This window comes from Streptomyces sp. PsTaAH-137 (assembly GCF_003259365.1).
GTDB lineage: Bacteria > Actinomycetota > Actinomycetes > Streptomycetales > Streptomycetaceae > Streptomyces.
This window is the reverse complement of the sequence record NZ_QLLY01000009.1, coordinates 181,190-235,993: the sequence shown is the minus strand read 5'-3', so window position 1 is coordinate 235,993 and position 54,804 is coordinate 181,190. Positions and strand designations below refer to the sequence as shown.

General features: G+C 72.8%; 58 protein-coding genes (2 of these 58 only partly in view). 28 read left to right on the top strand and 30 right to left on the bottom strand.

Translation table 11 applies throughout. From position 1 onward, the window contains the following. Positions 1–401, bottom strand: the 5' portion of a protein-coding gene (locus K377_RS21540; RefSeq protein WP_258395092.1) for an RNA polymerase sigma factor. The gene continues 184 nt to the left of window position 1, outside the view; 401 of the gene's 585 nt are visible here — the first part of the coding sequence; its start codon is at positions 399–401; the stop codon falls past the left edge of the window. 217 nt (positions 402–618) lie between these two features. On the opposite strand from K377_RS21540, the gene K377_RS21535 reads away from it, so the two are divergent. From K377_RS21535 to K377_RS21510, 6 genes are all read left to right on the top strand, one after another. Then, on the top strand, positions 619–1,125 hold the full coding sequence (locus tag K377_RS21535) for an Asp23/Gls24 family envelope stress response protein (RefSeq protein ID WP_111665077.1): 507 nt from the start codon (positions 619–621) through the stop codon (positions 1,123–1,125). Positions 1,126–1,197: 72 nt separating this feature from the next. Then, positions 1,198–1,389, top strand: a complete 192-nt coding sequence (locus tag K377_RS21530) for a hypothetical protein (RefSeq protein WP_111665076.1) — start codon at positions 1,198–1,200, stop codon at positions 1,387–1,389. Next, the gene (locus K377_RS21525; RefSeq protein WP_111665075.1) at positions 1,386–2,327 is read left to right on the top strand and encodes a DUF6286 domain-containing protein; all 942 of its coding nucleotides are present in this window, start codon (positions 1,386–1,388) and stop codon (positions 2,325–2,327) included. The genes K377_RS21530 and K377_RS21525 overlap by 4 nt, the downstream gene beginning before the upstream one ends. Then, positions 2,317–2,898 (top strand): hypothetical protein, encoded by a 582-nt coding sequence (locus K377_RS21520; protein ID WP_111665074.1) that lies wholly within the window; start codon positions 2,317–2,319, stop codon positions 2,896–2,898. Before K377_RS21525 ends, K377_RS21520 begins: the two co-directional genes overlap by 11 nt. Next, positions 2,888–3,796, top strand: coding sequence for a YihY/virulence factor BrkB family protein (locus K377_RS21515; RefSeq protein WP_111665073.1), 909 nt, complete (start codon positions 2,888–2,890; stop codon positions 3,794–3,796). The genes K377_RS21520 and K377_RS21515 overlap by 11 nt, the downstream gene beginning before the upstream one ends. Positions 3,797–3,940: 144 nt before the next feature. After that, positions 3,941–6,742 carry a LuxR C-terminal-related transcriptional regulator gene (locus K377_RS21510; RefSeq protein WP_111665072.1) on the top strand — a complete coding sequence of 934 codons (2,802 nt, stop codon included), beginning with the start codon at positions 3,941–3,943 and terminating at the stop codon, positions 6,740–6,742. A 78-nt stretch (positions 6,743–6,820) separates the two neighbouring features. Here the strand turns inward: K377_RS21510 and K377_RS21505 are convergent, their stop codons facing one another. Continuing rightward, positions 6,821–9,613: a LuxR family transcriptional regulator gene (locus K377_RS21505; protein WP_111665071.1), complete on the bottom strand. Its 2,793-nt coding sequence runs from the start codon at positions 9,611–9,613 to the stop codon at positions 6,821–6,823. 165 nt (positions 9,614–9,778) lie between these two features. Further along, entirely contained in the window at positions 9,779–10,195 is a 417-nt protein-coding gene (locus K377_RS21500) for a hypothetical protein (protein ID WP_111665070.1), read from the bottom strand. Positions 10,196–10,453: 258 nt separating this feature from the next. Here K377_RS21500 and K377_RS21495 point away from each other — a divergent pair, with 258 nt between their 5' ends. Further along, complete coding sequence (locus tag K377_RS21495; protein ID WP_111665069.1) at positions 10,454–11,029, top strand: TetR/AcrR family transcriptional regulator; 576 nt, start codon at positions 10,454–10,456, stop codon at positions 11,027–11,029. 35 nt (positions 11,030–11,064) lie between these two features. Here K377_RS21495 and K377_RS21490 read toward each other — a convergent pair whose 3' ends face one another. Then, positions 11,065–12,333, bottom strand: a complete 1,269-nt coding sequence (locus tag K377_RS21490) for a helix-turn-helix domain-containing protein (RefSeq protein ID WP_111665068.1) — start codon at positions 12,331–12,333, stop codon at positions 11,065–11,067. Between the two features lie 296 nt (positions 12,334–12,629). Between K377_RS21490 and K377_RS21485 the strand changes: the two genes are divergently transcribed. Together K377_RS21485 and K377_RS42340 are read left to right on the top strand one after the other, a co-directional pair. Further along, entirely contained in the window at positions 12,630–12,887 is a 258-nt protein-coding gene (locus K377_RS21485) for a helix-turn-helix transcriptional regulator (RefSeq protein ID WP_111665067.1), read from the top strand. A gap of 108 nt (positions 12,888–12,995) precedes the next feature. Beyond that, a complete protein-coding gene (locus K377_RS42340; protein ID WP_237551366.1) occupies positions 12,996–13,313 on the top strand; it encodes a cupin domain-containing protein in 318 nt (105 codons plus the stop codon). A gap of 206 nt (positions 13,314–13,519) precedes the next feature. On the opposite strand, the gene K377_RS21475 is transcribed toward K377_RS42340, so the two are convergent. After that, the gene (locus K377_RS21475) at positions 13,520–14,068 is read right to left on the bottom strand and encodes an ABATE domain-containing protein (protein ID WP_111665066.1); all 549 of its coding nucleotides are present in this window, start codon (positions 14,066–14,068) and stop codon (positions 13,520–13,522) included. Between the two features lie 303 nt (positions 14,069–14,371). Between K377_RS21475 and K377_RS21470 the strand changes: the two genes are divergently transcribed. Both K377_RS21470 and K377_RS21465 read left to right on the top strand, forming a co-directional pair. Beyond that, positions 14,372–15,100, top strand: coding sequence for a molybdopterin-dependent oxidoreductase (locus tag K377_RS21470; RefSeq protein ID WP_237551365.1), 729 nt, complete (start codon positions 14,372–14,374; stop codon positions 15,098–15,100). Then, positions 15,084–15,734 (top strand): cytochrome b/b6 domain-containing protein, encoded by a 651-nt coding sequence (locus K377_RS21465; protein ID WP_111665065.1) that lies wholly within the window; start codon positions 15,084–15,086, stop codon positions 15,732–15,734. The genes K377_RS21470 and K377_RS21465 overlap by 17 nt, the downstream gene beginning before the upstream one ends. 20 nt (positions 15,735–15,754) lie before the next feature. Here the strand turns inward: K377_RS21465 and K377_RS21460 are convergent, their stop codons facing one another. Both K377_RS21460 and K377_RS21455 read right to left on the bottom strand, forming a co-directional pair. Next, the gene (locus K377_RS21460; protein WP_111665064.1) at positions 15,755–16,231 is read right to left on the bottom strand and encodes an SRPBCC family protein; all 477 of its coding nucleotides are present in this window, start codon (positions 16,229–16,231) and stop codon (positions 15,755–15,757) included. Further along, positions 16,224–19,061: an AAA family ATPase gene (locus K377_RS21455; protein WP_258395091.1), complete on the bottom strand. Its 2,838-nt coding sequence runs from the start codon at positions 19,059–19,061 to the stop codon at positions 16,224–16,226. Before K377_RS21455 ends, K377_RS21460 begins: the two co-directional genes overlap by 8 nt. Before the next feature lie 116 nt (positions 19,062–19,177). On the opposite strand from K377_RS21455, the gene K377_RS21450 reads away from it, so the two are divergent. Next, positions 19,178–19,828, top strand: a complete 651-nt coding sequence (locus K377_RS21450) for a GntR family transcriptional regulator (RefSeq protein WP_161194999.1) — start codon at positions 19,178–19,180, stop codon at positions 19,826–19,828. Further along, positions 19,825–21,123 carry an MFS transporter gene (locus K377_RS21445; protein ID WP_202454713.1) on the top strand — a complete coding sequence of 433 codons (1,299 nt, stop codon included), beginning with the start codon at positions 19,825–19,827 and terminating at the stop codon, positions 21,121–21,123. The genes K377_RS21450 and K377_RS21445 overlap by 4 nt, the downstream gene beginning before the upstream one ends. A 65-nt stretch (positions 21,124–21,188) precedes the next feature. Here K377_RS21445 and K377_RS21440 read toward each other — a convergent pair whose 3' ends face one another. Further along, positions 21,189–22,277 (bottom strand): zinc-binding dehydrogenase, encoded by a 1,089-nt coding sequence (locus K377_RS21440; protein WP_111665062.1) that lies wholly within the window; start codon positions 22,275–22,277, stop codon positions 21,189–21,191. A gap of 238 nt (positions 22,278–22,515) precedes the next feature. Here K377_RS21440 and K377_RS21435 point away from each other — a divergent pair, with 238 nt between their 5' ends. Further along, the gene (locus K377_RS21435) at positions 22,516–23,178 is read left to right on the top strand and encodes a TetR/AcrR family transcriptional regulator (RefSeq protein ID WP_181512614.1); all 663 of its coding nucleotides are present in this window, start codon (positions 22,516–22,518) and stop codon (positions 23,176–23,178) included. A 277-nt stretch (positions 23,179–23,455) separates the two neighbouring features. Then, positions 23,456–25,093, top strand: coding sequence for a glycoside hydrolase family 3 protein (locus tag K377_RS21430; protein WP_237551364.1), 1,638 nt, complete (start codon positions 23,456–23,458; stop codon positions 25,091–25,093). 18 nt (positions 25,094–25,111) lie between these two features. On the opposite strand, the gene K377_RS21425 is transcribed toward K377_RS21430, so the two are convergent. Then, complete coding sequence (locus tag K377_RS21425; protein WP_111665060.1) at positions 25,112–26,125, bottom strand: YafY family protein; 1,014 nt, start codon at positions 26,123–26,125, stop codon at positions 25,112–25,114. A 93-nt stretch (positions 26,126–26,218) separates the two neighbouring features. Between K377_RS21425 and K377_RS21420 the strand changes: the two genes are divergently transcribed. After that, positions 26,219–26,617 (top strand): VOC family protein, encoded by a 399-nt coding sequence (locus K377_RS21420; protein WP_111665059.1) that lies wholly within the window; start codon positions 26,219–26,221, stop codon positions 26,615–26,617. A 5-nt stretch (positions 26,618–26,622) separates the two neighbouring features. Here the strand turns inward: K377_RS21420 and K377_RS21415 are convergent, their stop codons facing one another. Then, positions 26,623–27,657, bottom strand: a complete 1,035-nt coding sequence (locus K377_RS21415) for an alpha/beta fold hydrolase (RefSeq protein ID WP_111665058.1) — start codon at positions 27,655–27,657, stop codon at positions 26,623–26,625. Between the two features lie 219 nt (positions 27,658–27,876). On the opposite strand from K377_RS21415, the gene K377_RS21410 reads away from it, so the two are divergent. Continuing rightward, the gene (locus K377_RS21410; RefSeq protein ID WP_111665057.1) at positions 27,877–28,239 is read left to right on the top strand and encodes a hypothetical protein; all 363 of its coding nucleotides are present in this window, start codon (positions 27,877–27,879) and stop codon (positions 28,237–28,239) included. Between the two features lie 369 nt (positions 28,240–28,608). Here K377_RS21410 and K377_RS21405 read toward each other — a convergent pair whose 3' ends face one another. From K377_RS21405 to K377_RS21395, 3 genes are all read right to left on the bottom strand, one after another. Continuing rightward, positions 28,609–28,995 (bottom strand): hypothetical protein, encoded by a 387-nt coding sequence (locus K377_RS21405; protein ID WP_111665056.1) that lies wholly within the window; start codon positions 28,993–28,995, stop codon positions 28,609–28,611. Between the two features lie 324 nt (positions 28,996–29,319). After that, positions 29,320–29,967: an HAD-IA family hydrolase gene (locus tag K377_RS21400; RefSeq protein WP_111665055.1), complete on the bottom strand. Its 648-nt coding sequence runs from the start codon at positions 29,965–29,967 to the stop codon at positions 29,320–29,322. A 101-nt stretch (positions 29,968–30,068) separates the two neighbouring features. Continuing rightward, on the bottom strand, positions 30,069–30,908 hold the full coding sequence (locus tag K377_RS21395; RefSeq protein WP_111665054.1) for a prephenate dehydratase: 840 nt from the start codon (positions 30,906–30,908) through the stop codon (positions 30,069–30,071). A 261-nt stretch (positions 30,909–31,169) separates the two neighbouring features. Between K377_RS21395 and K377_RS21390 the strand changes: the two genes are divergently transcribed. Next, the gene (locus K377_RS21390) at positions 31,170–31,550 is read left to right on the top strand and encodes a helix-turn-helix domain-containing protein (RefSeq protein WP_111665053.1); all 381 of its coding nucleotides are present in this window, start codon (positions 31,170–31,172) and stop codon (positions 31,548–31,550) included. Here K377_RS21390 and K377_RS21385 read toward each other — a convergent pair. Further along, positions 31,529–31,837, bottom strand: a complete 309-nt coding sequence (locus K377_RS21385) for a WhiB family transcriptional regulator (RefSeq protein ID WP_272920579.1) — start codon at positions 31,835–31,837, stop codon at positions 31,529–31,531. The genes K377_RS21390 and K377_RS21385 overlap by 22 nt on opposite strands. A 225-nt stretch (positions 31,838–32,062) precedes the next feature. Here K377_RS21385 and K377_RS21380 point away from each other — a divergent pair, with 225 nt between their 5' ends. Next, positions 32,063–32,722, top strand: coding sequence for a response regulator transcription factor (locus K377_RS21380; RefSeq protein ID WP_111665052.1), 660 nt, complete (start codon positions 32,063–32,065; stop codon positions 32,720–32,722). A gap of 126 nt (positions 32,723–32,848) precedes the next feature. On the opposite strand, the gene K377_RS21375 is transcribed toward K377_RS21380, so the two are convergent. The 4 genes from K377_RS21375 to K377_RS21360 all read right to left on the bottom strand — a co-directional run bounded on the left by K377_RS21375 (position 32,849) and on the right by K377_RS21360 (position 35,747). Continuing rightward, entirely contained in the window at positions 32,849–33,523 is a 675-nt protein-coding gene (locus K377_RS21375) for a TetR/AcrR family transcriptional regulator (RefSeq protein ID WP_111665051.1), read from the bottom strand. A gap of 81 nt (positions 33,524–33,604) precedes the next feature. Then, the gene (locus K377_RS21370) at positions 33,605–34,423 is read right to left on the bottom strand and encodes an oxidoreductase (protein ID WP_111665050.1); all 819 of its coding nucleotides are present in this window, start codon (positions 34,421–34,423) and stop codon (positions 33,605–33,607) included. Between the two features lie 208 nt (positions 34,424–34,631). After that, entirely contained in the window at positions 34,632–35,183 is a 552-nt protein-coding gene (locus K377_RS21365) for a hypothetical protein (RefSeq protein ID WP_111665049.1), read from the bottom strand. Positions 35,184–35,228: 45 nt separating this feature from the next. Next, complete coding sequence (locus K377_RS21360; protein ID WP_237551363.1) at positions 35,229–35,747, bottom strand: sigma-70 family RNA polymerase sigma factor; 519 nt, start codon at positions 35,745–35,747, stop codon at positions 35,229–35,231. A gap of 342 nt (positions 35,748–36,089) precedes the next feature. Here K377_RS21360 and K377_RS21355 point away from each other — a divergent pair, with 342 nt between their 5' ends. Then, positions 36,090–36,674, top strand: coding sequence for a hypothetical protein (locus K377_RS21355; RefSeq protein WP_111665047.1), 585 nt, complete (start codon positions 36,090–36,092; stop codon positions 36,672–36,674). A gap of 130 nt (positions 36,675–36,804) precedes the next feature. On the opposite strand, the gene K377_RS21350 is transcribed toward K377_RS21355, so the two are convergent. After that, on the bottom strand, positions 36,805–37,425 hold the full coding sequence (locus K377_RS21350; protein WP_111665046.1) for a GPP34 family phosphoprotein: 621 nt from the start codon (positions 37,423–37,425) through the stop codon (positions 36,805–36,807). Between the two features lie 30 nt (positions 37,426–37,455). Further along, positions 37,456–37,692, bottom strand: coding sequence for a hypothetical protein (locus tag K377_RS21345; RefSeq protein ID WP_111665045.1), 237 nt, complete (start codon positions 37,690–37,692; stop codon positions 37,456–37,458). Positions 37,693–38,093: 401 nt separating this feature from the next. Between K377_RS21345 and K377_RS21340 the strand changes: the two genes are divergently transcribed. The 5 genes from K377_RS21340 to K377_RS21320 all read left to right on the top strand — a co-directional run bounded on the left by K377_RS21340 (position 38,094) and on the right by K377_RS21320 (position 41,077). Continuing rightward, positions 38,094–39,020 (top strand): alpha/beta fold hydrolase, encoded by a 927-nt coding sequence (locus K377_RS21340; protein WP_111665044.1) that lies wholly within the window; start codon positions 38,094–38,096, stop codon positions 39,018–39,020. A gap of 142 nt (positions 39,021–39,162) precedes the next feature. Next, complete coding sequence (locus tag K377_RS21335; protein ID WP_111665043.1) at positions 39,163–39,546, top strand: PPOX class F420-dependent oxidoreductase; 384 nt, start codon at positions 39,163–39,165, stop codon at positions 39,544–39,546. A 174-nt stretch (positions 39,547–39,720) separates the two neighbouring features. Next, on the top strand, positions 39,721–40,095 hold the full coding sequence (locus K377_RS21330) for a hypothetical protein (RefSeq protein WP_111665042.1): 375 nt from the start codon (positions 39,721–39,723) through the stop codon (positions 40,093–40,095). 195 nt (positions 40,096–40,290) lie between these two features. After that, positions 40,291–40,689 carry a helix-turn-helix transcriptional regulator gene (locus K377_RS21325; RefSeq protein WP_111665041.1) on the top strand — a complete coding sequence of 133 codons (399 nt, stop codon included), beginning with the start codon at positions 40,291–40,293 and terminating at the stop codon, positions 40,687–40,689. A 13-nt stretch (positions 40,690–40,702) separates the two neighbouring features. Further along, positions 40,703–41,077 (top strand): VOC family protein, encoded by a 375-nt coding sequence (locus K377_RS21320; protein ID WP_111665214.1) that lies wholly within the window; start codon positions 40,703–40,705, stop codon positions 41,075–41,077. Between the two features lie 10 nt (positions 41,078–41,087). On the opposite strand, the gene K377_RS21315 is transcribed toward K377_RS21320, so the two are convergent. Genes K377_RS21315 through K377_RS21290 form a run of 6 tightly spaced genes read right to left on the bottom strand, consistent with a single transcriptional unit; the run spans position 41,088 to position 48,786 of the window. Beyond that, the gene (locus K377_RS21315; RefSeq protein WP_111665040.1) at positions 41,088–42,014 is read right to left on the bottom strand and encodes an NAD-dependent protein deacetylase; all 927 of its coding nucleotides are present in this window, start codon (positions 42,012–42,014) and stop codon (positions 41,088–41,090) included. A 59-nt stretch (positions 42,015–42,073) separates the two neighbouring features. Then, entirely contained in the window at positions 42,074–43,618 is a 1,545-nt protein-coding gene (locus tag K377_RS21310; protein ID WP_161194998.1) for a helix-turn-helix domain-containing protein, read from the bottom strand. Continuing rightward, complete coding sequence (locus tag K377_RS21305) at positions 43,615–44,742, bottom strand: DUF917 domain-containing protein (RefSeq protein ID WP_111665038.1); 1,128 nt, start codon at positions 44,740–44,742, stop codon at positions 43,615–43,617. The genes K377_RS21310 and K377_RS21305 overlap by 4 nt, the downstream gene beginning before the upstream one ends. A gap of 10 nt (positions 44,743–44,752) precedes the next feature. Further along, positions 44,753–45,832: a DUF917 domain-containing protein gene (locus K377_RS21300; RefSeq protein ID WP_111665037.1), complete on the bottom strand. Its 1,080-nt coding sequence runs from the start codon at positions 45,830–45,832 to the stop codon at positions 44,753–44,755. After that, positions 45,825–47,387 (bottom strand): hydantoinase/oxoprolinase N-terminal domain-containing protein, encoded by a 1,563-nt coding sequence (locus tag K377_RS21295; protein WP_111665036.1) that lies wholly within the window; start codon positions 47,385–47,387, stop codon positions 45,825–45,827. The genes K377_RS21300 and K377_RS21295 overlap by 8 nt, the downstream gene beginning before the upstream one ends. Before the next feature lie 46 nt (positions 47,388–47,433). Beyond that, the gene (locus tag K377_RS21290; protein WP_111665035.1) at positions 47,434–48,786 is read right to left on the bottom strand and encodes a cytosine permease; all 1,353 of its coding nucleotides are present in this window, start codon (positions 48,784–48,786) and stop codon (positions 47,434–47,436) included. Between the two features lie 285 nt (positions 48,787–49,071). Between K377_RS21290 and K377_RS21285 the strand changes: the two genes are divergently transcribed. Beyond that, on the top strand, positions 49,072–49,791 hold the full coding sequence (locus tag K377_RS21285; RefSeq protein ID WP_111665034.1) for an aspartate/glutamate racemase family protein: 720 nt from the start codon (positions 49,072–49,074) through the stop codon (positions 49,789–49,791). Positions 49,792–49,837: 46 nt separating this feature from the next. Further along, a complete protein-coding gene (locus K377_RS21280; RefSeq protein WP_111665033.1) occupies positions 49,838–51,040 on the top strand; it encodes a cysteine desulfurase-like protein in 1,203 nt (400 codons plus the stop codon). Positions 51,041–51,124: 84 nt separating this feature from the next. Here the strand turns inward: K377_RS21280 and K377_RS21275 are convergent, their stop codons facing one another. From K377_RS21275 to K377_RS41710, 4 genes are all read right to left on the bottom strand, one after another. After that, a complete protein-coding gene (locus tag K377_RS21275) occupies positions 51,125–51,442 on the bottom strand; it encodes a hypothetical protein (RefSeq protein WP_111665032.1) in 318 nt (105 codons plus the stop codon). Positions 51,443–51,547: 105 nt separating this feature from the next. Then, complete coding sequence (locus K377_RS21270) at positions 51,548–52,573, bottom strand: PHP domain-containing protein (protein WP_111665031.1); 1,026 nt, start codon at positions 52,571–52,573, stop codon at positions 51,548–51,550. Between the two features lie 58 nt (positions 52,574–52,631). Next, positions 52,632–54,077 carry a hypothetical protein gene (locus K377_RS21265; protein WP_111665030.1) on the bottom strand — a complete coding sequence of 482 codons (1,446 nt, stop codon included), beginning with the start codon at positions 54,075–54,077 and terminating at the stop codon, positions 52,632–52,634. A 196-nt stretch (positions 54,078–54,273) separates the two neighbouring features. Next, entirely contained in the window at positions 54,274–54,438 is a 165-nt protein-coding gene (locus K377_RS41710; protein WP_161194997.1) for a hypothetical protein, read from the bottom strand. Between the two features lie 254 nt (positions 54,439–54,692). Here K377_RS41710 and K377_RS21260 point away from each other — a divergent pair, with 254 nt between their 5' ends. Further along, a protein-coding gene (locus K377_RS21260) for a Dps family protein (RefSeq protein ID WP_111665029.1) crosses the window boundary here: on the top strand, positions 54,693–54,804 show its 5' end (the start). The gene runs 446 nt beyond the window's last position; 112 of the gene's 558 nt are visible here — the first part of the coding sequence; it begins with the start codon at positions 54,693–54,695; its stop codon lies beyond the right edge, outside the window.

The following is a 54,804-nucleotide window of genomic DNA, read 5'->3' as shown; positions in this document are numbered from 1 at the left end:
CGTACCGCGTCCCGGCCCTCGGCGATCCGGGCCGGTGACACCGCGTGCTCGGGCGCGGCCACCTCCCCCGCCGACTCCAGAGGAGCGGCGGGGCGGCGGCCGCGCAGGATGTTCAGGCAGCGGTTGGTGACGATGCGGTACGTCCAGGTCCCGAAGGACGCCTGCCCCTGGAACTCGGGCAGCCGCCGCCAGGCGCTGATGAGGGCGTCCTGCACGGCGTCCTCGGCCTCCGTGCGGGTGCCGAGCAGCCGGGTGGCGAGCCGGATCAGCGCCGGTGCGTGGCGTTGCACGAGGTCCGCGAAGGCGTCCTCGTCCCCTTCGGCGGCACGGGCCACCAACAGGGTGTCGTCCCTCGCGCCCCTGCCGTCCGGCGGTGCGGTGTCGATGCGGGCCCCCGCCACTGGGCGGCTCCTCTCGTTTCGTCCTGCTGGTTGGACACACCCGGGCGGCGTTCTGTTACGCGGCATTTTCGGGCAGGCCGACGCCGGTCGCCGGTTCCGTCCGGCGCGGCGGAGAAAGATTCTTCGTTCCACCGCGTCACAGATGCGGCACAGGCGGGTCTATCGGAACGAGCGCAACCGAACAGCCAGTGATCCGCGACAGGAAGAGGGCCACATCATGACCACCAGCACGCAGAGCGCGCCGGCAGCCAAGGACGTCCCGGCGGTGCGCACGGGGCCGTCGGTGCGGACGACGGCGGTCTCCGGTGGTGCCACCGGAGCCGACCAGCCCGCCGCGGACCGCGGCAGGACCTCCATCGCGGATGTCGTCGTGGTGAAGGTGGCGGGCATCGCGGCGCGCGAGATCCCCGGTGTGCACGACATGGGCGGGGGCCTGTCGCGCACCATCGGCGCGGTGCGCGACCGGGTGCCGGGCGGCCGTCCGAACGTCGGCCGCGGGGTGAAGGTCGAGGTCGGCGAGCGGCAGACCGCCATCGACCTGGACCTCGTCGTGGAGTACGGCGTCCCGATCACGGACGTGGCGCGCGATGTGCGCGAGAACGTCATCTCCGCGGTGGAGCGCGTCACCGGCCTGGAGGTCGTCGAGGTGAACGTGACGATCAACGACGTCCACCTGCCCGAGGACGACGCCGAGGCCCCGGTCGCGGACTCCCGCGTGGAGTGACCGGTCCGCGGTGCACAGCAGTCGGCGGATCGGTGCCCGGCGCGTGAGAGCGCCGGGCGAGAGGGGACGGAAGTGCAGTTGAGCAGGGCGTTCATCGGGATGGCCGTCGGCATGGCACTGGCCTTCGCGGGATATTTCGGAGGCTTCGGGGCGTTCCTGCTCGTGGCCGCCCTCGGCGGTCTCGGGGCCGCGGCGGGCCACTGGGCCGACGGCGGCGGCCGCCTCCAGGACCTGCGTGACGCCTATGAGCGGAGCCGTCGATGACCGCGGCCGCCGGGCGGGGCACGACCGTCGTGTCCGAGCGGGCGGTACGCAAGATCGCCGAGCGGGCCGCCGTCGAGGCGGCGCCGACGGGCATCCGTCCCGCCAAGGACACGGCGAGGGGAACGGCGACGGTACGCGGACGGCGCGCGGACGTGGCGCTGGAGGTCGCCCTCCCCTGCCAGGCGTCCCTGTCCGACACGGTCCGCCGGTTGCAGTCCCATGTCTCGGACCGCACACGGGAGTTGACGGGCCTGCACGTCGACGCCCCGCGCGTGGGGGTCACCGCCCTGCTCCCCGCGCGGCCCGGGTGGAGCGCCCCGGTGTCCGACACGCCGGTGCCCGCCGGCCGGATGCCGCTGCGGTGGTGGTCGCCGCGCAGGCTGCCGGCGGGCTTGCTCACGCTGGTCCTCACCGTGCTCTGCGGCGCCCTCGCGCTCGACCTCGTCCTGGTGCACCTCGCGCACCGTCCCGCCGCGCCGTGGCGCACCGAGTCCGTGCACTGGCTGACGGGGCACGGCTCCGCCGATCCGGCCGTGCGCGTGGTGGCCGGTCTGCTCGCCGTGCTCGGCCTCGGCATGGTCGTCCTGGCGCTCGCCCCGGGCCGTCGGGGGCTGCTCACCGTCTCCTCGTCCGATCCTCGGGTGCGGGCGGCCGTGGACCGGGCGGCGGTCGCGCTCCTGGTGCGCGACGCGGTGGGCGACGTGCCGGGCATCGGGCCGGTGCGGGTCCGGGTGGGGCGTCGGCGTGCCACGGTCCGGGCCCGGCTCGCCTTCGGCCCGCGGGACACGGCGCGGGACGGGGTGCGGGAGGCGGCGCGCGGTGTGCTGGACTCCTGTGCCCTGCGGCGCCCCTTGAAACTCCGGGTCCGGGTCCGGCCGGACGACTCCTGGGAGCCCGCGGACCGCACAACGAAGGAGACGTCAGCCGATGCCTCGTAGCCGTACGATCCTCAACCGGCTCGCCCTCGCCGTGCTCGGCGCGGTGCTGCTCGCGGCGGCCGCCCGGCTGTCGGCGGGCGGGGCGGCATGGGCCCCCGATCTGCCGGGACGATGGAGCATCCCCGGTCCGCACGCCCCGCTCGTGCCGGCCGGCCGGCTCACCACGCTGCGCGAGCAGGGCTGGTGGACGCCGACCGTCATGACGGTGTCGATCGTGGCGACGCTGCTGCTCGCCTCCGTGTGCGTACGCCATCTGCGCAGCGGATTCCGCCGCCTCGTGCCGCTGTCCGCGCCGCGCAGCGGCCTGCGGGCCCGGGCGCTGGAGGACGCCCTCGTGCGCGGGGCGACGTCCGTCGACGGGGTCGCGGGCTGCCGGGCACACACCCGGGTGCGGCGGCAGCGGTTGGATGTCGTTCTGCGGGTACGACTTCGGGAGGACACCTCTCCGCACACCGTGCTGCCTGCCCTGACCGGGCTCGCGCACGACACGGAGGGCGTGCTCAGCCCGTACCGTCTCCGGATGCACATCCGGTTCACCAGCCGCTCTCACCGAAGGCCTCATGTCCGCTGAACCCCACGCCCCCGCTGCCCGTCCCCGCTCGTTCACCGCGAGATGGCGGGCCGCCCGCGTTCCCCCGGAGTGGCGCGTCGCCCTGCGCCGCACTCCCCTGTCGATGTGGCGCGACGACGTGTCGGACTACGCGGCCGCCCTCACCTATTACGCGATCCTCGCCGTGCTGCCCTCGCTGCTGGTCACCGCCATCGGGTTCAGCCTGATCAGTCCGGGCACGGCGGAGGCCTTCGTCGCCCATGTGACCGCCTACGCTCCGGCGGAGTCGGGCACGCAGCTCCACGACGTGCTGTCCCGGACGCTCAAGGGCGGCACGGCCGCGTGGACCCTGCTGATCGCCGGTCTGGTGAGCGGGCTGTGGTCCGCGTCCAGCTACCTCGCGGTGTTCCGCCGCGCCCTGCACCGTATGCACCGGGTGGCGGACAGCCGTTCGCCCTGGCACAAGGCCCACCGCATCCTGATCACCGCTCTGGCGCTGCTCGGCCTGCTGGTGCTGAGCTCCCTCGTGCTGCTGCTGACCGGGCCCGTCGCCGAGGGGCTCGGCCGCACGCTCGGGTTCGGCACCGAGGTCTCCTGGGCCTGGAGTCTGCTGCGCTGGCCGGTGCTGCTCGGGGTGGTCGCCCTGCTGGTCGTCATCGTCTTCCACACCGGCCCGGTGGCGGCGCGGGTGCGCGCCCACAGCATCCCCGGCGGCATTCTGGCCTCGGCCCTGTGGCTCGTCGTCTCCGCCGGGTTCGCCCTCTACGCGTCCGCGCTGAGCACGTACAGCAGGCTCTACGGCTCCCTCGCCGGTGCCGTGGTCTTCCTGATCTGGCTGTGGCTGTCCAATCTGGCGCTGCTCGCCGGTGCGCAGTTCACGGCCGAGCTCACCCTGGAGGAGCGGCAGAGCGCCGACTGACCCGCGCAGGGCCGGGGCGCGCTGGGCAAGCTGCATGCGAACTGCCTGTTGCCGCGCGCCCCCATCGGGTGGGATGGGAACCACGACGAGAGGGCTCCCCGTGTGCGGTCGGGAGTTCTCGGTGTCCTGGAACAGGGAGCGCCCATGAACACCCGGATCGACACCTTGTCCGCAGCGGGGCCGGAGTGCGGCCGCCGTACCCTGCGGCCCGTCGGCGCGGCGGACCACGACCCGGCGGAGCCCGCCCGGCTCGTCGGCCGCGACGCGCATCTGGCGCTGCTGCGGACGTTCGTGCGGGACGCGTCGTCCGCCGGGGCGGCCCGCGTGATCCGGGGTGCGGCGGGGTCGGGCAAGTCCGAGCTGCTGGAGGCGGGCGTCGCGCTGGGGACGGCCGCGGGGATGTCCGTGCTGCGCTGCGCGGGTGTGCGCGGCGGCACCCCGTCGGATCTGTCGGGTCTGCTGCGGATGCTCTGGCCCCTGCTCGGTGACGCGCGTCTGCCGTCGGACAGCGGGCACCTGGCGGCCCTGGAGGCGCTGCTGGTCGACGGTGTGCCCGCTCGGCGGGACCGGGACCGGCTGCCGTTCACCGTGCTCAAGGTGCTGGAGTCGGTCAGCGCCGTGCGGCCGCTGCTGATCGCGGTCGACGACTGGGACGCGCTGGACTCCCCCAGCGCCGACGTGCTCACGTTCGTCGCCCGCCGCGCCGCCGGGCATCCCCTGGGGCTGCTGATGACAACCCGTGCCCATCCCACGAGCTCCCCGCCTCCGGCAGGGCTCCCGGTGCTGTCCCTGGGGCCCATGACCCCGGCCGAGTCCGCCGCGCTGCTGGCGGCGCGGCGCCCCGGGCACGATCCGCAGGCCGTACGGGACCTGCTGGCGCGGGCGGCCGGGAATCCCCTGGCGCTCCTCGAACTTCCCGCCCGCTCCGACGACTCCGTTCCCCATCTGCCCGCGTCCTCCGACCGGCTGGCGGCCGCGCTGGCTCCCGGGGCGGCAACACTTCCGTCGGCGACGCGCGATCTGCTCCTGGTGGCGGCGCTGCATCCGGCGGCGGACATCCCGCTGCTGCTGTCGGCGACCTCCCGGATGCGCGGCGGCGACGCGCTCAGCCTGTCCGTGGTGGAGCCCGCCGAGCGCCAGGGACTCGTCGTCTTCGACGGGATGCGCTTGGAGTTCGGCCATCCCGCGGTGGCCGGCGCCGTCGCGCACGGCACCGGCCGCCGGCACTGCCGTCGCGCGCACGCGGCGCTCGCCGCGGAACTCACCCGGGATTCCGTGCGGCAACTCTGGCATCTGTCCCAGTCCGTGACGGGCCACGACCCACGACTCGCCGCCCGTCTGGAGGACGTCCACCGCTCGGCCCTGCGACAGAACGAACCGGCCATGGCGCTGCGCCTGCTGCGCCGGGCGGCCGCTCTGTACAGCGCGCCGGACGACCAGGGGCGCTGCCTGCTGCGGGCCGCCCAGCTCGCCCGGGGCGCCGGGTGGGCACGCACCTCCCGGTCGCTGGCGCGCCACGCGCTCGACCGGCCCCTCGGACCGCTCGGCTCCCTGTACGCCGAGACCCTGACGCGGCTCGACGGCGGCGGCCCGACGGCCGACCCGGCCGGCTGGCCCAGACCGGTGGGTGCGACCGAGACGGACAGCGCGCTGGAGCTCGCCCACCTCGTCGCACCGCTGCTCACCGACGACCGGGAACGCGCGGACGCGCTCCTCGCCTACCTCGACGCGCTGCCGTCGGACGTGGCCCGCGATCCGCGTCTGCTGCACGCCATGGCCAGCGCGGCGCCGGTCCGCCGCGCCGCCACGGTCCTCGCACGGCTGGCCTCCAGGGGCCCTGACATCGTTGCCATCCGCGATCTCGAACGGCTGGGAGAGGCGGCGCTGCGGGCCGGAGCGCCGCTCGAAGCGCTGGATCTGCACCGGCAGGCGGAGCGGCTGTGTCTGTTCCACGACGTGCCCGACCGGCTGCCCGCCGCCGTGCTCTGGCAAGGGCTCGCACACCTGGTGACGGGTGACTGGGGGCAGGCCGAGACCGCGTTCCGCCGGTCGCGCGAGGAGGCGGAGCGGCGAGCGCTGAGCGACGACAGGGCCGCGGCGGAGATCCTCGAACGCCTGACGCGCGCGCTGCGGACGGGCACGCTGCCGGAGCCGGTCGACGCCGGTGCCCTCGCCTCGGGGCGGGGGCCGGTGAGCGCGCTGGACGAGATCGTCGCCGTCGGCACCGGATGGGCGCAGGTCGAGAGCGGCGACGTGGCGGCCGGTCACGCCACTCTCACGCGTCTCCTGGCCGATCCCGCACGCTGCACCCCGGCGCTGTTCGCCCTCGTGGTGTTCGCGGAGGCGGCGGTCGCGGTGAACGCGGCCGGGACGGCACGCGCCCGTCTGCTGTCCCTGGAACGGGACCTGGGCCCGGAGCGGGCCCCGCTCGTCGCGGTCGAACTCGCCGTGGCGCAGGCGATCCTGGCGGACGACGGACATGCGGCGGAGCTGTACGAACGGGCCTTCCGCATGGACCTGGCGCACCGGCCGTTCCTGGAGGCGTCGCTGCGGCTGGCGCACGGGCGATGGCTGCGGCGGCAGCACGAGTTCACCGATTCCCGTGTGACGCTGCGTCAGGCGGCGGCCACGTTCGCCATGATGGGCGCCGAGGCCCGGGTCACGCGCATCACCGAGGAGCTACGGGCTTCGGGGCAGCGGACGGATGCGTCCACGGCGGGCGGCGGGCGCCCCGCTCCGGCGGCCGGGCTGCTCAGCGCGCAGGAGCTGCGGATCGCCCGGCTCGCGGCGCGGGGCCTGTCCAACCGGCAGATCGGCGAGGAGCTGGGCCTCTCCCCGCGCACGATCGGCGCCTACCTGTACCGGATCTTCCCCCGGCTCGGGGTGACCGTGCGGGCCCAGCTGTCGGGCGTGCTGAGGTCGTCCGACGAGCGCGCCGGGGCGTGAGTCGGCAGCGGCCCACGGCCGGGGTGTCGCGGCCGGTCCTGGACGCCTGATCCTCGTACGGACGTCTCTGTACGAGGATCAGCGCAGGTCCGTTCGCTGTGCGAGCTGGGCGCGGGAGTTGACGCCCAGCTTGGGGAAGATCTGGTAGAGGTGTGAGGCCACCGTGCGGGCCGACAGGTGGAGTTGCTCCCCGATGGCGCGGTTGGTCAGGCCGTCGGCGGCCAGGCGGGCGATCGTGAGCTGTTGCGGGGAGAGTGCCGCGGCCGGGCTGTCCTGGTCGGGCGCGCTGTCGGTGCGGCCCGCGGCGCGCAGTTCCGAGGCGGCGAGGTCGGCCCGGGAGGTGGCGCCGAGCGACCGGAAGAGGGACTCGGCGGCGGTGAGGGGCGCGCGGGATTCGACGACGCGGCGACGGCGCCTGAGCCACACGCCGTGGCTCAGGCGGGTCATGGCGTGCAGGAGGGGCCATCGGTCGATGTCGCCGTCGAGGGCCGCACGGTAGCGGGCTTCCGCCTCCTCGTCCGGCGCGAGGGCCGCGTCGGCGTAGGCGAGGATCTGCCGGAGCAGGGGTGCCCGCCCGCCGCTGGTGCGGTCGGCGATCTCCTTGACGACGGTTCTGGCGTCCTCGGCCTCGCCTGCGGGCAGGGCGGCTTCGACGAAGAAGGCCAGGCCCCAGAACTGCTGGAACGAGTACGGCGTGGTCAGTTGGGTGAACGAGGACCGCAGTTGGGTGTAGGCGTCGGCGTAGCGTCCGGATCCGGAGGCGGTCAGTACGCGGGTGAGGGTGGCGAGGTTGAGGTGCTGGCCCTGGCCGAGGTGTCGGGAGGCCCCCTCGATGGCGGCCGCGCGTTCCAGCGCCTTGTCGTGGTGGCCCTGGAGCGCTTCGATGAGGCCGAGGGCGCCGGTGGCGCGGGCCCCGTAGTTGTCGAGGCGCAGCCGGGTGGCGATGGTGCGGGCCTCGTCGGCCATGGTGTGCGCGGTCTTCCACTGGGTGCCTCGCCAGATCTCGCCGAGGGCTCGTGCGCCGAGTATGTGCGGGAGTCGTCCGTGGCGTCCGGTGGCCCGGGCAGCCCGTTCGGCGGCTTCGAGGAGTTGACCGGCGCGTTCGAGGTCGCCGGTGAGGTGGGCGACCTGGCCGAGGATGAGCTGTTCGTCGGGGGTGGGCGGTTCCGCGACGCGCAGGGGTGTGTGGCTGATCGAGAGCGGGTCGGTGAGGGCGAGGGCGGCGAGTTCGCGCGGCTGCCAGGGTGAGGTGCGCAGTTCCTTCAAGGTGGCGACGACCATCTCGCGTTCGGGAGCGGCGGCCTGTTCCCACCAGCAGCGGCCCGCGGCCGCGTGCAGGAGTTTCCGGGCGAGTGCCGGATGTCCGGCGGCGACCGAGCGGGCGGCGGCGCAGAGTTGGCCGATCCGTTCGGCGCCCACCGGGGGGTTGCCGGGCAGGAGGTCGTGGAGCCACAGGAGCATGGCCCGGCCGAGGTCGCCGAGTTCGGCGGGGTCGATGCCGCGGGCGTACTGCCGGGCCTGGTCGCCGAGGCCGTAGTGGCAGGCCAGTTCGGCGGCGCGCAGCAGTCGGCCCGCCCGGCGCTCGGGGTCCGGGGAGAGCCGCGCGGCGGTCTCCAGCGCGGCGAGCGCGACCAGCAGGCTGGTGTCCGGCCGGGGTCCCGCGGCCAATGCCTCTACGCGCCGGGCGAGTTCCTCGTCGGTGCCGGTCGCGCACTGGGCCGCGTGCCAGGCGGCCCGGGTGGGATCGGTGATGCTGTGGCCGAGCGCGGCGTGCGCGGTCATGCGGCGGGTGGCGGGCACGCGGTGGAGGGCGGCGATGCGGAGCAGGGGCTGCGTGAACCGGAGGTGGGAGTGTCCGGCAGGCGCCACCGTTTCTGCGGGCGCCGCGGGTGCCACCTTTTCGGCGGGTTCCGCGGGTGCCCCCGTTTCCGCGGGTTCCGCGGCGATGAGGCCACGCGCCAGCACTTCGTCGAGACCTGCTCGCGCATGCTCCGCGTCGCCCAGCAGGCGGGCGCTCGCGTCGAGGATCTCCCGGACGAGCGTGGACGTGCTCAGTGCCGCGGTGAGGAGGACGGAGTCGCCCTCGGCCGACAGTCCGCGCAGATCGTCGGCGAAGGCGTCGGCCAGGCGCGGGGTCGCGGGCAGCATGCCGAACCCGGCGGCTTCCGGCAGGCCGGTGCCGCTGAGGGACAGTTCGGTGAGGGCCAGGGCGTTGCCGCCGGCCACGGCGAGGATGAGCTCTTCCTCGGTGTGGGCTCGGGCCCGGCCCCGGCGGCGGACGAGGTCGCGGGCGTGGCGGGCGGGGAACGGCGGCAGGGCGACGGTGCGGGCGTCCGCCGGGAGGTGGTCGTCGGCGGTGCGTCCGGTGACGAGGATGCCGGCCCGGGTGTCGTGGCACAGGTGGGTCATCGCCCGGAGGGTGTCCCGGCTGGCGGGGTCGAGGCGGTCGAGGTCGTCGACGCACACGAGGACGGGCCCCGGGAGGCGAGTGATGAGCCGGAGTGCCGCGCGGGCCAGGACCGTAGGCTCCGGCTCGCCGGGTGCTTCGCCGAACGCCGAGGCCAGCGCGGCGCGTTCGGAACCCGGCAGGTCGCCGAGGTGGGGCAGCACGGGGTGGAGCAGCCCGTGCAGGGCGGCGTGCCCGAGGTCTCGCTCGGCCGGGGCCCAGGTCACGGACAGGACCGGTGTGCCGCGCTGGGCCGCGGCTCGCGCCGCGAACCGGACGAGGGCGGTCTTTCCCGAGCCCGGTTCGCCGGTGAGACGCAGCACCCGGCCGCCGTCGGGCAGGGCGTCGAGCATCGCCTCCACCAGGTCGCGCTCGCGCGTGCGGCCGATCAGTGCGCTGTCGTCGGACTGCCTGTGCGCACTCATGGCGTCCTCCCCTGCCCCGGCGCTCCCCCAGGGAGCCACAAGTGTGTCATCAGGTGTGCTGAAGAAAGTGTGGTGTGCCGCGTGCTCTCGGCCGGTGTGACACGTGGTGCTGCGACGGCTCCCCGATCCGCTGGGATCCTATCAGTCAGGTGTGCACACCTGAGGTCATGCGTCGGGCGCTCCGTCGTGGACGGCCGTCGCGTACAGCGCGCTGATACTGACGTCGGGCCCGTGCTCTAGCCGCTGGAAGACCCAGTCGACGGGGTGGCACAGGCGAGGCCCGGGCAGTTCCACGACGAGCGGGACCGGGTGATGGCCGGCGGGTGCGTGGCGCCAGGCACCGCCCGCGTGCCGGACCAGGATCTCGCCGACGTAACAGCCGAACTCGGCGAGGGACTCGGCCATCTCGTCGCAGGTCGCTCCGTCGCTGCGGAAGCTGTCGACGATGTCCTCGACGAGGTCGATACTGCCGGCGCTGTAGTCCAGCTCGGCGCCGCTGATGTCCAGGGCGGCCTCGACGACGGCGGCCGCATGCCGAGGTGCGCTGCCCGGTTCCAGCGGATACTTCAGATGCAGGTGCATGTGTGTCCTCGGACCGTTTCCGTCGATGCCCTCGGTGCCTGCCGCGGATCGCGGGCCGGGCGGGCGACTGAGCAAGTGTGCGGGCTCCACCATGCCGACCCGGAAGCCCGGAAGTACAGCCCCACCGATTACTTCACGGGTTAAATTAAGAGCCTGCACGGGAGTGTGCGCAGACATGCAGTCGATCGACTCATGCCGAGCGCCGGACTGTCTGGGACCGTTCGGTGTGCGCGTGACACCTGGACGAAGAGGACACACATGGCCCGCCCCCGCGGATTCGACACCGGCCTGGCAGTGGAGCGGGCGATGGGTCTCTTCCGCCGGCAGGGCTACCATGCCACGCCCATGCCGCAGCTGACGGCGCGCCTGCACATCGGCAGCGGCAGTCTCTACGCGGCGTTCGGCTCCAAGGAGGGGCTCTACGCGCGTGCCCTCGACCACTACTGTGCCGGACTGGTCGGGCATCTCGCGGAGCACTTACGGGCCGACGCCGACATCCGCGCCACCGTGCGGGAGTTGTTGCTCGCTCTGGCCGCGTCGGACCTCGCGGACCCGGAGCTGGGCTGTCTGCTGGTCAACGCCGCCACGGAACGCGCGGGGCACCCGGCCACGGTGGAGCGGGTGCGGGCGGCCATGACCGCCGTGGAACACCTGCTCGCCGAGGCTCTGCGGCGCGCGCGGGCGCGGGGCGAGCTGCGCGCCGCGCACGATCCGGCGGAGCTGGCCCGCTTCCTGACCACCTTCGCGCAGGGGCTGCACGTGATGGGCAACGCGCGGGCCGACCGGGACTTTCTGGAGTCGGCGGTGTCCGGGGCGCTGCGTGTCCTGGAGTGAGCCCGGGTCCGGGACCGGCACCGAAGTCGATGGGGTCACTCGGCGACACCGCCGGCCTGATCGGCCAGTTCGCTGCCGTAGGCGCGGACCAGATCGTGGAGGACGTGGTGCCCGTCGGCGTCCCGTGAGATCAGGCCGGCCGCGGTGAGCGCGCGCAGCCGGCGTCGTGCCTGCGGCAGCTCCACGGCGGCGAGTGCGGCGGCGGCCTCCATGGACACGACGGGCCCGGGGTGCAGCGCCAGGCGCCGGAAGAACCGGGCGGTCGCCTCGTCGAGTGTCCGGTACGAGCAGGCGAAGGCGGCCCGGACGTCCACGCGCTGGTCGTCGGTGGTCAGGCCGTCCAGTCGCGGCCGGGTGGCGCGCAGTTCGGCGACCGCGAGACGCAGGGGAAGCCGGGGTGTGGCGCCGAGCTGCGCGCCGATCACGGCGACGGCCAGCGGCAGTCGGCCGCACAACGCGACGAGTTCGGCGGCGGCCTCGGGTTCCGCGCGGCAGCGCCGTTCACCGATCCGCGCGGCGAGGGCGGCGCAGGCCTCGTCCGGTGTCCACACGTCCAGAGTGAGCACCGAGGCGCCTTCGACCGCGGCGAGGCCGGACAGCTGGTTGCGTGAGGTGACGAGGGTGAGTGACTCCGCGGAACCGGGCAGGAGCGGTCTGACCTGTGCGGAGTCCCGCACGTTGTCGAGTACGACGATCAGTTGCCGGGACGCGGTCCGCTCCCGGAACAGGATGCCGCGCTGCTCGGTGGTGGCGGGTATGTCGCCGTTCGGCACTCCGAGCGCGTGCAGAAAGCCGCCGAGTGCCTCGCCCGGGTCGAGGGGGCTTCCGGTGGTGTCGAAGCCGCGGCAGTCCGCGTAGAGCTGACCGTCCGGGAAGCGGTCCGCGACCTGGTGGGCCCAGTGCACGGCGAGGGTGGTCTTGCCGATGCCCGCCATGCCCGCGATCGCGGCGATGACGGTGTGCCCGCCCGGAGCCCGGACCGGTTCGGCGCACCGGTGGATCTCGGCGAGTGCCGTCGTTCTGCCACGGAACACCATGAGGTCGGGCGGCAGTTGGCGCGGGACGGCCACGGTCCGGGTCGTGCGCCGGGTGGCCGCCCGGGTCAGGCGGCGGCGCTCCTCGTCGTCCAGAGCGAGCGCGTCCATCAGTACGCTCAGGGTCGACGGGCGCGGCAGGCTCTGGCCGCGCTCCATGTCGCTGATGGCGCGGCCGCTCACACCCGATGCTTCGGCGAGGCCCTCCATCGTCATCAGCGAGCGCTGTCGCGCCGCGCGCAGCAGCCGGCCGAACATCATGTTGTCCATACCCACCTCGCGGGCCGGCGGCGCGGCGGAGCGCCCACCGGATACCTCCGCACATGTCTCCAAGTCCCGCCAACCTAGCAGTTCTGGATCGATCGTTCACCGGACCATCTCACATGCCGGCCGGAGCGAGGCACACGTGTGAACGGTTCGGAGCGTTCGACCACGAGGCTCTGTAGGGGCAGCCCCACGGTTCCCGGGCCGGGAACATCGGGGCGGCTCCATCGCCTCGGGCTCACGCCCCCACCACCATGGGACATGCCACCGAACCGGGCTGAACCGCAGGACAAGGAGCGAGCATGTCTTCCACGACGACGCTGACCGGCCGGGCCCGCGTCACGCGCACTCCCTGCCTCCTCACTCGACAGGAGCGGCAGATCGCCGAACTGGCCGCGGCCGGCCTGACGGTGGAGGAGATCGGCGCGCTGTCGGGCCTGCCCCGAAGAACCGTGAGCACGCAGCTGTACCGGATCTTCCCGAAGCTGGGTGTCACCACGCGCGCAGCGGTACGCGACGCCCTGGACGGGCTGGACGCTCACACCCGCTCACACACGTGACACACGAACACGCTCGGACATGTGCACACCTGACGCGCGTCGGCGTATATGCTCACGTCGTCGAACGAAGACCCGCTCAGTGTCCGATTGAGCCAGGAGCCGCACACCATGAGCAACTTCCCCTCCCCACCGCCCGTCCCTCAGGACCGCCGGTTCGTCCTGGGGCAGCACCTGCGGATGTCCGTCCTCACGACGGCGCAGGAGACGGACGGCCGTCACGACCTCGCGGATGTCTCCCTCCCGCCGGGTTCGGGCACGCCGCTGCACCTGCACACCGGTTACGAGGAGCGCCTGTGGATAGTCGAGGGCACGCTGACCGTATGGGCGGGCCCGGACACGTACACACTGCGTTCCGGCGACTTCTACCGGGTGCCCATGAACACCCCGCACACCATCAAGGCCGGCGAGGACGGTGCGCGGGCCTGACGGTCAGCTCGCCCGCCCGCTTCACCGAGCTGATCCGGCGCGCGGGGACGCCCGCCCACCTGGCCACTCCGGAGACGGAATGGGACATGGGGCTGTTCCAGGCGATCACCGAGGAGCTCGGGGACGTCATCCTCGGCCCGCCCGGCGCGACGCCGGGCGACCTCAAGGACCTTCCGCGCGACAGCTGACCGTACCGGCCCGCCGGTTCAGCCCTGGGTGGTGTGCTGGCGGGCCCGGTAGGCGGCGGCCTTGACGCGGTTGCCACAGGTCCGCATGGCGCACCACTCGCGCCTATGTCCCCGCGACCGGTCGAGGTAGACCTGGGTGCACTCGGGGCGGGCGCACTCGCGCAGCAGCGCTCCGTCGTCTCCCCCGAGGATCTCCACGGCCTCCCGGGCGAGGGCCGCGAGGCCCTGGGCGACCGAGCCGGTGCGGGTCGCACCGTCGGGGCCGAGCCGAAGGGTCACGGGCATCCCCGACGCCTGCAGATTCAGTTCGGCCACGGCATCCGCGGGCAGCGGCTCGTCGTGCAGCCGGGCGGCGACCAGCGAGTAGATCGACTCGCGCAGGTCGACGGCGAGGGTGAGGTCCACCTCGCTCGCACCGGGAGCCAGATCGAGCATGCCGGACTCCACGAACCAGTCGTCGAGCAGCTCGGGGGTGGCGAGCTTCTCCATCGGCAGGTCGTTGCGCCTCGCGCGCAGCGTGCCGACGAAGTCGAGGGGGAGCGTCCCACAAGGAAAGGCATGATTCACGTAACCATACTGACCAGTGACCGGCGAGAATGCAAGCCTCGCCCGTCACCGTGATCCGGCATGCCCGCACCCCGGGCGGGCGGGGGCGCCGCGAGCGTGCCGCGCAGAGGCGGCCACAGCACCGCACCACGGATCCCCGGCGACATTCATCACCGCATTGACCGGTGAGCCGCACCCGTGCAAGGATCGTAACCGCACAGAGCGGTGACGACCTTACTGGTCGTCGGCTCGACGTGTGAACCGGCCGCTCATGACATCGCTGAGCCGACCGCCCCTTCAGCACGGCGACAGGACGTGACAGACATGGCAGACCAGCGCAAGGACACCGAGAGCGGGCCGCCCGTGGGCCGGCGGGCCATGCTCGCCACGCTCGCGGCGGGGGCGGCCGGACTCGCCACCGCCCCCTATCTGCAACGCGGTTGGGAGAGCGTGCTGGGCGCCGCCTCGCAGGCCGACCCGACCGGAGTCACCGGCCTCCTGCCCAACCCCGGCGGCTTCCGCTACTACAGCATCGTGGGGTCGGTGCCACGCAAGGACGCTCACACCTACGCGCTGCGCATCGGCGGACTCGTCGACAGACCCATGACCTTCACCCTGCCGCAACTGCGCGCCATGCGGCAGACGCGCGTGGTCCACGACGTGGTGTGCACGGACGGCTGGCGCGTGGCGAACACCCCCTTCGAGGGAGTCAGGCTGGCCGATCTGCTCGACATTGCCGGGGTCCACCCCGAGGGCAGGGCCGTCCGCTTCACCTGCTTCGACGGCGCCTACAGCGAGAACCTCACCCTGGAGCAGGCGCGCCGTCCCGATGTGATGGTGGCGCTCTCGATGCAGGACAAGCCCCTCACCCACGAGCACGGCGGACCGGTCCGGCTCTACGCGGCGCCCATGTACTTCTACAAGTCCGCGAAGTGGCTGTCCGGCATCTCCGTCACCGACGAGGTCGTACCGGGGTACTGGGAGGAGCGCGGCTACGACATCGACGGCTGGCTCGACGGAGAGAACAGGCGGTCCGATGACACCGCTGCCTGACACCGGCGGCCTGGTCCGCCGCTTCACCCGGGCCGAGCGCCTCGTCCACCGCGCGACCGGCGCCCTGATGCTGCTGTGCCTGCTGACCGCGGCCTGCCTCTACCTCGGCCCGCTCGCCCAGCTCGTGGGCCGGCGCCACCTGATGGTCACGGTTCACGAGTGGTCCGGGATCCTGCTGCCCGCGCCGTTCCTGCTCGGCCTGCTGTCTCCCGCGTTCCGCGCGGACCTGCGCCGGCTGAACCGCTTCGCGCCCTACGACCGGCAGTGGCTGCGCGCGGCCCGCAGACGTCTGACCGCGCCGGCGGTGCGGCCTGCGGGCAAGTTCAACGCCGGTCAGAAGCTCTACGCCGGCTGGATCGCGGGAGCCGTGCTGCTGATGCTGTTCACCGGACTCCTGATGTGGTTCGGCGGGCTGTTTCCGGCGATCTCCCGCACCAGCGCGATCTTCGTGCACGACTGTCTCGCCTGGGGCATCACGTTCGTCCTCGTAGCGCACATGCGCAAGGCGTACGAGGATCCGGAGGCACGGCTCGGCATGCGGACCGGCTCCGTCCCGGTGCGCTGGGCTCGGGAGAAGCACTCCGAGTGGCTGCCCGACGGCGCCTCCGCACCCGGGCGACGGCCGAAGGACTGAGGGACGACCGCCACAGGACATCAGGGCGTCACGACGTCCGACATCCTGTCGTACTGGGCCTGCCACAGCGCGCCGAGGCGTTCCGTCCACAGGGCGGACAGGGTGTCCAGCGCCTTCGGTGCGCCGCTGCGCACGACGTTCTCGGTCAGGATGTGGGTACCGCCGTCGACGGGGGTGATCAGCCACGCCTGGTACAGCTGCACTCCGGCGCCGATCCCCAGCCAGCCGACGCGGTGCGGCGGGTTGTTCTCCCCCACGAACACCTCGAACCGGTGCCCGTACCACTGCACGGTGAACACCTGCGCCAGGGCGTCGATGCCCACCCCGGTCACACCCGGAGACCACTCCGGCCAGCTCGACACATCCGTGAGCAGGGCGAAGGCCTGGTCCGGCGGGACGGCCAGCGTCGCCTCCCGCCGGAAGAAGGCATGGGCGTCATCGGGCGAGAATCCGGCCGGCCAGTGAATGTCCGGGTGGCTGTTCAGTGGGTCACGCATCCGATGCCTTTCCTGCTGCCGTACGGTCCTCGCCTCGGGGGGCGAGGACGTCCAAGGCGTCCCGCAGCGCGGTACGGGTGCTGACGCCCAGTTTCGGATAGATCTGGTAGAGGTGTGCGCCGATGGTCCGGTGGGAGAGGAACAGCCGCTCGGCGATCTGCTTGTTCGTCAGCCCCTGGGCGGCCAGTTCGGCGATCTTCAGTTCCTGGGCTGTCAGCGGGCCCGAGCGGGTGCGGGCCGCCGCGGGCCCCGCGTAGCCGGTCGCACGCAGCTCAACCGCCGTCCGCTTCGCCCACGGAGCGGCCCCCAACGCCTCGAACGACTCCAGGGCGACGAGGAGTTGTTCGCGCGCTTCCCTCGTCGCGCGCCTGCGCCGCAGGTACTCACCGTGCAACAGGCGCACACGAGCGGTGTCGAAGGGCCACTTGTCGGCGTCGACGCAGCCCAGCGCCTGCCCGAACAGCTCGCCGGCCCGTTCACCGGGTGCGGTGAGCGCTTCCGCGGCGAGCACCAGCATCCGCAGGCGGTCGGAGAGTTCGGGCATCGCGGAGCGGCGCATGGCCGTCGCATGTGCGGCGGCCTCCTCGGTCCTGCCGGTGCGGACGGCCGCTTCCACCAGGTCCAGGGCGGCCCACATGGCGTGCGGGACGTACGGCGCGAGGGTCCCGGGCGGGCTCATCGCACACGTATGCCGGTACGCGGCTTCGTAGTCGCCGCTGCCGAGGGCGCCCAGCGCCTTGGCGTGACCGGCGATGAGCCGGGCGCCGTGCGCGCCGCGCGGCACGGCCCAGCGCAGGATGTCCGCGACGAGCTCGTCGCTCGTCTCCCGCTCGCCCCGGGCCGCGGCGACCACGGCCTGGACGTACTGCAACTCCCAGGCGAAGAAGCGGTAGCCGTGCTCCTCGCAGCGTGCGAGGCCCTCACCGGCGAGACGTGAGGCGTCGTCCCAGCGGCCCGAGTGGTAGTGGTCCAGGCCCAGATGCATGATCGCGCCGAGCTCGCGGCGCACCGGCGCGGTGCTCGCACGGCCGTGCTCGATCAGGCGCAGCGCCGCTCCCCTGACCCCGTCCAGCCGGTCCGGGTAGACGGCCGCGGTACCGATGCGCCCCACCTGGGTGGGGTCGTCGCCCGCCCGGGCGAGCAGGGCGTCGAGACGTGCCAGACCCGCGGTTCCGGTGCGGGCGGGGTCGGCGAAGGTGTGGGCGACCGTCCACAGAAGGTCCGGGGGCTCGGGCGTGAGCCGTTCCAGGGCCGCGAACACCGGTTCCCACAGCGTGGGGCTGCCGCCGTACCAGCACAGCAGGACGAGGCTGTGCAGCGCGTCGACGAGGGCGTCGTCGTCGGCGTCGTATCCGTGGTCGCCGTTCTCGATCGCGCCGACGAGCAGTCGGTGCGCGGTGTCGATGTCGCCGTCCTCGTTGATCAGCAGGAAGGCGGACGCCGCCGCGGCGTGCAGCGAGTCCGGGGCGCCGGGGTCGGCCGCGCGGGCGCCGGCGAGCAGCCGTGAGGCGTCGACGAGTTCGCCGCCGGCGTCGGTGCCGATGTAGGCGGCCTCGGCCAGGCGGCGGCTCTTGTCGGCAGCGGCGGGGCTCAGTCCTGCGGCGCGGGTGAGGGCGGTCACCGCACCGAGGGCGTCGCCGCGCCGGGTCCGCAGACGGGCGGCGTGTTCGAGGAGGGCCGCGACCTTCTCGTCGGGGGCTGACGCGGCCTCTCCGAGGTGCCACGCGCGCCGTTCCGGCTGGTCGGCGAGCGCGTCCGCCAGGGCCCGGTGCGCGCGGCGCCGCTCCGCCGTGGACGTGGCCTGGGCGACGACGGCCGCGCCGATCAGCGGGTGCCGGAAGGAGAGCCGCCGCTCCCCCGCCGAGACGTCGATCAGCCGGTCGGCCTCCGCGGGCGCCAGTTCGTCGAGGACCGCGCGTCCGGCGGCGGCGGTCTCGACGGGGGCGAGGTCGCCGGTGCCGTCGAGCGCCGCGAGGAGCAGCAACTCGCGAGTGGGGGCGGGCAGTCGGGCCACGCGGGAGGTGAACATCGCCTGGAGCCGTTCGCTGAGCGGCAGCACGGCGGGCAGCGCGGCCAGCACGGTGCGCTGTTCCCTGCTGAGCGCGGTGGGGAGTTCGACCAGTGCGAGGGGGTTGCCGTGCGCCTCGGCCACGATGCGCCGCCGCACCGCCGGGGTGACGTCGGGGTGCGCGGCGGCGAGCAGTTCGGCGGACGCGGCGTCGTCCAGCGGCGGCAGCCGGTACTCGGTCAGGCCGCTGGACTCGAAGAAGGTGTCGGAGCCGGTGCGGCAGGCCGCCACGAGGCTGACCCTGCTGCCGACCAGGCGGCGGGCGATGAACCCGAGCACGGCGGTGGTCGCCCGGTCCAGCCAGGGCAGGTCGTCGACGACGACGAGCAGCGGCGTCTCCAGGGAGATCACGCGCAGCAACAGGAGGGCGGCCGTGGAGGTCAGCAGCCGGTCGGGGGTCGGCCCGCTGCCGATGCCGACGGCGACCCGCAGGGCGTCGCGGTGTCCGGCGTCGAGGATGCCGAACTCGCCGAAGAGCGGGAGGAGCAGCTGATTGAGTCCGGCGTAGCTGATGTCCGCCTCGAACTGCACGCCTCTGGCCCGCAGCACACGGACGCCCCGCTGGGCGGCGTCGTCGGCGAGCGCGTCGAGCAGCGCGGTCTTGCCGACGCCCGCTTCACCGGTCAGCAGCAGTGCGGCGCCCCGGACCACGTGGTCGTTGAAGAAGGACCGGATGAACGACAGGTCCTCGGTGCGGCCCACCAGCGGTGCCGGGCGGGACGAGGACGCACGCTCCCCCTCGTGCAACGGGATGCCTCCCACGTCTGTGACCTCCGGTTATTCGAGGTCATGCAATCACCAGGCCGTAGGGGATGTCCATGCGGGGCCCGGACGGGCGGGGGTGCGTTGCATGCATCGATGCACGCATGGAAAGATACATGGCTATGCCATCTAATTCGGGATCGCGGTCCGCCGCGGAGACCGCGTACCAGCACGTCAAGCAGGCGATCGTCACCGGGCGGCTCCCGGGCGGCCGGTTGGTCACCGAGAGCGAGATCAGTGAGGCCCTCGGCATCAGCCGGACACCCGCGCACGAGGCGTTCCTCCGGCTGAGCGGCGAGCGACTGCTCGACCTCGCGGGCCGCAGGGGCGCCGTGGTCACGCCCATCGCGCCGCGCGAGGCCCAGGACGTGCTGGAGATGCGACAGGTCCTCGAAGGGGAGGCGGCGCGCCGCGTCGTGACGGAGGGCGGCCCGTCCGCCGACCTGGTCCGGACCCTGACGGAGTGCGTGGAGCGGCAGCGGGTCCATCTGGATGCGGCCGACCTGGAGGCGTTCGTCGCGGTGGACGAGACCTTCCACTCCGCGGTGGTGCGGGCTTCCGGCAACGCGATCGCCGTGCACTTCTTCACGCTGCTGCGCGACCGTCAGCAGCGGCTGCGCCACCAGCTCCTGACGACGCAGCCGCGCCACCTGCCGGAGGTCATCGACGACCACCGGGAACTCCTTGCCCGGCTGTCCGCGGGGGACGCGGCGGGCTACGTCACGGTCCTGGCGGACCATGTTGCCCGGCACCAGGGGGCGATGTGACCTCCCTGACCACGAGCCCGGCCGCCGACCGGCGCCGACGCACCGGCGCGCGAGCCGTCCCGCCGTGGCGCGTCGTGTTCGGCGCGGTCTTCGTCATGAGCTGGTGCGGCAATCAGTTCAGCCCGCTGCTGTTGCTGTACAAGCACGAGGAGCACTACTCGACACTCCTGGTGAACCTGCTGCTCGGTGTCTACGTGGGCGGCCTGGCCCCCGCGCTGCTGCTGGCCGGGGCCCTCTCCGACCGGTACGGACGGCGTCCGGTCATGTCGGTGGGCACGCTGACGGCCCTGGCCGCGGGCGCCGTGCTCGCGCTGGGACCCCTCGGCGTCGCCCCGCTGTTCATCGGGCGCCTGCTGTCCGGTGTGACGGTCGGGATCGCGATGGCGGTGGGCAACAGCTGGCTCAAGGAACTCTCGCAGGCGCCGCACGACTTGGCCGCGGACGCCGGTGCGGGGGCCCGGCGCGCGTCGACGGCGTTCACGCTCGGCTCCGGTCTCGGGGCCCTGGTGGCGGGCGCGCTCGCGCAGTGGGGTCCGCGTCCCGAGGTGCTGCCGTTCGTGCTGCAGATCGCGGTCGCCGCGCCGTTCGTGTGGCTGGTGCGCCGGATACCGGAGACCAGCCCGGGCGACCTCGGAGGGCCGCTGCGGCGGCAGTTGCGGGTGCCGGCGGCCGGGCACAAGCGGTTCCTGCGCGTCGTCGCGGTCGCGGCGCCGTGGCTCTTCGCGTCGGCGGCCCTCGCCTACGGGTATCTGCCCGTCCTGCTCTCCGGCTCCACCGGCTCCTGGGGCCTGGCGTACGCCACCGCGCTCACCGGCCTGACGCTCGGGGTGGCGGCGCTGATCCAGCCGTGGGCGAAGCGGATCGACTCCCCGTCGTCCGCCCGTGGCCTGGTGGTGTTCCTGTTCCTGACCGCGGCCGGACTGCTCGTGATGACCGGCGCCCAGTACTGGCAGTCGCTCTGGCTGGGCCTGGCCGCCGCTCTCGTCCTGGGGTGCGCCATCGGCACGGGACTGGTCAGCGGTCTGCTGGAGGTGCAGCGCATCGCGGGACCGCGCGATCTCGCCGGGCTCACCGGTGTCTTCTACACCCTCGCGTACGCGGGTTTCCTCACCCCGATCGTGCTGGCCGCCGTCACCTCGCTGTTCGGCACGACGACCCTGCTGCTCGCGCTGGTCGTGCTGGCACTGCTCTGCGCGGCCTCGGTGCTGCTGGCCTACCGGCGCCACCTGCCGACCGGCGAACGGGCCGCGACGCTCGGGATGCCGGGCCAGCCGACGGGTGCCGCCCGGCGCTGACGCCCGTACACAGGTGTGCCGGTCGTCCGTGACACACATCGGACGACCGGCACACCCGCGGCGCGTCAGGAGAAGTCGGTGATGACGACGCGCGCCGTCCGGCCGTCCTTCAGGGACTCGTAGCCCGCCTCGATGTCCGCCAGGCCGATCTCCCTGGAGACGAGACCGTCCAGGTTCATCCGGCCCTGGAGGTACATGGAGGCGTAGAACGGGATGTCCCGCTTGAGGTTCGACGAGCCCATGTAGACACCCTGCACCCGCTGCGAGTTGCTCAGGGCGGTGAGGGCGCTGACGTCGATGCCCGCGTCGTTGGTGCCGACGCCGATGAGGTAGAGGCCGCCGCCCTTGCCGAGCATCTGCATGCCCTGCGCGGTGACCGGGCGGATACCGACGAAGTCGAAGACGTGGTCGGCGCCCGCGCCGGTGATGTCGCGGACGGCCTCGACCGGGTCGGCGGTACGGGAGTTCACGACGTGGGTGGCGCCGAAGGCCTTGGCGCGCTCCAGCTTGCCGTCCTCGACGTCGGTGACCACGATCGTCTCGGCTCCCGCGATCCGGGCGCCGCTGATGGCGTTGAGGCCGACACCGCCCGCGCCAATGATGACGACGCTCTGGCCGTGCCGGACGTCCGCGCTGTTGACCACGGCGCCGGCGCCGGTCAGCACACCGCAGCCGATGAGCGCGGCGGGCGCCCACGGCATCTCGTCCGGGACGACGGCGAGCTGGTTCTCGTGGATGAGGGTTTCCTGGGCGAAGCCACCGAGGCCCATGCCCTGGGCGACCGGTGCGCCGTTCCAGGAGAGGCGGGGCGCCTGCTCCGCGGTGCGCAGGGTGGCGTCGGGGTTCAGGCACAGGTGGGTGTGCCCGCTCAGGCAGTTGGTGCAGGCGCCGCAGTACTGGATCAGGCTGCCGACGACGTGGTCGCCCACCTTGACCTGAGTGACCTGCGGGCCGATCTCGGTGACGATGCCGGCGACCTCGTGCCCGAGCACGACGGGGAACTCTCCGCCGATGAACGTGGCGACGCTCAGGTCGGAGTGGCACAGCCCGGAGGCCTGGACCTGGACGCGGACCTCACGTCCGACCGGATCGGCGAGGTCGATCTCCTCGACGACGAATCCCTTGCCCAGAGCCTTGGTGACAGACGCCTTCATGATCCAGCTTCTTTCCTGTTCGAACCGCCGGGGCGGCCGGATGCGGCGCCCCGAGGAGAGGGCCGCGCGGGGGCCGGTGGGCTCACAGAGGGTCGGCCGGGGCGCGGTCATGGCATGCCTCGCCCGGTGGTTCGGGGGCGGCGTCGCCACATCCCGAGTGTGCCTCCAAAAACCGAAAAAGAAAAGAGACACCTGTCGATTACCGCACGTGAGGCGCGCGCGGCGCTATGCTGTACCGGTGTCGCACACTCCTGACCCCGCACTCCCCCACACCTCCACGACGACCGCTCCCGACGGCGCGGCGGCACCGACCGACGTTCGCGTCCAGCGCACGCGGAACCGGCTGCGCGAAGCCGTGCTGGAGCTCGCGTCGACGCAGCCCGTCGAGGACATCGCGGTGGCGGATCTGGTCCGCGCGGCCCGGATCAACCGCACCACCTTCTACAAGCACGCGGGCAGCCCGGCGGAGGTCCTGAAGCAGCTGCTCTACGAGGACCTGGACCGGGTCCGTGTCGGATGGCTCGAGGAGGCGAGCGCGTCGGGGCTCTCGCCGCAGGACGTCTGGGAGCACGCCTCGGCCGCCCTGGTGGATCACCTGGAGCGCTACGACGCCGTGTACACGGTGGGCCTGACAGACCGGCACAGCACCGTCCTGCACTACCTCCTGGTCGACCACTTCACCGCGTCGGTGCGCACGCTCCTGGATCACAACCGGGGCGCGGTGCCCGCGGGCGCGGGCTCGCTCGTGTGGCGCACGGAGGCCGCGAGCCGCTTCCTCGCGCACGGCGAGGCCGGTCTGGTCGAGGCCTGGATGTCACTGCCCGCTCCACGGGACCGCAGCCTGTTCGTCTCGGCCGCGGCCGCTCTGCTCCCCTCGTGGCTGGTGCTGCCCCGGCCCTGAGATGGGGCCACACACCTCACGGGCAGCGGGGCCGCTCGGCGTACGACACGTATGACCGCGCGGCGGACCGGCCCGGCGGCCTTCCGCGTCAGTAGGGTGCGGGCAAAACGGCCGAAGGAGCAGTCCCATCGCCACACATTCCGCACTCCCCTGGACGACCTCCCGCAGGCAGGCGCTGGCCGGATTCGCCGGTACGGCCCTGCTCTGGGGCGCGGCGGGCGGCCCTGCGGCGGCCTCCCGGTCCGCCCGCGAAGCGGCCCGGGCGCTGGCCGGCCGGATGACGGTGGAGGAGAAGGTCGGCCAGCTCTTCATGATCGAGGTGGCGGGCCGGGACGCCTTCCGGGTGAGCGAGGACGCCGCGGCACTCAACCGGCAGCGCTACGGCGTGGCCACCCCCGCCGAGGTCGTCCGCACGTACCGTCCGGGCGGTGTCATCTACTTCTCCTCGCGCGGCGACGACAACCTCGGTGCGCCGGGCCAGATCGCCCGGCTGTCCGGCGGTCTGCAACAGGTGTCGCGGGACACGTCGGGCCTCCCTCTGATCATCTCCGTGGACCAGGAGGGCGGCGCGGTCTCCCGGCTGCCGACACCGCCGGCCACGGAGCAGCCGGGCAACATGGCTCTCGGCGCCACCTGGTCGACGGCGGACGCCCGGCGCTCGTACGAGATCACCGGCGCCGAACTGGAGGCGTGCGGGATCACCGCGGACCACGCTCCGGTGGCGGACGTGAACGTCAACCCGGCCAACCCGGTGATCGGGGTGCGCTCCTTCGGCGCCACCGCCGAGGCCGTCTCGGTGTTCGTCCGGGCCGCGGTCGAGGGGCTGCACCGCGGTGGTGTCGCCGCCACCGCCAAACACTTCCCGGGTCACGGTGACACGGACACCGACAGTCATGTGGGGCTGCCGCGCATCACCCACAGCCGGGCGCAGCTCGACGCGATCGATCTGCCGCCGTTCCGCGCGGCCGTCGCCGCGGGCGTGGATCTGATCATGACGGCGCACATCAGTGTGCCCGCGCTCGATCCCACCGGGGTGCCCGCCACCATGTCGCACGCCGTCGTCACCGGTCTGCTCCGCGAGGAGCTGGGGTTCGACGGTCTGATCGTCACCGACGCCCTCGACATGCGGGGTGCGAGCGGGCAGTTCCCGCCGGACAAGGCCGCGGTCACGGCGCTGGCCGCGGGAGTCGACATGCTGGTGCTCTCCCCCGACCTGCCGCGGGCCTACGCGGCGGTGCTCGACGCGGTGCGGTCCGGGCGGATCTCCACGTCGCGCCTCGACGCCTCGGTGATCCGCGTCCTGAGCCACAAGCTGCGCCGCGGTCTGTTCGCCGCAGCCTCCGATCCGGTCCGGGCCGAACACGTCGTCGGCGGGCCGGAGTTCCGGTCGGACGTCGCCGCGATCACCTCCCGCAGCACGACGCTGGTCAAGAACGACGGCGGCGTGCTCCCGGTCCGCACCGGAGCGCGCACCGTGCTCGTCACCGGCGCCGACTCCCCCGCCGTGTCCCGTGTCACCGCTTCGTTCCGTTCACGCGGGCACGTGGTGCGAGGGCTGGACGCCGGTGCCGCGATGGAGGAGGCGGTCGGACAGGCCGACAGCGTCGATCTGGTGGTCGTGGCCACCAGCGGCCCGACCGCCGCACAAGTGGATCTGGTCCGCGCGCTGTTGGCGACGGCGACCCCGGTGGTCGTGGTCGGGGTGCGCACCCCGTACGACATCAATCGCTTCCCCGGCGCACCGGTGTATCTGGCGACGTACGGCAATGGCGCGACCGCCCTCGACCGGGCGGTGGCGGTGATCCTCGGCGAGCATGGTCCGGGCGGACGGCTGCCGGTGTCGGTCCCGGCGGCGGACGATCCGTCACGGACGCTGTTTCCGGTGGGACACGGGCTGCGCTTCGAACGGCCCTGAGCGAGGCCCCGCCCGCTGTCAGGTGCGGCGGGCGGAGGCGGCGAGGCGTTCGGCGAACGCGGCGACCAGGTCGCGCAGTTCGCCGGGGGTCTCGATGACGAACGGCCGGTCGAGGGCGGCGAGCACCGGTGGCAGCCAGTCGAGCCGCTCGGCCCGCACGACCACACGCAGCCAGCGCTCGGCCGCCGGGTCCTCACCCGTCGCGGGTTCGTCCCCCGTCACGCTCGCGAGGCTCACGGGCAGGCGGGCGCGGATCTGCTCGGCTGTTCCATGGACCCGCAGGATCACTTCGTGGCGGTACGCGGCCGTGGCGAATCCGGAGATCATCCGCTGTGCCGGGTCGAGGTCCGGCGGCGTCTCGAACGAGCCGGGCAGGGTCCGCGCGTCGGCGACGCGGTCCAGCCGAAAGGTCCGGTCCTCGCCGATACGGGCGTCCACGCCGGTGACGTACCAGCGGCCCGCGTGAGCGACGACCCCGTACGGATGCAGGGTGCGTTCGCTGCGCCGTCCGTCCCGGCCGGTGTAGCGGATCGACACCGGGCGACGGTGACGTACCGCGTCGGCGAGGGTGAGCAGAATGCCCGCGTCCGGAGCGGCGGTCCCACCGCCGCGGCCGTTCTCGTCGGTGTCGTCGGTGTCGTCGGTGAAGGCGAGGGTGTCCAGGAGCGTGTCGAGACGGCGGGCGACGGGCCGGGGCAGCACCCGTCGGATCTTCGCGGCCGCCGTCTCGCTCGCCGTCGGGTCCGTGGTCAGGCCCGCGCGGCGGCCGGCGATCAGGCCGAACAGCACGGACAGCGCCTCGTCGTCGCTGAACATGAGCGGCGGGAGCCGGTGTCCGGGACCGATCCGGTAGCCGCCGTAGCGGCCGCGCACCGACTCCACCGGCACGTCCAGATCGATCAGCTGATCCACGTACCGCCGGACGGTGCGTCCTTCGACGCCGAGCCGGTCGGCGAGTTCGGCCACAGTCCGGGTACCGCCGGACTGGAGCAGTTCCAGGAGGGTCAGCACGCGGCCGGCGGGTCTGGACATGGTCGCACTCTACTGTCCATACCGGACCGAAACTGTCCTCTATTGCTCCTAGCCTGCGAGGTGAAAGCCACTCGTACGGCCAAGGAGATTCCCGTGGACTTCGTCTCGATCCGCATCATCACCGGCGATGTGCCGCGCCTCGTCGCCTTCTACGAGCGAGCCACGGGGGCCCGTGCGGAGTGGGCCACCGACGACTTCGCCGAACTGCGGACGGCGGGCGCCACGCTCGCCATCGCGGCCACCCGCACGGTCGCGCTGTTCGCCCCGGGATCGGCGCGCCCGGCGGACAACCACAGTGTGATCACCGAGTTCCTCGTCGACGACGTGGACCGGGTGCACGAGGAGCTGAACGGGTTCGTCACCGAGTTCGTCGGCGGGCCCACGACGATGCCGTGGGGCAACCGGTCGTTGCTGCTGCGCGACCCCGACGGCAACCTCGTCAATTTCTTCACCCCGGTGACCGAGGCGGCCGTCGCGAAGTTCGCGCGCTGACTCGGTCAGCGCATGCCGTCCGCCTCGACGATCGCGTCGGTGAAGGCGCCGGGCTGCTCCTGGGGGAGGTTGTGGCCGGCGCCCGGCACGATGCGGTGGGTCCACGGGCCGGTGAAGTGCGTGGCGTATCCACTGCCGTCGGTGGGAGGGATGACGCCGTCGGTGCCGCCGTCCAGGGTGACAGTCGGGACGGTGATCCTCGGCTGGTCGAGAAGTCGGCGCTCCAGTGCCTCGTAGCGCGGGTCACCGGGCGCGGCGGCCAGCCGGTGGCGGTAGCCGTGGATGACCACGTCGACGTAGTCGGGGTTGCTCCACAGCTTCGCCGTCTGCGCGAACTCGGCCTCGGTGAACTGCCAGGCGGGCGAGTTGCGGTGCCAGACGACCCGGGCCAGGTCCTCGCGGTGGCGCTGGAGGCCCTTCCGGCCGCGCTCGGTGAGGAAGTAGAAGAAGTACCAGTAGCCCTCCTCCATGGAGGGGGCCAGGGGCTCCTGCGCGAGGGCGATGTTCTGGATCAGGTAGCCGTTGACGGAGACGAGGCCGGTGCAGCGGTCGGGCCACAGCGCCGCGGCGACGTCGGCGGCCCGGCCTCCCCAGTCGTATCCGGCGAACAGGGCGCGTGGCAGATGCAGGGCGTCCATGAAGGCGATCAGGTCCGCGCCGAGCGCCGCCTGCTGACCGGATCGGACGGCGTCCGCGCGCAGGAACCGGGTTTCGCCGTGTCCGCGCAGATAGGGGATGTAGCAGCGGTACCCACGGCGGGCGAGCGCGGGCGCCACCTCGGCGTAGGAGCCGACCGGGCTGAACGGCCAGCCGTGCAGCAGGATCACGGGAGTGCCGTGGGCCGGGCCGACGTCGTGGTAGGCGATCTCCAGGACGTCGGTACGGGTGCGGTGGAGCGGACCCAGGCCGCTGCCGCTCCGTCCGGTCGCCGTACGGTTCGCCGGGCGGTTCGCCGCCGTGGCCCGGCCCGCTCCCGCCAGCGCGCCGGCCCCGGTCGCCGCCGCCGTCACGGCCTGCCCCAGTCTCCGCCTGCTGATCATGACGTTTCCTCACCTTCGATCCGCGCCGCGCGGACACACCTATAACCTGTTGGAATGGTTACGAGGATGATCGTGCGAGGTGTTGCTGTCAAGAAGGTTGCACGCCGTGGCATGTGTGTCTGAATTTCGGCTCGTCGACACATGGTTGAACGTGCAAGAGTCTGCTGCTGAACAGCAACCCCACACATCTCATTCCTCACACGACAAAAGGCGGTCACCATGCTCACCCCCACGATGAAGTTCCGCGGCGCGGTCACGGCCGGAGCCCTGGCCCTGTCCGTGATCGGCCTCGGCGCCGGGTCCGCCCAGGCCGCCGCGGACTGGCCCCCGCTGCAGGAGGGCGCATATCTCTACTCCGGGAACGACGGCTCGGGGACGGTCACCGCGGTCGACCTGGGCGACGTCGGCACCTGCCACACCCTTGCCGCGCCGGTCCGGTCGGTCCAGATCGTGTCGGGCTCCGCGTCGGTGACGCTCTATCCCGCGGGCGGCTGCGCCGGTGACCACGCCTGGGCCTCCGGCTCGCTGACGCAGTCCAACCTGCCGCTCGCGGCGCTGAGTTACCGGGTACTGCCCGCCTGACGGGCCGCCGGGTCAGGCGGGGGTGGGGTGCCGCGTGGCGTGCAGTGCCGCGTACAGGCCCCAGGCCGGGCCAGACCGCCAGCAGCGCCTCGCCGTCAGCGTGGCCCAGATGGGCCGTGACGTCCGTCCGGTCCGGGCCGACCGACGTCCAGGCAAGCAGCACGCGGCCCTCCGGCACGGCGGTCGACCGGCCGAGCGGCAGCCAGTTGGCGACGAGCGTGCCGCCCGCCGGTCTGACGAGCGCGCCCCGGACGTCGGCGGGCATCGGCTCGGCGGTGAGCACGGAGAGTGGAGCGGTCCTCAGGGCGTCGGAACCCGGTACGAGCGTCAGCGAGGGCCGGGTCGCGCTCCAGGACCGGCGACGGCCCGTCACAGGGCGGCGCACGGCAGATCCCCCTCGGGCACGTCGCGCGCCACCCGCTCCAGCAGCACGGTGGCGGCGCCCCGTACGGCATCGGCCTCCGCCGCCGTACGCGTGCTGGTGTCGTGCAACTCGGCGAGGAGCTGGGCCAGTCGGCCGCCGCCGACGGTCGTCAGGGCGAGGTTGCCCTCCCACAGGGTTTCGCGCAGGCGGTCCGACGTGAGCTGGCCGTCGCCGGCCGTGGCCACGAGCAGCCGGAAGACGAGGATGCGCTCCAGCGGTCCCGGCGTCCAGCGTCCTTGGTCGAGGTCCGCGGCGAGGGCGGCGGTCAGCTCGGTGAGACGCTCCGCGGGCGATGCGTCGTGCGGAGTCAGGGGTGGTGCGTCGTGGTGCATGGGGTGGTGAGCTTTCTGTCGGTTGTTCGGTGGGGACACCCGGGTGCGGAGCCGATTCGTTTCCAGGGAGTGCCGGGGCCGGGTCAAGGCAAGGCCGAACGCGGACGGCCTCACGGGCGCACCGGGATGTGGCGGCTTCAGCCTGTCGCGGGTACCGGCCCGCGCGCATCCGTCACATGACGGTGTACCGCGGAATGAGTCACACGTGTTCCGAGGGGCGACGGAGGTTCAGGCCGGCGGAAACGTCGATCGGCCCCTGCGGACACACCATAGGACGTGTGCTCGAAGGGGCCGATCGGTGGGTTCAGCGGTGGTGGGGAGGTGTCAGAGCCGGTCGTTCCGTTCGTCGCCGGTCAGCGTCAGGCCGAGCGCTTCCTCCAGCGCGGCGACGGTCCGTGCGGGGTCCTCCGCGAGCACGGTGGCGAAGCCCAGTTCCGCCGCCGGGGGCAAGTACTGCGCGGTGTCGTCGACGAACACGCACTCCTCGGCCGACAGGCCGAGCCGGTCCAGGACGAGCTGGAACATCTTCGGCTCCGGCTTGCGTGTGCCGTGGAGTTCGGACAGCACCACGGCGTCGTAGTGCTCGTCGATGCCGTATCCGTCGTAGAGGTTCCACGGCGTGAGACCGACGGAGTTCGAGAGGATGCCGACCTTCACGCCGGCTCGGCGTGCCGCGGCGGCTGCCGCGATCACCGTGTGCTCGGGGCGCAGGTCGGCGAAGATCCGGCCCATCAGGTTGTCCGGTTCGAGGCCGAGGAGCCGGCCGGCCGCCTCGTTCCACTCCGGCTGGCCGATGGCGCCCCGCTCCAGTTCCTCGGTGCGGCTGATCCCCTCGGGGTTCAGGTAGAGGCCGGTGAGCAGCGTCCCCTCCGCCAGTCCCGCGCGCCGCTCGAAGGCGAGCGCGGCGGGCAGCAGAGGGGTCGTCAGCACACCACCGAAATCGAGGACGAGGCCCTTGCGGTGGAGAGTCATACGCACACTTTAGAGGCCGGCCGGAACAAGTCCCGCACCGGCAGGTGTGTCTCTCGCCGGGCGGGACATGTGTGCCTGTTCGGCGTAGGGCCGTGCTCCGGTCAGGCGCTCCGGTACCGGTGCGGGTCCGCGGGGTAGACGCCGAGGACGCGCACTTCGCTGGAGAAGAACCGGAGTTCGTGCAGGGCCAGGGCGACCCGCTCGTCGTCGGGGTGGCCCTCGATCTCGACGTAGAAGCGGCTCGCGCTGCGGCCCGCACCCATCTGGTAGCTCTCGATCTTGGTGAGGTTGACGCCGCTGCTGGCGAATCCGCCGAGCGCCTTGTACAGCGCGCTCGGGATGTTGCGCACGCAGAAGAACAGGCTCGTCATCGTCGGCTCCCCGAGCGCCGGAGCCGGGGCGGCCTCGCGGGACAGGACGACGAACCGGGTGGTGTTGTCCGGGTCGTCCTCGACGCCCGCGCGCAGCACCTCGAGACCGTGCAGCGCGGCCGCGGCGGGCGGGGCGAGCGCCGCGTGCCGCGGGTCGCCCAGCTCGGCCACCTCGCGCGCGGCTCCGGCGGTGTCGTCGCAGACGAGAGTGCGCCAGCCGCCCTCGCGCAGCAGCTTGCGGCACTGGCCGAGGGCGTGCACGTGACTGCGGACGCACTCCACCTGGTCCGGCGTCGCGCCGGGGACGCCCATGAGGTCGAAGCGGATCGCGAGGAAGTACTCGGCGTTGATGAACAGGCCCGACTCGGGCAGCAGGTGGTGCACGTCCGCGACGCGCCCCGCGGCGGAGTTGTCGACCGGGATGACGGCGACATCGGCCGTCCCCAGCGTCACGGCGTCCAGGGCCTGCTCGAAGCTGGTGCACGGCAGTTGGGCGCCCTCGGGGAACAGGGCGCTCGCGACGGTCGCCGAATTGGATCCGAGTTCACCCTGGTACGTGACGGTTGTCACCGGTTTACGCCCTTCCACGTGGTTCTGTCGTCGGGCGGCAGCCGCTCGCTCGCACACCGCACCTCGTGCAGTATCGGTGGTCCGGGAGCCCGGAGCCGCATCAGGGGGTACCGACAGGGTCGAGTTCCTGTTCGGTCCGCCTTGGATCCATTGCACGGCCCGCGGGCACACTCCGACTGAACACGGCACTCCGGCTCTGCCCGTGCGTCCTGACATGTGACTGGTTGCCGAAACATGTTCCCGCGTGGATAGTGTCTCCCCATGAACGTCACCGGGGACATGTCCGAAGCCAGTGTCTTCTCGAAGGACTGCCCCTCCCGCCAAGTACTCCTCGATGTGACGGGCCGCTGGGGAATCCTCGTGCTGGCCGCCCTCCACCAGGAGGAGTCCAGGTTCAGCGTGCTGCGCCGACGCATCGAGGGCATCAGCGAGAAGATGCTGTCGCACACCCTGCAACTGCTGCGCCGGGACGGCCTGGTGCACCGGTACGTGGACGACGCCGCTCCGCCCCCGGTCACGTACGCCCTGACCGCGCTCGGCCGCACCGTCGCCGCACCGGCCGCGGAACTGGTGACGCTGCTCGAAGGCCGGATCGAGCAGCTCACGCGGGCCCGGGACGCCTACGAGGAGTGCACACCCTGATCGGCGTCCGCCGGATCCGTGCCGAGCCGGCGGCGGTCCTTGCCCGACAGGCCGCCCCAGACCCCGTAGCTCTCCTCGTGCGCGAGGGCCGTCGCGGCGCACCGGTCGGTGACCGCGCAGCCGGCGCAGATACGGCGGGCCTGCTCCTCGCGGTCGCGGCGGGCACGGCCGCGCTCGCCCGACGGGGAGAAGAAGACCGAGCTGCTCATTCCGCGGCAGGCGGCCTGGTCCTGCCACTGCCAGTCGACGAGGAGGGGGCGCGGGGAGCTGGGCATCGTCTGCCTCATGGTCGTCTCCTTGTGAAGCGTCTGAAGCGGCTGAAACGGCTGAAGCGGCCGGCCAGGAACGGTACGGTCTTCTGTCAGTCTGGGCGGCGGCCGCCGCCGGGTCTGTCGTGCGATCCCTCGGGCCGTGTCGGGACACCCTCGGAACATGTGTGGGGCAAACCCCACATCGCCGGACAGGGCTGTCCGCCCACACGTGCGGGAGACACCTCGCGCTAGGATCCCGCCATGACTGAACCATTGCGGGCGGTGCTCGGGGAGGACCAGCCGATCGTGCGCGAGGGCATAGCGACGATCCTGCGCGCCGCGGGCATCGACGTGGTCGCCGCCGTCGACAACGCGGTGGACCTCGTCCGTGCCGCCGACGAACACCGCCCCGATGTCGTGATCACCGACATCCGGATGCCTCCGGCACTGGAGACGGACGGGCTCGACGCCGTCCGCAAGATCCGCGCGGCGCGTCCCGGGACCGCGGTGATCGTCCTCTCTCAGTTCCTGGACGCTTCCTACGCGCTCGACCTCGTCGGGGACGATCCCAGTGGCGTGGGATACCTGCTGAAGGAGAAGGTGGCGCATCCGCAGTTGCTCATCGACGCCGTCGAGCGCGTCGTGGCCCGTGACTCGGCGCTCGACCCGGATGTCATCGCCGCGCTGCTGGGCCGCAAGCGTCCCGAGGATCCGCTGGCCGCGCTGACCCCGAAGGAGCGGGAGGTCCTCGCGCACATGGCCGAGGGGCACTCCAACACGGGGATCGCCGCGCTGCTGTTCGTGAGTGTCGCCGCCGTGGAGCGGCATGTGACGGGAATCTTCATGAAGCTGGGGCTCAGCCAGACGGCCTCCGGACAGCACCGCCGGGTGCTGGCGGTGCTGCGCTACCTCGACCAATAGCGACCCGGCGGTTCCGCGGCCGCGTCGCTCGCGCCAGGCAGCGGTGCGGGCGAACAACCCCCGCAGGTCGGCGTCGACCAGCTTGTCCTTGAGGTCGAAGGATGCGCGGAGGCGAAGCCGGGACCGTCACTCCGGGGTGAGCAGTCCCGTCGCGGAGAGGTGCAGGGCGCGGCCGAGACGTTCGGCGAAGTCGACTCTGGTGTCGGCGAGTTCGGGGTCGCGCTGCGCCTCGACGACCGCCGGTGAGGGGTGCGCGAAGGGCCACAGGCCGGCGGTGTACACGACGGTCAGGGACACCAGTTCCCGGGCGGCGGCCGGGGACAGCGCGGGCAGGGGGCCGCGCAGCAGCTCGGCCAGTTCCGCCAGGAGCCGGGTGTGGGCGCGTTTGAAGTCGCGTGCCGACTCGGCGGAGATGTTCCGTTCCAGTTCGGAGCCGAGCGCCGCGAACAGTTCGCACAGGAGGGTCCGGCCGGCCAGGGAGCGGGCCAGCGTGTCCGTCACGGTCCGGGACGACGCGGCCGCGCCCCCTCCGGACCGTGCGAGTTCTGCGGGCAACTCCTCGATCCATCGGGCGAGTTCACGGTTGAGCAGTTCGAAGAAGACCGCTTCCCTGGTCTCGAAGTAGCGCACCACGTTCGTCTTCGAGAGACCGACCCGCCGGCTCAGCTCCCGGAGGCTGATGTCGCGTACGGGCAGTTCCGCGAGCAGTTCCGCCGCGGCTTCGAGGATGGTCTGCTTGCGGACCTCGCGCTGCTCGGCGCTGCGCGCACGCCGGAAGTCCGTCGGCCGGTCGTCTGTCATCGTCGCTTCCTCGGGGTCCCTCGTCGCGACCCGCACCCGGCGCCGCCTGCGGCAACCCTACGCCGCGCCGGGTGTCACGGATCAGACGGACTCGCTCACCCGGCGCCAGCGGTCGTCCGAGGCGGCGCGCTCCGTGGCCGCGCGGGCGGCGACGGCCGTGGCGTCCTTGCCGAGCAGCAGCCGCAGCGGCGGCTCCTCCGTCTCCGCGAGGTCGAGGAGCACCTGCGCAATGCGGGCCGGGTCGCCCGGCTGCTTGCCGTCCTGGCTGCGGATGCCCTCGACGGCGGCGCCGACGACACCCCGGTACGGCTCGCTGATGGGCGGGGTGGCCATCGAGGAGCCCGCCCAGTCCGTGCGCATGCCGCCGGGCTCGGCGACCGTCACCTTGATGCCCAGCGGGGCGACTTCCTGGGCGAGGACCTCGGAGAAACCGCCCACGGCCCATTTGGCCGTCTGGTAGGCGCCGAGGCCGGGCACACCCACGCGTCCGCCGACGGAGGAGATCTGGATGATGTGCCCGGATCCCTGCTCGCGCAGGACCGGAAGGGCCGCCCTCGTGACGTTGACGACGCCGAAGAGGTTGGCGTCGATCTGGTCGCGGAAGGCCTGTTCGGAGGTGTCCTCGATGGCGGCCATGTCGGCATAGCCGGCGTTGTTCACGACCACGTCGAGCCTCCCGAACGCCTCGACGGTGGCCTGCACGGCACGGCGTGCGGCGTCCGGGTCGGTGACGTCCAGGGTGATGAGCCGGACACGGTCGCCGTACTTGTCGGCGAGATCGGCGAGGGTCTCGGTGCGCCGGGCGGTGGCTGCCACCTGGTGTCCGGCGGCCAGCGCGGTCTCGGCGAGTGTGCGGCCGAGACCGCGGGAACTGCCGGTGATCAGCCAGGTCCTACTCATGATGCTGCCTCGTTTCACTGCTGCCACAAATAAAAGGCCGGTGGACCTTTACGCGTTCCACGATAAGGGTCCAGTGGCCTCTTGTCGAGTCGGAGGGTGTCTCCCGATCGACCGCCCGCGGACATCCGGCCCCGCCTTCGCCGTGCCACACGTGTTCCGGACACCGTCATATGACTGCCGCGCGGGCAGGGCACATCCATCCCTGGCATCACGGGTACAGCGCGCGATGGCTCTCGTACGCGAAGGTGTCGCCGGCGCTGAGGACGCTCACGACGTCCTCGCAGTAACGCCGGTACGCGGCCTCGTCCTCGGGTGGCAGCGTGACGACTCCGGCCGGTTCCCGGAGGATGGCCAGGAGCCGCCACGGAGGGGGCAGCATCAGGACCTCCAGTACGCGACGGCACGCGTCGGCGAAGGCGGTGTCGGCCGCCAGCAGGTCGCGGCAGGAGGTCAGATGCCCGAGGTCGGCCATGGTCACCTCGACCGGGTACAGGCTCGTCAACAGGGCGCCGTCCGCGCGGCACAGGGTGTAGCCGACCGGTTCGTCGGGCGATCGCGCGGGGTCCCAGCGCTGCCACTGCGGCAGCTTCAGCAGCAGCCGTACCCAGCTGTCGTAGGCGTTCGACAGGATCTGCTCGTCGCCAGGGCGAGGCACGGTGCCGTGCAGGCTGTTCAGCTGGAACAGACGCCGGAGCAGGGGCTCTTCCAGGCTCTGGTACGCGGCGAAGAACACGGGGTCGTCAGGGACCAGTACGTGCACGGCGGATCCTCCGGGTTCGTCCTCGGGGGCGGGCCTGGGGTTGGTTCAGGCCGCTTCGAGCCGGGCGACCGCGCGCAGTCCGCGCAGGGCGTGGTGGTGACGGCTCTTCACGGTTCCGGGCGGTACTCCGAGGATTCCGGCGGCCTCCCTTGTCGTGCGGTCGCACAGATAGAGGTGGACCAGTACGGCCCGGTGCTCGGGAGACAGCCGGGCCAGCAGCGTCGCGACCACCATGGCGTGCCGCACCGCCTCGATGTCGTCGGTCGTCGACACCGGTTCGTGGTGGCCGACCGCGATGACCTCGCGCCGGACGTGCGGCTTGCGCACCCAGTCGATGATCAGGTGCCGGGTCACGGTGAAGAGCCAGCCCCGGACCGCCCGGCCCATCCCGCCCAGGTGGTCGATGTTCCGCCAGGCCCTGATCATGGCCTCCTGGACGATGTCCTCGGCGAGGGCGCGATCCCCCAGACTCCTCTCGGCGTACGAGGTCAGGGCGTCCCGGTGCTCCTTCATGAGAGCGCCGAGCAGTTCGGACCGGGACATGGCCGTGTGCGGCGTAGCCATAGCGTGCGGAACCATCCTGGTTCTTCTTCGTGTGCGGCGGCGGGGCCCGGAGGCAACCCCTCACCTGTGCACGGTGAGCGGGATCAGGTGTCAGAAGACTGTCACACCTTTGTGGAGTACATGTGATGCCCCCAGCCTTCGGACATGTGTACGTGAACCGCCGGATCCCGTAGCGGAGAGGCGTCCGGGCCACCTCCGTACCAGCACCTTTACGTTTATCGTGAGGAGTGAACATGCCTGGCGGGCATGCCCACGGGCCACCGGGTATCCACACGCATCTGCACGCCACCCCTCACGTGGGTAGCATGCGCAACGACATCCATATGGAGGGAGTGAACGGTTGTGAGCAGCCGATCAGCCGCCACGCTCCGATCGCGGTACGCAGAACAGGCCGCGTCGGATCTGGCGGACAACCGCCGGCGTCAGCAGGAACTCACGGACCAGATCGCGGTCCTGAAGCAGCAGGAAGCGCTGCTGCTGGACATCCTGAACCTGGCCGAGCGGTACGAAGGTTTCGCCGACGCCTCGCGCCTTCCGGAGCAGGTGCAGGACGAACCTGGCACCGCGACGGCGCCGGCGGCCAAGAAGACGGCCCCGGTCGCCAAGGCCCCTGCGGCCGGCAGGGCTCCGGCCGCCAAGGCTCCCGCGGCGAAGAAGGCCACGGCGAACACGAAGGCGAAGGCCGGCGCGAAGGGGAAGTCGCATCAGCCGCTGCTCGGGGATCTGCTGGTCGACCTGCTCGCCGGACACGACACCCCGCAGCCGGCCTCCGATCTGCGCGAGGAACTGCTGGCGAAGCACCCGGACCGCAATCCGACGCCGCAGGTGGTGCGCAACACGCTCGAGTCGCTGGTCGCCAAGAGCCGCATCCGGCGCCACAAGAAGCAGCGGGCAGTGATGTACACCCTCGTGAAGTCCGCGAACTGAGCACGCACACCTCGGCGGACGACCGCCGGGGACACATCCCCTCCTCCCGCGGGCGGTGGCCGAAGGCCCGCCGCGGGAGGGATGTGTCCGTCGGCCCCTCACTTCTCCGAGCGCGTTTCCGGGCGCGCTTCTAAGCACGCCATATGTTGTCGAACGCGTCGTTCTCGATGGCGCGGCGCAGCCGTGCGGCCTCCAGTTGCGTGACCGCCTCCCCCACAGCGGCGAGAACGGTGACGACCGCGTCATCGCCCCGGTCGTCTTCCCGCTGCCACGACGACGTGTCCTGACGCCTCGTGGCCGCCAACAGCTCGACGAGTACGGGTTCGCAGGACGCGGCGCGCGCCTGGGCCGCGCGGCGTGCCGGGGAATCGCCGCGGCCCGTGTCCGCCGGCCTCGACCAGAATCCGTGGCGCTTGGGGCGCGGGCGGGCGATCAGCCCCGACCGCTCCAGCTCGGCCACGTAGGCGGCGGCGAGTCCCGGGCCGCGCCGCCACAGCCAGTTCTCCACCGTCTCGTACGGTTCCTTGCGGACGAGCGCCGAGGCCGCGCGGTCCAGCAGGCTGTCGCCCCCGGGCTGCCGCGGACCGGGCACCATGCGGTCGCCGTCCAGGGACAGCGCGCCGCTCGTGATGAGGTCGACCGCCTCGGCGCCCGCGAGCGCGAGGGACAGGGCGCCCGGTTCCGGGCGCTCCTCGTGCGGCACGTCCAGGGCGACCAGGGTGAGGTCTTGTGCGGTGGTTGCGGTGGTCATCAGCGGAGCTCCTTCACGTCCGGCCGGGCTTCAGAGGAAGTCCGAGGCCCACGGGCCGTACCCCCACATGACCGCTGTCGCTGACCAGCTCCACACCTGTGTGGCGTCGTGCCGCTCGCGGTCCATGACAGGGACATCGGTGCCGGTGGTGGTGTCGATGGTGGTGTCAGTGGTGCCTGTGGTGTTGAGGGTGGCGGCCGACGAGGGGGCGGTGACGGCGCGGCGCTGCTCGGGGGTCCGGGTGCGGGTGTACGTGTCGGAAACCATGGCGGGTGCCGTCTCTCTCCGGTCGGCGGTTCGGATGGTGCGGGCCCCGTGCCGGGGGAAGGGGCACGGGACCCGCGGTTCGGGGAAGGTCAGGCGCCACGCTCCGGATCCGACGAGGAGCGGGGCACCGGTTGGGGTGGTGATGGAATCGTGGCAGATGTTTACGTCACCCGTCAATATGGTTACGACATGAACCCAATCCCCTTCCACGCACCGGCATCCACACCCTGCTCACCTTGACAGCCATACCGGATCGTGCAAATGTTCATCACCAGTTAGAGCAGTTACCTAGGGCGATTTCCCTACGCAATGCGCCCCCAGGACCACTTCTGGCAGCATGACACATGTGTGAGTGACGGGCAGCACCCGCTCACACCTCACCCCCTCCTCTGGAGCCTCCGATGACCGCATCGCCCACCCAGGGCACCGGCCCGCTCTCCCCCGGCAGCCACACCTACCAGCTGGCCGGCATCGTCCAGCGCTACCACGTGCACGGCTCGGGACCGGTGTGCGTGGCACACTCCGGTGGCCCCGGGATCTCCTGGGAGTACCTGCGCATGCCCGCGCTGGAGGAGCATCTGACGATGGTGTACGTCGAGCCGATCGGCACCACCGCGGACAGCCGGCTGCCCTCCCACCCGCACGGCTACACCCGCGAGCGGTACAGCTCCTTCCTCGACCTGCTCATCAACCGCCTGGGCGTGCCGGAGGTGTATCTGCTGGGGCATTCGCACGGGGCGTTCGTGGCCGCCCACCACGCGCTGCACCGGTCCGAACGGCTCGCGGGCCTCGTGCTCTACGAAGGCGCACCCGTCACCGGACCCGAGCACGGGGCCGAGGCGGGCCGCAGGGTGGAGGCGTGGGCCGCGCGGCACGCCGGACACCCCGGACTGCCCGACGTCCTGGCGGCGTTCGGCTCGATGTCCCACATCTACGACGACGAGGGGACCGTCGCCGTGGCCCGCGGCGTGCTGCCCTCGTACTTCGCCGACTACTGGGGCGACGAGGAACGGCTGGCTCCGTTCCGGGATGCCATCCGGGCCACGTACATCTCCGGTCTGGACGAGGACCTCACCCCCGACGTCATCGACGACCGCGTCGCGCTCAAGGGACTCGATGTGCCCACCCTGGTCGTGGTGGGCCTGCACGACGTGATCTGCGGCCCGCGCTGGGGCCGCGAACTGCACGAACTGATCCCCGGTGCGCGGTTGTTGACGCTGGAGAACAGCGGACACTTCGGCCATCTGGAGGAGCCCGAACTCTTCGCCGAGGGCGTCCGCGACTTCATCCGGAGCACCGGCACCGGACGGCCCGACGACCGCCGCTAGACCGCGGCCCGGCCCCGACCCAGAAGACCGGACTCCGCCGTCACGGGGATGGGACGGCGGAGCCGGCACCCCCATTGTTCCCGGTTCAACTTCCCCGCCGCCAGAGGGCGTGCCCGGCACGGGCGTCGTTAGACTCCCCCGCATGTCCGACATCGACGCGATCCGCCGTGCCACCTACATCAGCCTGACGACGTACCGGAAGGACGGCACCCCGGTCGCGACCCCCGTGTGGCAGGTGCCGCGGGCCGACGGCGCGGTGCTCGTCGTGACGCCGGCCGACTCGTGGAAGGTCAAGCGGATCCGCAACAACGACTCCGTGACGGTGGCCGTCTGCACCGTGCGCGGACGTACCGCCCCCGATGCCGCCGTCCTGCCCGGCACCGCGCGCCTGCTCGACGAGGCGGGCACGGCCGACGCGCAGAAACTGCTCGGCAAGAAGTACGTCACCTCGCGGATCGGCAACGGATTCCTCAAGATCCTCCGTGTGCGCAAGAAGCCCAACATCGGTATCGAGATCACTCTTTGACGATCACTCAGTGACGAGTCGATTGATCAAATTCGGGCTCAAGAGTGCGTGAGAGTGCACGGAAACAGTCTCCGGCAACCGTTTTGGGCATATGCCATACCGTGTTGCCGTCAACTGTCTAGGGTTCCGGCGAGGGCTGGAGAACCGGCCCCCGCACCTCGTGGAGGAGAACCCGTGACCAATGTGGAAGTGTCCCTCAAGACCCTGCTGACGGAGGTCGAGGGTGCGCTGGGGGCAGCCGTCGTCGACTACACGAGCGGTATGGCGCTCGGCACCCTGGGCGGCGGCAAGGAACTGGACCTGAACGTCGCCGCGGCCGGCAACACCGATGTGATCCGCGCCAAGATGCGCACCATGGAGACGCTCGGCCTCAAGGCCGAGATCGAGGACATACTGATCACCCTCGGCACCCAGTACCACCTGATCCGCCCCGTCTCCGGCCGTACGGGGAACGGGCTGTTCATCTATCTCGTCATCGACAAGGGCAGGTCGAACCTCGCCATGGCGCGGCACCACCTCAAGCGCATCGAGGAGCAGCTGGAAGTCTGAGCCCCGGCCCTTTTTCTTTGCTCACCACTTGAAGAATTCTTCAAGTCTCCATCTCTGCATCCGTCGAACTCTCGGATCCCACGGCCCCGGCCAGGAAGGATGGGACGGCACAGCGGGCGCGGCGGCGGGCGTGGCCGCCGCTCCCCGTCTCCACACCCGCATCCGTCATCCGAGCCAGGGAAGTGAGCGATCCCCGTGCAGGCGCCCCTCTACCAGGTCAAAGCAGAGTTCTTCCGCATGCTCGGGCACCCGGTTCGGATCCGTGTTCTGGAACTGCTTCAGAACGGACCGGTATCGGTACGCGACCTGCTGCTCGACATCGACGTCGAACCCTCGAACCTCTCGCAGCAACTCGCCGTGTTACGCCGCTCCGGCATCGTCGTCTCCACCCGCGAGGGCGCGACCGTCAACTACGCCCTCGCCGGTGGTGACGTCGCGGAACTCCTGCGCGCGGCCCGCCGTATCCTCACCGAGCTCCTCACCGGCCAGAGCGCCCTGCTGGCCGAGCTCCAGGACTCCGACCTTCCCGGGGAGCACGAGCCCCCGGAACACTCCGATCGTCCCGGGGAGCCCGCCGCGCACGTCCGTCATTGACAGCATGGGGGCCATGACGACGACGCTCGGTGCCTTTGTCCTCGGTACACCCGACCCGCCCGCGCTGGCCGACTTCTACCGTGCCCTGCTGGGCTGGGTGGTGGTGGACCGCGAACCGCGGTGGGTCAGGCTGCGCTCCCCGGAGCACGAACGCCCCGGACTCAGTTTCCAGTACGAGCCCGACCACACCCCACCGGTCTGGCCCCCGCGTCCCGGGGCTCAGCAGATGCAGGCCCACCTCGACATCCAGGTCGACGATCTGGCCGCGGAGACGGAGCGGGCCCGCGCGCTGGGCGCGACGCTGGAGGAGCATCAGCCCCAGCAGGCCGTACGGGTCATGCGCGACCCGCACGGCCATCTGTTCTGTCTCTTCCTGCCCGGCGCCTGACCGGCCGTGCTCACCCGGACACGGGCTCCTGCGCGCCGGAGCCGGGCGCGGCGACCTCGGCCACCACGGTGGACAGTGCCTCGCCCAGCGGCAGCTCGACGCGGCCGGCGGCCCAGCGGTCGCCCCGGGTCGGGCCCTGGTTGACGACCAGGACCGGGATCCCGGCGTCGGCCGCGCGACGGACGAAGCGCAGTCCGGACATGACCGTCAGGGACGAGCCGAGCACCAGCAGCGTGGTGGCGCCGTCGACCGTGTCCCGGCACAGCGCCACCCGCTCGGGCGGCACGTTCTCCCCGAAGAAGACCACGTCCGGTTTGAGGACTCCGGTGCCGCAGGCCGCGCACGGCACGAGCCGGAACTCGCGCACCGCGTCCTCGGGGAGTTCCACGTCACCGTCCGGATTGACCCGGGCGGCGCGGTGCCGCTCCGCGACCGCCTCGAACCCCGGGTTGGCGGCGCGCAGCCGCCGGTCCAGCTCCTCGCGGGTGCTGGTGCGGCCGCAGCGCAGGCAGATCACCCGGCTCAGGCTCCCGTGCAGTTCGATGACGTGCCGCGCTCCGGCGGCCTGTTGCAGCCCGTCGACGTTCTGCGTGATGACGCCGGTGACGAGACCGGCGCGGGTCAGCGCGGTGACGGCGCGGTGTCCGGCGTTCGGCACGGCCCGGGTCATGGCGCGCCAGCCGAGCTGGCTGCGGGCCCAGTACCGCTGCCGGGCCTCCTCGCCGCCGAGGAAGTCCTGGTACGTCATCGGGGTGTGCCGGCGCAGTGAGCCGTGCTCGCCGCGGTAGTCCGGGATGCCCGACTCGGTCGACAGGCCCGCGCCGCTCAGCACCACGACGCCGCCCGCGCGGACGGCGTCGACGACGGCCGACAGGTCCGTGGTGGGCGCGGGCAGATCGCCGGTGGGCTCCCAGTTCAGCGTAGGTCTGATCCGCATGTCTGCCAGCGTACGCAGCCCGGCGCTCCCGGGCCGGTCAGGTGCCGGTCAGGTGCCGGTCAGGTGCCGGTCAGCGCGCGGCAGGCCATCTGCAGGGCCAGCCGGTAGCTCGCGTCGTCCAGGTCGATGCCGAGGCGGTCGCGGACCTGGCGCAGCCGGGCGCCGACGGTGTTGCGGTGCAGGCCGAGAGCGCGGGCCGTGGCGGCGGCCGAACCGCCGCTCTCCAGGAAGACCCGCAGCGTGGTCAACAGATGGGCGTGCTCGGGGTCGCGCAGCGGGGCGAGCGCCGTCTCGGCGAAGGCGCGGGTGATGTCGGACTGCTGCCAGGCGGCCAGCAACTGGCCCACGCCGAGTTCGTCGGTGTGCTCCACGGCGGGGCGGAACTCCCTGGCCGCGGCGAGGCGCGCCGCGTTGCGGGCCTCGGTCAGCGTGTCCGCGAGGCCGTCGGGGCCCTGGTGGGGGCGGCCGATGCCCGCGACCAGGCGCCGCCGCACGGGCAGTTCGGCGAGGGCCCTGCGGACGTCGCGCAGCAGTCGGCGGGGGTCGTCGGTGGCGGGCCTGTGGGTGCTGCTCGCCCACAGGTCCCAGGAGGCGTCGTCCTCCGCGACGGCCTGGACGGTGAGGCCGTGCCGGGCGAGTGCGGCGACCAGCGCCGTGCCGAAGGTGTCGGCGCCGTCGCCCGCGGGGGTGTGCTCGGCGCGGACGAACAGGCCGAGGTGCCAGTCCTCCAGGCGCCAGCCGAGGGCGACGGCCCGCTCCACGGTCTCCCGGCTGACGCTGGAGCGGCCGGTGACGACGTCGGTGAGCAGCCGTCGTCGGGCGGCCCGGTCGTGGTCGGCGCGGGTGCGGGCGCCCGCGAGCCAGGACCGGATGAAGGGTTCGAGCAGCGCCAGGCCGAGGGCGATGGTCTCGGCGCGGCTGTCGTCGATGCCGTCCGCGGGGCAGAGCAGCCAGGCGGGGACCGGTGCGGCGCCGCCCGGCCGCTGCCCGGCGGACGGGTCGGCGTGCACGGGGTGGGCGAGCAGCCGGGCGGTGCGCTGCGGCACGGCGAGTTCGGGGCGCAGGGTGTCCGGGGGCACCGGGTCGCCGAGGATGGCGGCGCCGTCGGGGGTGACGAGGCTGATGTCGGCGGTGAGGACGGAGCGGGCCGCGACGATCAGGTCCGGGCCCTCGGTGTGGTGGGCGAGGCGGCGGACCAGGGTCTCCACGGTGCGGGCCCTGGCCACTTCGGGGGCGCGCACCCGCAGGGTCAGGTCGAGGGCGAGGCGGAACGGGTCGTCGGTCGGGGCCCACAGCACGGGGATCCGCAGTCGGTCCGCGAGGCGGACGGCCGACAGGGGCGGGCGGTCGGTGTCGTCCACGGTCACGCAGAGCGCGGCCGCGCCGGCCTCCTGGGCGCGGCGCACCAGCGCGTCGAGCCGGTAGGCGGGGGCGGCGTCGCGGGCGTCGCAGATCACGAGGTGCCCGGCGATCGCGTCGAGGGCGCCCTGGTAGGCGATGACGTCGGTGACGGGCCGGTCGAGCCCGGCGTGCCCGGCCAGGGTGCGGGCGGTGCGCAGCAGCGGGTCGGCGAGCAGGTCGGCGACGGTGGGGGCGGCGCTCATGCCGGGCTCCCCTCGGTGCGGCGGCGGCCCCGGCCCGGCGGCGCCGTGCGGCGCGGGGCGGGTGTCAGGTCGAGGCCGAAGGCGGCGGGGCCGACCAGGGACGCGGCCTCGGCGGGCCATTCGTACAGCGCGGGCAGGGTGAGCAGGACGAGGTGCTGGCCGGTGCGGATCTGGTCGGCGCGCAGCGGGCGGCGGCCGCTGGGGTCGACGGCGGTGACGATGCGCGGGCAGGCGGCGCGGGTGACGCCGTCGACGGTGACGGCGAGGTACTCGTCGAGGAGGTCGACGCGGACGACGGCGCCGGTGCGCCGGTCGGTGAGGGTGGCCCAGCCGGGGGTCAGGTCCTGGCGCGGGACGATCTCCTCGGTGCGGCCGACCGCGAGCAGTTCGGCGTCGAGGGCGGCGGCGAGGTCGTCGGGGGTGGTGCGGTGGTCGTCGGTCGCGGCGAGGAAACGCTCGCCGAGGCGGAGGCAGGCGCTCACTGATCCCCGTACGCCGATCCGGGCGAGGGTCGCGGCGGGCAGCGGGTGCAGGGCGACGGCGGCCGCCCCGCCGAGGGCGAGGACGTTGGCGCGCAGGAGGGGCTCGACGCGGCGGGGCGCGCAGTCCCGGACGACGGCGGTGTCGCCGCCGGGGCCGACCAGGGCGAGGGGGTGGGTGGGCAGGCCGTGGAGGGCGGCGACGGTCTGGTCGATGCGCGGGAAGGCGCGGCCCATGAGGTCGCCGTCGACGAGCGGCAGGCCGAGGCGGGCCGCGGCGACGCCCGCGATCAGGGTGTTCAGGCCGCCCACCTCGATGACGCCGACCGCGCCGGCGGGCCGCCCGGTCACGTCGGTGACGGTGCGGACGGCGCGGACGAAGTCGTCGGGGTCGGCGAGCCGCTCGGCGAGGACGTCCGGGGCGCCGCCCTGGCCGACGTGGACGACGACGGTGTCCGGCGGCAGGTCGGCGGCCGGGGTGAGCGTGACGGGTGTCCGGTCGAGCTCGCGGCGCAGCAGCAGCGCGCCGGTGGCCACCTCTCCGCCGCCGCCCGATCCGAGCAGCTGGGCGCCCACGGCGAGCGCGGGCAGGCACGCGGCCGTGAGCGTGCGCTCCGGGGCAGGGGCGGGCGGCGGGGTGGTCACGCTTCGATCATCACACTTCGGCGGCGGGCAGCGGCTCGTAGGTGTGGTCGTAGCCGAAGTAGCCGGGGCCCGCGAGGGCCAGGCCCTCGGGGGTGCGCCAGCGCGGGTCGCAGGGCACGCCGAGGACGCTGACCCGCAGGCCGTAGCGGAGTGTCTCGGTGGTGACGGGTTCGCCGGAGTCGGTGTCCAGGACGCAGATCAGGTCGGGCACGCTGACCACGACGTTCCCGTCCTGCGTGGCGACCAGGTTCTCGTTCTGGAAGGACAGTTCGAGAGTGGATCCGCTGTCCTCGGCGAGTCCGGCGATGCGGGCGGTGCCGCGGGCGAAGCCGCCGGTGGTGGTGCGCTCCACGTCGGCGACCTTGCCGGTGAAGACCTGGCGTCCGCCGAGGGTGGCGGCCGCGGCGGCCACCGGGTCGTCGTGGCCCTCACGGGCCTCGCGGATGGCCCGGCCGACGCGCTCGCACAGGGTGAGGGTGCCGGGGACGAGGTGGTCCTTGGCCTGGCGGCCGGTCAGGGCGTAGAGGCTGACGGCGGCGGAGCAGCCCATCTCGATGGTGGCGGCGCGGGCGAGCCGTTCGGCCCAGGCGTTGCCGTCGGTGCGCAGCGCGACGGAGTTGCCGCGCTCGTCGGCCAGGGCCATCGGGGAGGCCGATATCCCGCCGAGGGTGGGCAGCAGCATCTGGAGTTCGGGGAAGGCCCGGCCCATGCCGTCGGCGTCGATGAGCGGCACCCCGGCCTCGGCGGCGGCGACGAACGGCGACATCGAGTTCAGTCCGCCCGCCTCGATGGAGACGGTGTGGGTGGCGCGCTTGCCGAGCAGCGCCTCCAGGGCGCGCATCGCGCCGAGGATCTCGTCGCCGGAGGGCAGCTTCTCCAGCATGACGGTGGGGGCGCCCATGAACGCGGTGGGGATCACCACGGCGTCGTCGTCGATCTCGTCGACGTCGAGGAGGGTGACGGGTCCGTGCCGCTTGAGCGCCTGTTCGGCCAGGAGACGGCCGACGAAGGGGTCGCCGCCTCCGCCGGTGCCGAGGACGGCGGCGCCGCGCGCCAGGTCGGGCAGGTTGTCGGCGGTGATCTCACGCATCGTGGCCTCCCAGGCTCAGCTCTCCGACGGCCTTGACACGGATCCGGGTCGCGTTGCCCGGCAGGTAGGCCAGTGGTACTTCCTCGATGTCGACGATCTCGACGGAGCCGGGGCGGGCGCCCGCGGCGACGGCGCGCTCGACGGCCTCCTGGCGGGCCTCGTCCAGGACCGTGTCGCGGGCCTGCGGGACGACCGAGTAGACCCGGTCGACCTCACCGCCGACCTGGGCGATCGCCGCGCCGATGGCGTTGGCGACGGCGAAGTGGTCGGGGCGCACCACGCGGGAGGCGCCTTCGAGGTTGTCGGGTACGAGGATGCTGCCGCCGCCGACGGCGACGACGGGGACCGGTTCGGCGGAGGCCCGCATCCGGTCGACGACCTCGGCGAGCCGGTCGTCGATCTCGCGGAGCGCCGCGTCGACCACGGCCTGGTCCAGGTGGGCGACGAGTGACGGGTTGCCGACCTCGGCGCGACCGCCCGCGACGGCGATGTCGGTGGCGGTGAGTCGGGTGCCGCCGAAGACGAGGGCCTCCCGGCCGAGCCGGTAGCCGACGCTGGCCGGGCCGACGGTGATACCGGACGCGGCGTGCACGACGTGGCTGCCGCCGCCGATGCCGATGGAGAGCACGTCGGGCATCCGGAAGTTGGTCTGCACGCCCGCGACCTGCACATCGGTGGAGGCCTCGCGGGGGAAGCCGTTCTGCAGGATGCCGACGTCGCTGGTGGTGCCGCCGATGTCGACGACGGCGCAGGACGGCAGCTTGGACAGGAACGCGGCGCCGCGCATCGAGTTGGTAGGTCCCGAGGCGAAGGTCGCCACCGGGTAGCGGCGGGCGTAGTCGACGTCCATGAGGGTGCCGTCGTTCTGGCTGAGGAACACCGGGGCGCTGATGCCCGCGTCGGCGACCGTGCGGGTCAGTCCGGTGGCGACCTGGTCGGCGAGGCCGCGCAGGGCGGCGTTGACGACGGTGGCGTTCTCCCGGCCGAGCAGGCCCATCCGGCCGATCTCGTGGGAGAGGCTGACCGGGGCGCCGGGCAGCTGCTCGGCGATGATCTGGGCGGCGCGGGTCTCGAACTCGGCGTTGACCGGCGAGAAGACCGAGGACAGGGCGAACGAGGTGGCGCCCGCGGCGACGGCCCGGTCCAGGACCTCGCGGAACTCGGCCTCGTCGAAGTCGGCGATGGGGCTGCCGTCGTACTCGTGGCCGCCGTGGCACAGGTAGCTGTGCCCGCCGATCGCGGCGACAAGCCGCTCGGGCCAGGCGACCAGCGGGGGCAGTGCGCGGGTGGCGGGCAGCCCGAAGCGGACGGCTGCGGTCGGGGCGAGCCGTTCGCCCTCGACGAGCGCGTTGATGAAGTGGGTGGTGCCGATCATCACGGCGTGCACGGCGGCCGGGTCGAAGCCGGTGGCTTCGCGCAGGTCGCGCAGTGCGGTGACGATGCCGCCGGTGACGTCGGCGGTGGTCGACGCCTTCACGGCGCCCAGCACCCGGTCGCCGTCGATCAGGACGGCGTCGGTGTTGGTGCCGCCCACGTCGATGCCCAGTCGGAGCATGGCGGGGTCCTTTCTCTTGCGGTGCCGGGCGCCGGGGCGCCCGGGGTCAGACGGAGGGCTGTTCGGCGGCTCGGTCGTCGGGGGTGACGGGCGTGTCCTGGTCGGTGGGCACGGTACCCACCCCGCGCACCAGACCGAGGCGGGCCGCGGCCAGGTAGAGCACGAGGGCGACGACGACGGAGTTGACGGAGGGCAGGCCCCAGTCGACGTACTTCCCCACGACGGCGGCGACGGCCCACACGACGAGGCCGGCCGGTACCCAGGCGGGCGCGTCGGCGGGCAGCGTGCCGGACGGTCGGGTGGCGTCGAGCGCGGGGCGCCAGATCCGGGTCACGAAGTACTCGGCGACCATGATTCCGGCGATCGGCGGGAAGAGCACGCCCAGCAGGTTGAGGAAGCCGCTGAAGCTGTCGAGGACGCCCAGGGCGCCGAGCACGGAGCCGAGGACGCCGACGACGACGGTGACGGCGCCCCGGTTGAGGCGGCGGCCGAAGGTGCGGTCGGCGAAGGTGACGATGCCGAGCGAGGCGGCGTACAGGTTCCAGTCGTTCACCTTGATCGTGGCGGCCACGATGACGAGGGTGCCGAGGAAGCCGGACGTGGACGTGACGATGGCGATGACGTCGTTGGTCCGCAGGGCCAGGGCGAGGAGCACGCCGATGAGGCCGATGACGTACTCGCCGACGGTGATGCCGAGGACGGTCTGCTTGACGACGTCCTTCTCCGTGCGGTTGAAGCGGCTCATGTCGGGGGTGATGACCGCGCCGACGATGAAGCCGCCCGCGACGAGCGTGGTGCCCTGGAGCAGCGACAGCGGCGGGCCCGCGGGCTGGGCCGAGGTCAGGGCGCCCAGGTCGTGCCGGGACAGCTCGACGGCGATCGACCAGCCGGCCAGGACGAGGAAGGCGGGGACGGTGAGGTACGCGGCCCAGGCCATCGAGCCGACGCCGTACACGACGACGGCGGTGATGAGCAGGCCGACCACCAGGGCCCAGCCCCAGGCGGGCAGGACGCCGACGAGGTCGACGAGGCCGTCGGCGGAGACGGCGTTCTGGATCCCGAACCAGCCGACGGCGCTGATGCTGATGGCCAGGCCGATCAGCGCGGCGCCGTTCGCGCCGAAGCCGGTCCAGCGGGCGAGCAGCGACGTGGACAGGCCCTCGCGCTGGCCCGCGATCCCGGTGAAGATTGTCATGATCTCCAGGACGACCGCGCCGAGCGTGATGGCGAGGACGGCGTTCCAGAACGTCATGCCGAAGCCGAGGGTGGCGCCGATGAGGAAGCTCGCCAGGGTGGAGAGCTGGCCGAAACGCTGGGTGGCGACCGAGAACCAGTGGAAGCGGGCCGTCGGGGGGACTCGGCCCAGCGCGTGGTCGTCGTGTCCTGAGGTGGACGCCATGGGGACTCCAGAGGGGCAGGCGGGGACAGGGGGCGAACGGCCGGCTCGGTGTGCGGTGGGGTGAGGTTAGGCCGCCGCGCCGGGCGGGTCACCATGCACATGGCACGGCTCGTGCGGTGTGGGAGTGCGATGTGCACAGGCGCGGATCCGGCCGGACGCCGGGCAGGGTGCGGGGGCGGTGCGGACCGCCCTGGCCTGTGACCGCCGCTGTGCAGGGTGCACGTTGTGGCGGCCGGGCGGGGCGGCCGAGGGTGTGCGCACGTCCTTGTCGCCCCTGGAGGTGCTGTGAAGCTCACGGTCGTGCTGCCCGTCATCACCGACGCGTTCACCGAGGAGGTCCGCCGGGAGGTCGCCGCCTGGGCGGTGCCCGGCACCGAGATCGACGTCCGCCGCATCGCGCGCGGCACCGCGTCCATCGAGTCCGAGTACGACGAGGCGCTGGCGGGCCCCGGCATCCTCGACGCCGTCCGCGAGGCGGAGCGGGACGGTGCCGACGCCGTCTTCGTCAGCTGCTTCGGCGATCCGGGGGTGCACGCGGCACGGGAGATCGTCGACATCCCGGTCGTCGGCGGATTCGAACCGGCCGTGCTCACCTCGCTCGCCCTCGGTGAGCGCACCGGCGTGATCACCGTGCTGCCGAACGTGCTGCCGATGCTGCAGGGCCTCGTCCGCCGCTACGGCCTGGCCGAGCGCGTCGGGTCGATCCGCGTCGTCGACATCCCGGTGCTCGACCTGGATCCGGGCGAGCGGCTGCTCGACGGTCTCGCCGAGCAGGCCCGCGCCGCGGTCGCCGCCCGCGAGGCCGATGTCGTCGTCCTCGGCTGCACCGGCATGCTCGGGGTGGCCGCGGCCCTTCAGGAGCGGCTGGCCGCGGAGGGTACGTTCGTGCCGGTCGTGGATCCGACGGGCGCCGCCGTGATGTGGCTGGAGTCGCAGGTGCGTCTCGGGGTACGACCCAGCCGGACGACGTACATGCCGCCGCGCGCCAAGGACCGCGTCGGCTGACCGCCGCCGAACGCCCCTCGCCCGCCCGCGTCACCTGGAGTAGTCCATGTCTTTCGATGCAGCCGCACTGCGTGCGCTGATACCCGCCCTGAAGTCGGGTTCGGCCCGGTTCGACGCGCCGGGCGGGACCCAGACCCCGCTACCGGTCGTGGACGCGATCGCGGCGGCGCTGACGGCGCCGCTGGCGAACCGGGGCCGCGCCACGGAGGCCGAGCGCAACGCGGACCGGATCGTGGTCGAGGCGCGGGCCGCGCTCGGGGACCTGCTGGCCACCGCGCCGGAGACGGTCGTGTTCGGGCGCAGTGCCACCCAGCTCGCCTACGACCTGTCCCGGATGCTGGCCAAGACCTGGCAGCCGGGTGACGAGGTGGTGGTGACGCGGCTCGACCACGACTCCAACATCCGGCCCTGGGTGCAGGCGGCCGAGGCCGTGGGCGCGACGGTGCGCTGGGCGGACTTCGACCCGGAATCGGGTGAGCTGCGGCCCGAGCACATCGAGGCGGTGCTGTCGCCGCGGACCCGGCTGGTGGCGGTGACCGCGGCGTCGAACCTGATCGGCACCCGCCCCGACCTGCCCGCCGTCGCCGCGCTCGCGCACGGCGTGGGCGCGCTGCTGCACGTGGACGCGGTGCACTACGCGGCCCATGGCGCCGTCGACCTGGCGGCGCTCGGCGCGGACACGCTGGTCTGTTCGCCGTACAAGTTCCTCGGCCCGCACCTGGGCGTCCTCACCGGCCGCGCGGACCTGCTGGAGTCGCTGCGGCCGGACAAGCTGCTGCCGTCGAGCGACGCGGTGCCGGAGCGCTTCGAACTGGGCACGCTGCCCTACGAGTTGCTGGCGGGTGCGCGGGCCGCGGTGGATCTGCTCGCGGAACTCGACCCGTTGGCCCGGGGCAGCCGCAGGGAGCGGATCGTCGCCTCCTTCGCCGCGCTCGAGATCCACGAGCGCACGCTGCGCTCCCGCCTCGAGGACGGGCTCGCCGCGCTGCCGGGGGCCACGGTGTACTCGCGGGCCGCCGACCGCACGCCGACGCTGCTGTTCACGGTGGACGGCCGGGAACCCGCCGACGTCTCGCGCCGTCTCACCGAGCACGGGGTGCACGCCCCCGCCGGTTCGTTCTACGCCGTGGCGGCGTCGCAGCGGCTCGGCCTCGGCGACGGGGGCGGCGTCCGTGTGGGGCTCGCGCCCTACACCGACGTGGAGGACGTCGACCGGCTCCTGTCGGCGCTGGCCGAGGTCGCAGCGTAACCTCGCCCGTCGTTCCGCCTGGTCAGAGCCTGCGCCCCGGGACCGGATCCGCCCGGGGCGCGTTCTGCGGCAGATCCGCGCCGGTCACGCCGGGTTGTCGATCCCGGTCACGATCGGCGGTCCCAGCGGGGCGTCGTTCTCGTCGAATCCTGCCGCGCTCAGCGCCTGCGCGGCCAGTTCCTCGGCCCGGGCGCGGGCCTGTGCGCTCGCGTCGGCGGTCACTTCGAGGCGCATGCTGAACGTGTCGTCGTCGTTGACGGTGAGCAGGTCCAGGTCTTCCTCGCGGCCCAGTTCGGTGCGGTGCGGGTCGGCCTCCCGCAGCTGCCGCTCGACCTGGGCTCTCACCTGGGCGTCCGCGGTGCGCACGAAGGTACCGGGGATCGTGATGACAAAGGTCGTCATGTGCGGTGCTCCTGTCTCTGGCATGGCTCGGCTGCCGTGTCGTGTCGGCTTCCCCGGGTTTCCCCGCTCACTCGGGCCACTCGGGTACGACGTCGCCGGCCCGTCTCAGCCACGCTGTCCACCGCGGGTCCAGTCCAGGAGGCGGTCCGCGGGCCAGGTCGTCACCACGCGGTCGGCGGGTACGCCGCACTCCTCGGCCCGGGCGCAGCCGAGCAGCTGCCAGTCGAGCTGTCCCGGCGCGTGCGCGTCGGTGTCCACGGCGAACAGGGTGCCGGCCGCCACGGCGCGGCGCAGCAGCCGGCGCGGCGGGTCGAGCCGTTCGGGGCGGCTGTTGATCTCGACGGCGGTGCCGGCCTCCGCGCAGGCCGCGAACACCGCGTCGGCGTCGAAGGCCGACTCGGGTCTGCCGCGTCCGGTGACGAGGCGGCCGGTGCAGTGCCCGAGGACGTCGGCGTGCGGGTCGCGCACGGCGGTGACCAGGCGGCGGGTCATGGCGGTGGCGTCCATCCGGAGTTTCGAGTGGACGGACACCACGACCACGTCGAGCCGGTCGAGGAGTTCGGGCTCCTGGTCGAGGGATCCGTCGTCGAGGATGTCGCACTCGATGCCGGTCAGGAGCCGAAACGGCGCCCAGTGCGTGTTGAGTTCGGCGACCACGTCGAGTTGTTCGCGCAGCCGCTGCGGGGACAGTCCGTGGGCGACGGTCAGCCGGGGCGAGTGATCGGTGAGCACCGCCCACGCGTGGCCGAGGTCGCGCGCCGCGCGGCCCATCGTCTCGATGGGGCTGCCTCCGTCGGACCAGTCGGAATGCAGATGGCAGTCCCCGCGCTGCAGCGCCCGGAGCCGGGCGCCGGCGCCGTCGGGCACGAGCGGGGTCCGGGCGGCCTCCTCCAGGCGGGCCAGGTATTCCGGGACGTCGCCGTCGAGCACGGCGCGGATCACCTCGGCCGTGGTGGGGCCGATGCCCTTGAGCGCTTCCAGGGTGCCCGCGGCGGCGCGCCGCGCCGTCTCGTCCGGGCCTTGTTCGGTGATCACCCTGGCGGCGGTGCGAAAGGCGCGTACCCGGTAGGTGGGGGCGTGATCGCGCTCCAGGAGGAACGCGATCCGCTCCAGGGCCTGTGGAGGTCGCATCGTCACCTCCGGCCCGGCCGTCGTGCTCGCGGTCTCGCCGTCACCTGTCCAGCGTCGCTCAGCGGGCGCCGCCGGGCACGTCGGCGGCCTGCCGCAGCAGCTGTCCGATCTCGGGACCCATCACCTCGTGGTGGCCGCTGAGGGGCCGGTCGGCCGAGCGGATCACTTCGGAGACGTCGACGTTCAGGTAGGGCAGGCGCCGCAGGTCCTCCTTCCCCGTCTCCCCCAGGCGCGCCGGGGCGGGCCCCTCGACGCCCTGGATGCCGTCGAAGCCGAGGGCACCCCATTTCCGGGCGATCGACACGGTGTCGACGGAGTCGCCGATCATCTGGGCGGACAGCGGGTAGAGCACGCCGAGGTGGAAGTCGAGGTGGGAGAACGTGCAGAACAGCGGCCCCTGGACGAGGCGTTGGAGGCTCCACAGCGCGCCGTGGCCCGAGAACTGCTGCGGCAGGCTGTCGGCGAACGCGAAGTGCGACATCTCGCCCTGGAGCAGTGTGAGCGAGGACAGCAGGACCGGCTCCGCGCCGCCGCGCTCCAGGCCGCGCAGCGCGAAGCCGGCCAGTCGGGCGCCGAGGCCGTGCCCGACGAGGTGCAGCCGTATCCCGGAGTCCTCGGCGAGTGCGGGCAGGACGGGGCCGAGGCCGAGTTCCCCGATGTATCCGGCGCGGCGGCGCAGCATGTGGCGGACGACCTGGCGGAAGAGTTCGCGGGCTCCCTCCCACAGTTCGGCCCGGTCGGCTGCGGCCCGCTCCCCCAGCGGGCCGCCGGAGGTGACCGTGCCGACGCGGCCCACTCGCTCGCTCAGCGGCTGCGCGGGGCGCAGCGCGGCGAGGGGGTCCTCCCCGGCGGCGATCCCCCTCCTGTCGTCCTCGTGCCGGGCGGAGCCCGTGTCCCCGGCCCGGCGCAGGTCCTGGAGCGCGCCCGCGAACTCGGCGCACATGGTCCGGGTGTCCTCGAAGAGCATGAGGGGGTCGGACTGCGGCAGGATCTCGCCCTCGGTGTCGCCGCCGAACGGTGCCACCGGGTCCTGCAACGGGACCTCCGCGAGACGGCGCAGTTGCGAACCGAAGTCGTCGAAGGCGGTCTCGTGGTCGGGCCGGTCCCGCAGCAGGGCGACGATCTCGGCCAACTCGTCGTCGTGGCCCGGCAAGTGGCGCACCAGATCACGGAACGTCTCCTGGTCGACCTCCGTGCCGTCCGCCCGGTGACCCACACCGGGCAGGTCCTCGTCGCGGAAGCAGAGCGAGGGCCAGCGCACGGCGAGCATTCCGGCCCGGCCGGGCGCGTCGTGCCAGGCCTCGGCCAGCAGGTGGCGGTACGCGCCGTCGACGGCGGCGCCGACGGCCTCGTCGTTGTGGGCTCCGTGGACGACGACGTACAGCTCGCGGACGCCGCTGTCCCGCACGGCCGCGCGGACCCGGTCCACGGAGCCGGGTTCGAGCGCGGCCCCGCCGTCGAATCGCAGGGCGCCAAGATCGTGGAACGCGGCCGGTTGCGGCATGACTCACTCCCGTGGTGCGCCGCAGGTCGCGGCGAGGTCCGGGAAGCGGGCCGGGGCGCCCGCCTCGCAAGGCACTCCACCTTCCCGCCGCGCCGCAGGGCACGCACCGGGCGGCGCCGATGTACGGCGTTTCTACGCCGCGCATCCCGCCGGGCGCAGACGCCGGGGAGGGTGGGCCCGCCCCGGCGGACACGATCTAGGGACGGCGGTTGTCCTGCGCGACGCTCTGGGCGCGGGCCCGTGCCTCCTCGGCGGAGAGTCCCGCGTCGCACACGATCGTCACCACGCTGCCGTCGTCCAGCGGCACACTGCGCATCTCCACGCCCAGCAGTCCCGCGTGCTGCGGCTCGTCCTCGGACACCAGAGCACCTCCCTGTCGAAGGGTCCCCAGGCTAGGCACGGAACCGGAGCGGCACCGTGGAGCGGAGGCCGCGCGTCACACGATCGAACCCCGTCGCTGCGGCAGACGCCACCGTGTCAACCCGGCGCGCCGGTGGTGCGGACCGGCCGGGCCTGCGGTGGTGATCCTTTTCCCGGGTGACGAACGGGTGTAAATCCCGTCAGGCGGGTACTGGGGCGGGACAGCCCGTCCGGTACGAAGGGACCCATACCACCATGACTCCGCAGAGCACTCCGAAGTACACCGTCCCCGGCCTCACCGTGGACCAGGCCGGAGAGCTGATCGAGATCCTCCAGATGCGCCTGCACGCGCTCAACGATCTCCACC

Coding starts and splice junctions, on each gene's coding strand:
- K377_RS21360 (WP_237551363.1), bottom strand. CDS start 35,747: ATGGCTACGCCGCACACGGCCATGTCCCGGTCCGAACTGCTCGGCGCT.
- K377_RS21485 (WP_111665067.1), top strand. CDS start 12,630: ATGTCTTCCACGACGACGCTGACCGGCCGGGCCCGCGTCACGCGCACT.
- K377_RS21440 (WP_111665062.1), bottom strand. CDS start 22,277: ATGAAGGCGTCTGTCACCAAGGCTCTGGGCAAGGGATTCGTCGTCGAG.
- K377_RS21375 (WP_111665051.1), bottom strand. CDS start 33,523: ATGACAGACGACCGGCCGACGGACTTCCGGCGTGCGCGCAGCGCCGAG.
- K377_RS42340 (WP_237551366.1), top strand. CDS start 12,996: ATGAGCAACTTCCCCTCCCCACCGCCCGTCCCTCAGGACCGCCGGTTC.
- K377_RS21425 (WP_111665060.1), bottom strand. CDS start 26,125: ATGTCCAGACCCGCCGGCCGCGTGCTGACCCTCCTGGAACTGCTCCAG.
- K377_RS21515 (WP_111665073.1), top strand. CDS start 2,888: ATGTCCGCTGAACCCCACGCCCCCGCTGCCCGTCCCCGCTCGTTCACC.
- K377_RS21430 (WP_237551364.1), top strand. CDS start 23,456: ATGACGGTGGAGGAGAAGGTCGGCCAGCTCTTCATGATCGAGGTGGCG.
- K377_RS21290 (WP_111665035.1), bottom strand. CDS start 48,786: ATGGCGTCCACCTCAGGACACGACGACCACGCGCTGGGCCGAGTCCCC.
- K377_RS21265 (WP_111665030.1), bottom strand. CDS start 54,077: ATGCCGCAACCGGCCGCGTTCCACGATCTTGGCGCCCTGCGATTCGAC.
- K377_RS21535 (WP_111665077.1), top strand. CDS start 619: ATGACCACCAGCACGCAGAGCGCGCCGGCAGCCAAGGACGTCCCGGCG.
- K377_RS21415 (WP_111665058.1), bottom strand. CDS start 27,657: ATGATCAGCAGGCGGAGACTGGGGCAGGCCGTGACGGCGGCGGCGACC.
- K377_RS21280 (WP_111665033.1), top strand. CDS start 49,838: ATGTCTTTCGATGCAGCCGCACTGCGTGCGCTGATACCCGCCCTGAAG.
- K377_RS21320 (WP_111665214.1), top strand. CDS start 40,703: ATGACGACGACGCTCGGTGCCTTTGTCCTCGGTACACCCGACCCGCCC.
- K377_RS21315 (WP_111665040.1), bottom strand. CDS start 42,014: ATGCGGATCAGACCTACGCTGAACTGGGAGCCCACCGGCGATCTGCCC.
- K377_RS21470 (WP_237551365.1), top strand. CDS start 14,372: ATGGCAGACCAGCGCAAGGACACCGAGAGCGGGCCGCCCGTGGGCCGG.
- K377_RS21500 (WP_111665070.1), bottom strand. CDS start 10,195: ATGCACCTGCATCTGAAGTATCCGCTGGAACCGGGCAGCGCACCTCGG.
- K377_RS21345 (WP_111665045.1), bottom strand. CDS start 37,692: ATGGTTTCCGACACGTACACCCGCACCCGGACCCCCGAGCAGCGCCGC.
- K377_RS21505 (WP_111665071.1), bottom strand. CDS start 9,613: ATGAGTGCGCACAGGCAGTCCGACGACAGCGCACTGATCGGCCGCACG.
- K377_RS21390 (WP_111665053.1), top strand. CDS start 31,170: ATGAACGTCACCGGGGACATGTCCGAAGCCAGTGTCTTCTCGAAGGAC.
- K377_RS21275 (WP_111665032.1), bottom strand. CDS start 51,442: ATGACGACCTTTGTCATCACGATCCCCGGTACCTTCGTGCGCACCGCG.
- K377_RS21495 (WP_111665069.1), top strand. CDS start 10,454: ATGGCCCGCCCCCGCGGATTCGACACCGGCCTGGCAGTGGAGCGGGCG.
- K377_RS21520 (WP_111665074.1), top strand. CDS start 2,317: ATGCCTCGTAGCCGTACGATCCTCAACCGGCTCGCCCTCGCCGTGCTC.
- K377_RS21340 (WP_111665044.1), top strand. CDS start 38,094: ATGACCGCATCGCCCACCCAGGGCACCGGCCCGCTCTCCCCCGGCAGC.
- K377_RS21335 (WP_111665043.1), top strand. CDS start 39,163: ATGTCCGACATCGACGCGATCCGCCGTGCCACCTACATCAGCCTGACG.
- K377_RS21385 (WP_272920579.1), bottom strand. CDS start 31,837: ATGAGGCAGACGATGCCCAGCTCCCCGCGCCCCCTCCTCGTCGACTGG.
- K377_RS21460 (WP_111665064.1), bottom strand. CDS start 16,231: ATGCGTGACCCACTGAACAGCCACCCGGACATTCACTGGCCGGCCGGA.
- K377_RS21400 (WP_111665055.1), bottom strand. CDS start 29,967: ATGACTCTCCACCGCAAGGGCCTCGTCCTCGATTTCGGTGGTGTGCTG.
- K377_RS21510 (WP_111665072.1), top strand. CDS start 3,941: ATGAACACCCGGATCGACACCTTGTCCGCAGCGGGGCCGGAGTGCGGC.
- K377_RS21465 (WP_111665065.1), top strand. CDS start 15,084: ATGACACCGCTGCCTGACACCGGCGGCCTGGTCCGCCGCTTCACCCGG.
- K377_RS21405 (WP_111665056.1), bottom strand. CDS start 28,995: ATGCACCACGACGCACCACCCCTGACTCCGCACGACGCATCGCCCGCG.
- K377_RS21490 (WP_111665068.1), bottom strand. CDS start 12,333: ATGGACAACATGATGTTCGGCCGGCTGCTGCGCGCGGCGCGACAGCGC.
- K377_RS21380 (WP_111665052.1), top strand. CDS start 32,063: ATGACTGAACCATTGCGGGCGGTGCTCGGGGAGGACCAGCCGATCGTG.
- K377_RS21410 (WP_111665057.1), top strand. CDS start 27,877: ATGCTCACCCCCACGATGAAGTTCCGCGGCGCGGTCACGGCCGGAGCC.
- K377_RS21370 (WP_111665050.1), bottom strand. CDS start 34,423: ATGAGTAGGACCTGGCTGATCACCGGCAGTTCCCGCGGTCTCGGCCGC.
- K377_RS21450 (WP_161194999.1), top strand. CDS start 19,178: ATGGCTATGCCATCTAATTCGGGATCGCGGTCCGCCGCGGAGACCGCG.
- K377_RS21295 (WP_111665036.1), bottom strand. CDS start 47,387: ATGCTCCGACTGGGCATCGACGTGGGCGGCACCAACACCGACGCCGTC.
- K377_RS21525 (WP_111665075.1), top strand. CDS start 1,386: ATGACCGCGGCCGCCGGGCGGGGCACGACCGTCGTGTCCGAGCGGGCG.
- K377_RS21300 (WP_111665037.1), bottom strand. CDS start 45,832: ATGCGTGAGATCACCGCCGACAACCTGCCCGACCTGGCGCGCGGCGCC.
- K377_RS21270 (WP_111665031.1), bottom strand. CDS start 52,573: ATGCGACCTCCACAGGCCCTGGAGCGGATCGCGTTCCTCCTGGAGCGC.
- K377_RS21310 (WP_161194998.1), bottom strand. CDS start 43,618: ATGAGCGCCGCCCCCACCGTCGCCGACCTGCTCGCCGACCCGCTGCTG.
- K377_RS21350 (WP_111665046.1), bottom strand. CDS start 37,425: ATGACCACCGCAACCACCGCACAAGACCTCACCCTGGTCGCCCTGGAC.